The following is a 56820-nucleotide window of genomic DNA, read 5'->3' on the forward strand; positions in this document are numbered from 1 at the left end:
CGCGTCCAGCGCGGGAGCGCATCTCGGTTCGAGTCTGGACAGCGGTATCGGCGCCGGTTCGCACGCGGCTTCCGGTCTCTCCACGGGTCTCGACGCGACGGGCGGCCTCAGCGGTGCGGCGCACTCGACCGTGAGCGGCGCGGCGGACGCGGGCGCCGGACTGGCGGGCTCCGCCGGCGGCGCGGCGCACGGTGCCGTTGACACGGGCGCGGGTCTCGGCGGCAGCGTCGGCTCGACCGCGCACACCTGGTCCTCGCTGGATGTGTCGAGCGCCTTCGGTTCGGGCTTGGACAGCACCGCGGGCGGCCATGCCGACGCAGGCCTGTTCGGCGACACCCATGCGGGCACGGAGTTGAGCGGTTCGGCGGGCGCCGAGCTGGGTGGCGATACATTCCTGCACTGACAGTTGCCCGGTAATACGGAAAGAGGTCCATACCGCGATGGGGACACCCGCGCCGAACGCCACTCCACCGGCGGTACCGCTGCTGTCGGTACTCGGTGAAACCATCGCGGCGGCCCGTGCCGCGGGCCGCAACGATCTGGTCGGCCGCCTCGAAGTGGCGGCCGACCGGGTCCGCGACCCGCGGCGGCGCATCGTCGTCGCCGGGCAGCTGGACCAGGGCAAGAGCCGTTTCGTCAACGCGCTGCTGAACCTGGACATCTGCCCGGTGGGCGACGACGCCACAACCGCGGTGCCGATGCTGCTCGCGCACGGTCCGGAGCCGCGCGCGGAGCTGGTCCTCGCGGCGCACGGCGACTCCAGCGGCGCGGAGACCAGGGTGTCGGTGCCGATCGCCGAGATCGGTGCGATCGATCAGCGCGCCCCGCTCGCGCAGGGACGTCGGATCGTGCGGCTCGAGGTCCAGATCCCCAACGCGTTGTTGGCCGATGGCATCGTGCTGATCGATACTCCCGGCGTCGGCGGGCACGGCAACGCTCACGCGGCGGGCGTGCTCGGACTGGTGCCCGCCGCGGACGCGGTCCTGGTGCTGTCGGACGCGTCGACCGAACTCACCGAGCCCGAGCTGGCGTTCCTGCGGCAGGTGCGGGAACTGTGCCCGACGATGGCGCTGCTGCTCACCAAGACCGACCTGTACCCGCACTGGCGCCAGGTGCACGAGGCCGATCTGGGCCATCTCGCGCGGGCCGGCCTCGACGTGCCGATGATCCCGGTGTCGTCGCTGCTGCGCAGTCACGCGATGCGGTTGCAGGACGCGCAGCTGGGCGTCGAATCCGGCTTCGGCGTGCTGTACACCTTCCTGCGCGACCAGGTGGTTGCGCGCGATCAGCTCGCCACCCGCACCGCCGTGGCCCGCGACATCCGCTCCGCGGCAGAGCATCTCGCGCTGGCTCTGGGCAGTGAGCTGGTCGCGGTCCGCGATCCCGCCCAGGGCGCGGCGGCGGTGCGCGAGCTGCAATCCGCCCGTTCCGCGGCGGAGGAACTGCACCGCAGGACCGCCGCCTGGCAGCAGACGCTCGCCGACGGCATCACCGACCTCGCCGGAGACGTCGACCACGACCTGCGCGACCGTCTGCGCAATCTCGCGCGCAGCACCGAGGAATGGATCGACGAGCACGATCCGGGCAGGCACTGGGACCGTATCGCCGAACACCTCACCGGCACCGTCGATACCGCGCTCGGCGACAATCTGCTGTGGACCCACGCGCGAGCGATTCAACTCGCCGAGCGCGTCGCCGAGCACTTCTCCGAACTCGGCGCCGTCGACCTGCCGGACGTGCGCCCCGGCGCAGGCGCCGACACCGGCCGTGCCATCACCGGCACGCTCGCCGATCTGGAACCCGACATCGGTCTCGGCAGCAAACTGCTCGTCGGCATGCGCGGCTCCTACGGCGGCGTGCTCATGGTCGGGCTGGCCACCACCTTCGCCGGGCTCGCCATGCTCAACCCGATCTCGATCGGCGCCGGTTTGATCGTGGGCGGCAAGGCTTTCCGGGACGACAAGCAGGCCAGGCTGGCCAAGCGGCGCAACGAGGCGAAGGCGGCGGTGCGCCGGTTCGTCGACGATGTGGCGTTCCAGGCGGGCAAGGAGTCGAAGGATCGACTGCACCGGATCCACCGCGCGTTGCGCGACCACTACGCCGGCGTCGCCGAACGCAGCCTGCGCTCGATCGATGAGTCGCTGCGGGCCGCGCAGGAAGCGGCGTCCATGGTCGCCACCCGCCGCGCCGAACGCGGTGCGCAACTGGAACAGCAGCTGCGCGTGGTCGCCGAACTGCGCCGATACGCCGATGCCATGCAGAACGCACTACCGATGGGACCCGCCGGTACGGTAACCCCGTGAGACGTGATGGTGGCCCGGTGCCGGGAATCGTCGCCGAGGCGCATCGGCTGGTCGGGGCGGCGCAAGCGGCGCTCGCGGGCGAGCCGCGGCCTCGTGCCCTGCTGGCCGACTGCGCCCGCCGATTGGATCAGCCGCTGCGGGTGGCGCTCGCCGGTTCGATCAAGGCGGGCAAGTCCACACTGCTGAATTCGCTTGTCGGACAGGACATCGCCCCGACCGACGCGACCGAGTGCACCAGGGTCGTCACCTGGTATCGGTACGGCTCCACACCCAGCGTGACGGCGTACGCCCCCGACGGGGCCCGCGCGCATGTCGTGGTCCGCCGTGGCAGCGGGACGCACGGGCTGACCTTCGACCTGGAGCGGCTCAACTGGAACGCCCCGGCTCCGCGCGAGGTCGATCATCTCGAAGTCGAGTGGCCCGCCGCGACGCTCGCGCACACCACCATCATCGACACCCCCGGCACGTCGTCGCTGTCGCGCGAGGTGTCGCGGCGCACCGCGCGTCTGCTGACGCCCGGCGCGGACGACGAGCGGTCCGAGCAGAGCGTCGCCATCCCGGGCGCCGACGCGGTGGTCTACCTGCTGCGCCGGCTGGACGCGACAGACGTGCAGTTTCTCGAGCGCGTGGGCGCCGGAACCGCCGTGGCCAACGGTGGACCGGGGGCGCCCGGCCCGCTCGGCATCGTCGGCGTGGTCTCGCGGGCCGACGAGATCGGGGCGGGCCGGATCGATGCGCTGCACTCGGCGCGTGACGTCGCCACGCGTTTCGCCGGGGAATTGGAACGGACGGGTCTGTGCCAGGCGGTGATCCCGGTCGCCGGCCTGCTCGCGTTCGCCGCGGCGACGCTGCGTCAGCAGGAGTTCGCGGCTTTCGAGGCGCTGGCGCGGGTCCCGGTCGACGAACTGAGCGCCGCGTTGCTCTCGGCGGACCGTTTCGCGCGCGCCGACGTGCCGCTTCCGGTGCCGCCGGAACTGCGCGCGCAGCTGGCCGAGCGGTTCGGGTTGTTCGGCATCCGGATGGCGGTCACGCTGATCCGGCTCGGCGTGCGCGATTCGGCCACGCTGGCCGCCGAATTGACCAGCCGCAGCGGCGTGGACGAACTGCGCTCGGTGCTCGACGTGCAGTTCGGTCAGCGCGCCGATCAGCTCAAAGCGCATTCCGCGCTGACCGCGCTGGCCCGGGTGCTGACCGCCTATCGAGGCACCCCGGCCGATCGCCTGCTGCCCAGGGTGCGCACCCTGCTCGCGGATGTGCACGGTTTCGCCGAGCTGCGCCTGCTCGGCCGCCTGCGCACCGACGAGCTGGCGCTGCCCGCGGACGATCTCGCCGAACTGCACCGCCTCATCGGCGGCTCCGGGATCGCACCCCATCTGCGCCTCGGCCTCCCGATCGACGCACCGCTCCCCGCGCAGCGGGCCCAAGCGATGGCCGCGGTCCGGAAATGGCGCGCGCGGGCACGTCACCCGCTCGCCGACCAGTTCACCGCCACAGCCTGCCTGACCGCCGCTCGCAGCGCGGAGGGCACCCTGAGCGTGCTGCCGGAATGATCGCCCCGGCGGCGCGGTGACCTGCGGGGACGTCGTATCCACGCCATGTAGGGCGGTGTAGTCGACGTGGGCCCGGGTATGCGCCCTGGTAGCGAGAGGAGGTAACGATGAGCCAAGAGGACGTCGTACACGAATTGCTCGTCCGTGCGGGCACGGGATATGCCGAGGAAGCGGGTATCACGCTCGACGACAAACCGGCCGCACTGTTCCAGCTGCTCATGCTTTCCCAGCTGCTCAGTGCCCGCATCTCCGCCGAGATCGCGATCGGGGCCACCCGGGAGCTGATCGGCAGCGGCTATCGGACGCCGCACCGGGTGGCGGACGCCGACTGGCAGGAGCTGGTCGACGCGCTGGGGCGGGGAAACTATCGCCGCTACGACGAGAGCACCGCGACGAGGCTGGGCCACAACGCCACGCGCGTGCTCGACCGCTACCACGGTGATCTGCGTGAGCTGGCGAAGAAGGCGGACAACGACCCGCGGCGCGCGGCCGAACTGCTCCAGGAGTTCGACGGCATCGGCCCCACCGGCGCGGACATCTTCCTACGCGAGGTCCAGGACACCTGGCCCTGGGTCCAGCCCCATTTCGACGAGCGAGCCCTGCGCGGCGCCAAGCGCGTCCAGTTGCCGGAAGATCCCGACCGGCTGGCCCGCCTTGCGCCGAACCACCACACCGCGGATCTCGCCGCGGCCCTGGTGCGGGTGACACTGGACGAGAAGATCGCCGACGAGGTTCTCGCCGCCGCGCCCTGACCGAGCGCGCTCAGATCAGCGCGGTGCCCGCACCGCGCGGGTCGATCAGGATCTTCGCGTGCCGCTCCGGGTTGCCGAGGGCGGTGAAGGCGTCCGCGACGCCGTCCAGACCGACGGTCCCGGTGATCAAGGGGCTCGGGTCGACCTTTCCCTCGGCGAGCATGTGCAAGGTGTCGCGGAACTCGCCGGGGTCGTAGCCGAGGACGAACCGCAGTTCGATCTCCTTGTTGATCGCCATGGCGGGATGGAAGCGGTCGGTCTCCATACAGACCCCGACCACCACCACACGCGAGAGGGGCGGCGCGGCCGTGAGGATCTGGTCGATGATTCCCGGTACGCCGACACATTCGAAGATGACCGGACCGGCCGGTCCCGCGTTCAACGTGTGAGCCAGCCGGAAGACATACCACCACGGCAGGTTCGGTACCCGCCGCAGGCGATCCATGGCGTCGAATCCGAGTCCGAGGATGTCGGTGACGCCGTTGATCCGCCCCTTCTTCGGGGCGGCCGTCCAGGGCGATTCGGTCGCCGGATCGACCACGACGTCGGCGCCGCACGCCGTCGCCAGTTCTCGTCGGCGCGGCGAGAAGTCGCTGGCCACCACGGTGCGCACGCCCGCGGCTTTCAGCATGCTGATCACCGCGAGCCCGATCGGCCCACAGCCGATGACGAACGCGGTCTGTCCCTTGCCCACCCGGCCCCGGCGCACGGCGTGCCAGGCCACGGCCATGGGCTCGGTCAACGCGGCGTGTTCGGCGGACAAGCCGTTGGGCACCGGCATGGTCATCGATTCCTGGACCACCACCTGTTCGGCGTAGCCGCCGGGCGCCGCCGTCGACAGTCCCACCAAGTGGGGTTGCCTGCCGTGCCGGACGATCGGCAGCGATACCACCGGCGTTCCCGTCTTCCACCTCTTCCGGCAGTCCGGCCCGTAATCGACCACCGTGCCGCTGAATTCGTGGCCGAGCACCACGCTCTGATCCGAACGCATGAAGTGCTCGTAGCCCGTGGCCACGGCCAGGTCGGCCAGTTCGTCGGCGTGGGTGCGGGCATGCAGGTCCGAGCCGCAGATACCGCAGCGTGACACGTCGATCAGCAGTTGACCCGCACCGGGCCGGGGCGTGGGCAGTTCCGTGACCTCGAATTCGGCGGCGGTGACGACGGCGGCCCTCATGACGACTCCTCGGATCGACGGCGCACGGTGGGCGCCTCGGCCGGGGCGCCCCGCCGCCACACTACTGCGGCAGGGCGCCCCCTGTGGCTGCCTCGGCCGTAGACTCAACGGGCCGAGGCGCTTTCGGTTGCGGCTTTCGTCAAGCGCCGCGCAGCCGCGGGTACACCTCCTGCTCGAGGTAGTCGGCGACGTCGCGGCCATGGCGACGAGCTTCGTGCACGGCGACACCGTGCCGTCCGGCAACCTCCTTCAGCGCGGGCCGCGACCTCTTCTCCACCCCGCCGCCGATCAGCAGATGGGCGAACTCTCCGGTGTCGAGTGCCGCGAGCGCCTCGTCGTCGGTGGTGACACCGCGCGCGGAGAACCCGGCGGCCCGAACCCGCTCGACGGCGGCGTCCACGGTGTTCCCGCTGCGGCCGATGATCAGAAGGTCCATCTCGCTCACACCCCTACCGGTTGCGGGTCCGTCGCATCGATATCGATCTCGTGGTGTTCGAGTCTGGCACTGCGCGGCAGCGCGAGGAAGCCCAGGCAGACCAGCGCCAGGACGCCGATGCCGTACCAGAGGGTGCGCTCGAAAGTATTCGCGAAGTTCACCGCGTTCGCCCGCATGCCCGCCGTCGTGAGCACCTGACCGACGCCGCTGGAGCCCCGCTCCGCGCCGGCCCGGCAGCTATCCGGCACCACGGTCGGATCGACCTGCGCGGATCGATCCAGCACGCAGGCGCGGAAGTTCGCGAGGATCTCGTCCCGCGCCTGCTCGGGCACGCCTACCGCGGCGAGTTCGGCGCGAACCTCCGGCGCGACCGTGTCGACCCCGCGTGCCGAATCGTGGTCGAGCTGGGTGAAGAACACCACGCCCACGAGCGCGACGCCCAGAGCCGTGCCGAGTTGCTGCCCGGTATTGAGCAGACCGGACGCCGAGCCCGCTTCCCGCGCGGGCACCTGGCCGAGCAGTAAGTCGATGGTCGGCGCGACCACCATGCCGAATCCGGCACCGGTGACGATCAGCGGGAAGACCATCTGCCACGAGGCGATCTCCGCGCCGTAGTGCGTGGCCAGCCAGCCGTAGAGGCCGAAGCCCGCGGCGTTGACCAGGCCGCCGACGATCAGCACCCGCCTGCCGAACCGCGGCGCGAGCACGCTCACCGAGACTCCGGCGCCGATCCCCGCGCCGACCGCGAAGAACACGGCGGTCAGCCCGGCTCGCATCGGCGTCCAGCCCAGTCCCGCCTGCATGAACAGCGTCCACACCAGGAAGAACCCGCCGAGTCCGATCCAGAAAAGCAGCCAGCTGCCCAGCCCGATCGCGAACGGCCGGGACCGGAACAGCGTCAAGTCGACCAGGGGTGAGCCGACCGTCCGCGCCCGGTACCGCTCATACGCGACGAACACCGCGAAGGTCGCGGCGGAGGCGGCCATCATGACGAATGTCCAAGCGGGCCAGTCGAGTCTGCGCCCCTCGGCCAGCGGGTAGACGAGCAGGAGCACCGCGCCGATGGCCAGGATCATGCCGACCACGTCCAAGCGCGGCGCGGCGGGCGAGCGGGACTCCTTCATCACCGCCGCGGCCGCGCCGAGCGCGAGAATGCCCACCGGGACGTTGACCAGGAAGATCGGCCGCCACACCAGGTCGAACAGGTCCCACTGCACCAGCAGGCCGCCGAGCGAGAGACCGACCGCGGAGGCGGACCCGCCGACGCCGCTGTAGAGCGCGATGGCCCGCCCGCGCTCGTGGTCGGCGAAGGTGACGCGGATGATCGCCAGGATCTGCGGCACCATGAGCCCGGCCATCGCGCCCTGCACGAAGCGTGCGGCGATCAACATGGCCGGATCGGTGCTCAGGCCGCAGGCCGCCGAGGCGAGCGTGAAGCCGGCCATGCCGATCAGGAAGATCCGTTTGCGGCCGAAGATGTCGCCGAGCCTGCCGCCGGTGATCAGCACGGCGGCGAAGGCGAGCACGTAGGCCGCGACGATCCATTCGATCTGCGAGTACGCGGCGTGCAGATCGGCCTGGATGCTCGGCACGGCGACATTGACGATCGTGACGTCGAGCAAGTCCATGAATCCCGCGGCGAGCACGACCGCGAACGCGATCCAGCGGCGGGAATCGGTAGGGGGACGAGTAGTGGGGTCGGGTTCCATGAGGGCCTCTTTCGGATGGGAGGGAAGTACCGACTCCCAAACTATGCACCTCGAGTGATTATCAATCAATATGGCAATCATGAAAGGTGCGTTAATGCTATGATCGGGGCGTGCCCGAAGCCGATCCGACGCCGCTGTCCGACCATGTCGCCTTTCTCCTCGGGCAGCTCGGGTTCCACACCGCGTACCGCTTCAGTGACGGGTTGGCCCCGCTCGGCATCGGTCCCAGGCATTTCGGCACGTTGCGCGTGCTGCGCGAGCACGACGGCCAGTCGCAGCAGCAACTGTGCGAGACGTTGGGCATCCATCGCAACGTGATGGTCGGGTTGGTCGACGAGCTGGAGAAGCGCGGCCTGGTCGAGCGCCGCAAGCATCCGGCCGACCGCCGGGCGCACGCCGTCTACCTGCTGCCCGCCGCGCATGATCTGCTGGCCCGGGCTCAACGTGTCGTCGACGGACTCGAGTCCGACCTGCTGCGCGAATTCGAGGCGGCCGACCGCGCCACCTTGTTGCGGCTGTTGCAGCGGCTCGCGGCGACGAACGGGCTGGAACCGGGCATTCATCCCGGACTCTCCCGCTGATTCCTGCCCTCCATGGCTTCCTCGCCGCGCCGGAAGTGTGTGGCAGGTCACGCATGTGCGTCGCTGTCCGGGAATTAAACGCACGAGTCGCCCGTTGAGCCTGTCGACAAGATTGAGTGTGTACGACTCAAGTTTCGGTTGACTCCGAGACTCCTGCGAGGCAGGATTGAGCCGACCACGCTCAGTGTTGCTGGGGCCGTGCTCCGTGAGGTGCTAGGGGCGAGGTCTCGCGGCGTCCCGCAGCGGACGCCGAGGGCGGTTTCGCCCGGCACCTACACATATCGGTACGTCAATTAGGAGGAACCACTATGGCTCGTGCGGTCGGAATCGACCTCGGGACCACGAACTCGGTCGTCGCCGTTCTCGAAGGCGGTGAACCGGTCGTCGTCGCCAACTCGGAAGGATCGCGCACCACCCCGTCGATCGTCGCGTTCGCGAAGAACGGCGAGGTACTGGTCGGCCAGCCGGCGAAGAACCAGGCCGTCACCAACGTCGACCGCACCATTCGCTCCGTCAAGCGGCACATCGGCACCGACTGGTCGGTGGACATCGACGACAAGAAGTACACGCCGCAGGAGATCAGCGCGCGCGTGCTGATGAAGCTCAAGCGCGACGCGGAGTCCTACCTCGGTGAGGAGATCACCGACGCGGTCATCACCGTGCCCGCCTACTTCGAGGACGCCCAGCGGCAGGCCACGAAGGAAGCAGGCCAGATCGCGGGCCTGAACGTCCTGCGCATCGTCAACGAGCCCACCGCCGCGGCGCTCGCCTACGGCCTGGACAAGGGCGACAAGGAACAGACCATCCTGGTCTTCGACCTCGGTGGCGGCACCTTCGACGTCTCGCTGCTGGAAATCGGCGAGGGCGTCGTCGAGGTCCGCGCCACCTCCGGCGACAACCACCTCGGTGGTGACGACTGGGACGAGCGGGTCGTGCAGTGGCTGGTCGACAAGTTCAAGGCCAGCTCGGGCATCGACCTCACCAAGGACAAGATGGCCATGCAGCGGCTGCGTGAGGCCGCCGAGAAGGCCAAGATCGAGCTGAGCTCCTCGCAGAGCACCTCGATCAACCTGCCCTACATCACCGTCGACGCGGAGAAGAACCCGCTGTTCCTCGACGAGCAGCTGACTCGCGCCGAGTTCCAGAAGATCACCTCGGACCTGCTCGACCGCACCCGCGCGCCGTTCCAGTCCGTGATCAAGGACGCGGGCATCAAGGTGTCCGACATCGACCACGTGGTGCTCGTCGGCGGTTCCACCCGTATGCCGGCCGTCACCGACCTGGTGCGCGAGCTGACCGGTGGCAAGGAGCCCAACAAGGGCGTGAACCCGGACGAGGTCGTCGCCGTCGGCGCCGCCCTGCAGGCCGGTGTGCTCAAGGGTGAGGTCAAGGACGTCCTGCTGCTCGACGTGACCCCGCTGTCGCTGGGCATCGAGACCAAGGGCGGCGTGATGACCAAGCTCATCGAGCGCAACACCACCATCCCGACCAAGCGCTCGGAGACCTTCACCACGGCCGACGACAACCAGCCGTCGGTGCAGATCCAGGTGTTCCAGGGTGAGCGCGAGATCGCCTCGCACAACAAGCTGCTCGGCTCCTTCGAGCTGACCGGCATCCCGCCCGCCCCGCGCGGCGTGCCGCAGATCGAGGTCACCTTCGACATCGACGCCAACGGCATCGTGCACGTCACCGCGAAAGACAAGGGCACCGGCAAGGAGAACACGATCAAGATCCAGGACGGCTCCGGCTTGTCCAAGGAGGAGATCGATCGGATGGTCAAGGACGCCGAGGCCCACGCGGCCGAGGACAAGGCGCGTCGCGAGGAGGCGGAGACCCGCAACCAGGCCGAGTCGCTGGTCCACCAGACCGAGAAGTTCATCAAGGAGAACGAGGACAAGGTCCCCGCGGACGTCAAGACCAAGGTCGAGGCGGCCATCGCCGAGGCGAACGAGGCTCTGAAGGGCACCGACATCGCCGCGGTCAAGGCGGCCGTCGAGAAGCTGGCCACCGAGTCGCAGGCGCTCGGCCAGGCCATCTACGAGGCCTCCGCCGCGGACGCCGCCGCACAGGGCGACGGCGCGACCAGCGCCGCGTCGGATGACCAGGTCGTGGACGCCGAGGTCGTGGACGAGCCGGTCGACACGGAGAAGAAGTGACCGAGGACAACTTCGAGAAGGAGCCGATCACCTTCGTCGACAACCGGAAGATCGATCCGGAGACCGGTGACGTCAGGCAGCAGGCCGCGGACAACGGCGCCGCGGCCGCGCAGGCCCCGCAGGTGGACGAGAGCGTGGACATCGACAACGACGACGCCCTCGCCGACACCATCAGCGGCGAGCTCGCCGAGCGCACCGCCGACCTGCAGCGGCTGACCGCCGAGTACGCCAACTACCGGCGCCGGGTCGAGCGCGACCGCAAGGCCGTCATCGACAACGCCAAGGCGTCGGTGGTCACCGAGTTGCTCGGTGTGCTCGACGATCTCGACCGCGCGCGGGCGCACGGCGACCTGGAATCGGGTCCGCTGCGGTCGGTGGCCGACAAGTTGTCGGCCGCGCTGCTCAAGCAGGGTCTAGAGGAGTTCGGTTCGGAGGGTGAGCCTTTCGACCCGACCCTGCACGAGGCCGTACAGCACGAGGGCTCCGGCCACGACCCGGTGATCGGCATTGTGATGCGCAAAGGCTATCGCTTCGGCGATAGGGTGCTTCGGCACGCGCTCGTCGGGGTAACCGACGGCGTAGCCGATCTGACGGAAAACGCTGTTCAACCTACTGAAGAGGCATCGGATGTTGATGCCGGCGCGAACGATCAATAAGGACGCGAGAGGAGGAGATGCTCGGTGAGCCAACGGGAGTGGATCGAAAAGGACTTCTACAAGGAGCTGGGTATTTCCTCCGGCGCCTCGCAGGACGAGATCAAGAAGGCCTATCGCAAGCTCGCCAGGGACTTGCATCCGGACGCCAACCCCGGTGACACCAAAGCCGAGGAGCGGTTCAAGGCCGTCAGCGAGGCGCACGCCGTGCTGTCGGATCCGGCCAAGCGCAAGGAGTACGACGACACCCGCAAGCTCTTCGCGGGTGGCGGCTACGGTCGCGGTGGCTTCGGCGGCGGTACCGGTGGCGGCTTCTCGCAGGAGTTCAACCTCGGGGACATCTTCGGCGGCGCCGCCGGTGCCGCCGACGGTGGCCTCGGCGACCTGCTCGGCGGTCTGTTCAACCGGGGCGGCACGCGGTCGTCGAGCCGCCCCAGGCGCGGGGCCGACGTGGAGACCGAGACGACGCTCGGTTTCCGGGAAGCGGCCCAGGGCGTCACGGTCCCGCTGCGGATGACCAGCCCCTCGCCGTGCACGACGTGTCACGGCAGCGGCGCCAAACCGGGCACGAGTCCGCGAGTCTGCCCGATCTGCAACGGGACCGGCATCGTCAGCCGCAACCAGGGCGCGTTCGGCTTCAGCGAGCCGTGCGACGAGTGCCGGGGCAGCGGGTCGATCATCGACGACCCGTGCCTCGACTGCCAGGGCAGCGGCATCCAGAACCGCACGCGCACCATCACGGTGCGGATTCCTCCCGGAGTCGGTGACGGTCAACGGATCCGGCTGGCCGGTCAGGGCGAGGCGGGGCTGCGCGGGGCGCCCTCGGGCGACCTGTATGTCACCGTCCACGTCAGCCAGGACAAGGTCTTCGGCCGCAACGGCGACGACCTGACCCTGGTTCTGCCGGTCAGTTACAGTGAATTGGTCCTCGGTACAACGGTTTCGGTGCCCACTCTGGACGGCCGGGTCGGCGTCAAGGTGCCTCCGGGTACCGCCGACGGCCGCACCTTGCGGGTGCGCGGCCGTGGCGTGCCCAAGCGCGGCGGCGGCGCGGGCGACCTACTGGTGACGGTGAAGGTCGCGATTCCGCAGAAGCTGGACAACGACGCCGTCGAGGCGCTGAAGCGCTACCAGGAGGCGGAACGGGCCGGCGGCTTCGACCCACGTGCGGGATGGGCAGGTGCGTGATGTCCTCCGAACCGAAGAACGCGTCCGGCGGGTCGCGGGCCGAGTTCTTCATGATCTCGGTCGCGGCCCAGCTGGCCGGCATGCACGCGCAGACGCTGCGCACGTATGACCGTCTGGGACTGGTCACGCCGCAACGTACTTCGGGCGGTGGTCGGCGCTACTCGGCCCGGGACGTGGAGCTGCTGCGCGAGGTGCAGCGGCTGTCCCAGGACGAGGGCGTCAACCTGGCGGGCATCAAGCGCATCATCGAACTGACCAATCAGGTGGAGGAACTGCGCCAGCAGGTCGCGGAACTGTCGGCCGAGCTGGAGCGGACGCGGGCGGCGTACCGTCCGGATCTCGCTCCGCAGCAGCGCAGTACCGCGCTGGTCGTCTGGCAGCCGCGGCATCGTCGTGAGGACGGTCAGCGCAGACGATAACCGGCACGACGACGGCCCCGGCCTCGGTCGCACATCGCGATCCGGCGCCGGGGCCGTCGTCGTGCGCGGGCATTGTCACAAAGATTTGCTGAAGATAAACCAGAACATGTTCGGCGGAAGTGGTGCGGCACCGTCTATTTCGTTGTCGAATCAACTGGACATTTTCACCATAGATCAGTTTACGTAACCGGTTCGGCCTACCCAATTCGATCCACCTCGGATGGACGCCATGTTGCCCTGAAGTCGCTAGAACAGACCAATCGGGACGTAATTCCACAAGAGGGCCTTACCAATTCGGTATGCACACGACTGATTTTGTGCCGAATCCCCGGTCTTGCAGTCGGTTTCTCTGGCGTGTCGCCCTGGGCATCCTCGTTTCGACGAAATTGAGCGCGGTATGTTCCTTCGAAAGATTCCGTTGCTGGCAAACCTCGCCTACACTCCTTGCCATCGGCTGCTGTCGAGTGGCCCCGCAGCACCTCACTCGCCGGCATGGTTCGTGAACGAGTGCGAAATGGGGTTGTGAGACCAATGGATTCACGCACTGTCGCTTTGATCAGAACTACGTTCAAGGCGGTTGCTGCGGAGGATGGGGGGCCGGAGAAACTGGCGAGATCGTTCTACGCGATCTTGTTCACCGACTACCCGCACGTCCGCGATTTCTTTCCCGCCGCGATGGACTCCCAGCGCGACCGGCTGGTCAAGGCGATCTCCTATGCACTGGACCGGTTGGAGGAGCCCGACAAGCTGCTGCCCTTCCTGGCCCAGCTCGGCAGGGACCACCGCAAGTACGGCGTGCAGCCCGCGCACTACGCCGCCGTCGCTACCGCGCTGAAGAACGCCGTGAAAGTGTTCGCGGGCACCGAGATGTGGACCGACGAGGTGGACCGCGCCTGGGACGAGGGCCTGCAGATCATCTCCGACACCATGATCGGCGCGGCGGAGAAGGAGACCACGCCGTCGGTGTGGACCGGCACGGTGATCGAGCGCCGCGAGGTGCTGCGCAACCTGGTCGTCGTCCGGCTGCAACTGGATCAGCCGATGCGCTATGCCGCGGGCCAGTACTTGAGCGTGCAGGTTCCGTCGCGGCCGCGCATGTGGCGCTATCTCTCGCCCGCCGTGCCGGCGAATGCCAACGGTGAGATCGAGTTCCACGTCCGCAGCGTGCTCGGCGGCTGGGTCAGCTCGGCCATCGTCGGCCAGACTGTCGTCGGCGACCAATGGCTGCTCGGCTCGCCACTCGGCGGCCTCGGCGTTCCGCGCAACGCCAAACGCAAGATGCTGATGGTCGGCTGCGGCACCGGAATCGCGCCGCTGCGCGCGCAGCTGATGTCGATGGCGATGCGGCGGACCAATCCGAAGGTGCATCTGTTCGTCGGCGGCCACCACCCCTGCGACCTCTACGACCTGGAGACCCTGAGCAAGCTGGCGATGGCCAACCGCTGGCTCACGGTCACGCCGGTGAGCGAGCACGACGAAAACCCCTGGTGGTACCCGGAACCGGAGGAGCCGCGCACCACCTGGCCGGGCCTGGAACCCCGCGTCACCGGCCAGATCGGCAAGGTCGTCGCCAGTTTCGGCGCATGGTCCGACCGCGACGTGCAGATCGTCGGCTCACCCTCGATGGTGCAGACCACCAAGTTCCGACTCATGGCAGCCGGAACCCTGGCGAAGAACATCCGCCACGACCCGTTGTATTAGTCCGGCGCCTGCGGCGCCGGGTGTTCGCGGGCTGTGTTGTTCGGCCGCGCCTTCGGCGCGAACGGCGGATGCTCGGTCTCGCTTCGCTCGAAAGACGTGGTTGCGGTGCGCCGGGCGTCAGGTGATGACCGCGCTCCCAGGGGCTCGCCGTTGTTGCAGCCTCGGGATATCCGATGGTGGCAATACTACGGCTGCTGATCGATCTGCTGATCGGTCAGAGCCCCTCGAACTGGATTCGCTCCGGCGGAGTTCCGGTTTCTAGGAGGCGGTCGACCGTGGTTTGGACCATGGCCGGGGAGCCGCAGACGAGTACTTGGTGTTCGAGGAAAGCGCCGTGGGAGCCGAGGACTTCGGCGAGGGTGCCGTAGAGCAGGTCGTCGGGTGCGAAGCCGATGTCGACGCGGGACTGCTCGTACCAGTCGTCGACCCAGCTCGGATCCTCCGGGTTCTCCACCACCGGAATCACCGTGAGCCAAGGCAATTCGGCGGCCAGCAGGTAGAGCATGTCCGAGGCGTACAGGTCGCGGGGGGAACGCCCCCCGACGAAGAGGTAGGTGGGCGGCGGCGACGGCTTGCGCGCCAGCTCGAGGATCTGAGCGCGCATGGGCGCCAATCCCGTACCGCCCGCGATCATCACCACCTCGTCGCCGTCGGGGTCGACCCAGAACCCGCCTGCCGGAGCGCCGATCCGCCACTCGTCGCCCGGCTGGGTGTCGGCGACGATCGCGGCGCTGCACCAGCCGCCGGGCACCGTGCGCACGTGGAACTCCAGTTTGCCGTCCAGGGACGGCGGCAGCGCGGGCGACAGCCTGCGGCGCACGCCGGGATGCTGCGGCACCCGGACTTCGACCGACTGTCCGGCGGCGAACGGCACGAACTCTCCGATCAGGCGGATCACCGCGAGATCGTGTCGCAGGCGATGATGGCCGACCACGGTCGAAGTCCACTCCGGCGCCTGATGACCATTGCCGAGCATGCTCGGATCCCCCAACGGGGCCTCCTTCTTACACAGGGTCGCAGCTGATGTTCTGCTCCGGCGTGCCGACCGCGATGAGCGCGCGCCGGGTGTCCGCGATCATCCGGGCCGAGCCGGCGATCTGGATCTGCCGGTCTTCCCACGCGCCGAAGCTCGCGACCACGGCGCCAAGGTTACCGATCAGGCGCCGGTGCATGCCGTACGGTGCGTCCTGCGGCGGATGCGGGTACCACCACGGGTTGGTCTTCTGCTCGCACACCGGAACGATGGTCAGCCACGGGTTGCTCTGCGAGAGCTGCCACATGTTCTCCACGTCGTACAGGTCGCAGGGATAGCGGCCGCCGATGAAGAAGTGCACTCGCGGGTTGATGCCGCGCTGGCCCATTTCGATCAGCTGGGCGCGCAGCGGGGCGATGCCGGTGCCCGCGCCGATCATGAGCACGTCGCGGCCGCTGTCCCGGTCGACGTGCAGTCCGCCGAGCGGGCCCGCGATCCGCCATCGGTCGCCGACCCTGGTCTCGTTGACGATCGCGGGGCTCACCCAGCCGCCGCGGATCTTGCGCACGTGGAACTCGATCTCGCCGTACGGGTTGGACGGGATGGCGGGAGAGAAATAGCGCCACATCTTGGGCCGCTGCGGAATGGTGACCGGCACGTACTGCCCGGCCTGGTAGGGCACCGGCCCATCGGACTGCAGGCGCACGATGGCCAGGTCCTCCAGCACGCGGCGATGGCCGACCACGGTGGCCTCCCACACCGGCTGCGACTTGTCGGAGTTGGCGCCGATGGCCATGGACGCGGAGATCAGGATGGTGATGTCGCGCCAGCCCTCCTCCAGGCTCCGATTCCACGCCGCGCCGTTGTAGACGCGGAACGCCGCCAGCAGCGCACGGCCCGCTATGTCGTAGTGCGCGGCCTCCACGCCGTACTTGCGATGGTCGCGAGCGAGTTGCTCCAGGAACTTCTGCGCGCGGTCCCAGTCCTCCAGGTGATCGAGGACGTACTGGATGGCCGTGGCGATCCGTTTGGCCTGCATCTCCATGGCGGGTGGGAACAATTCGCGCAACCGTGGGTTCTCGGCGAACAAATGTCCGTAGAACGCACTGACCAACCGCTCGGGTCCATTCGGCGACTCGATCACCGAACGAAAATTGGCGCGGACCAGCGCAGCCGAACGCGCATCCACGACGTGGAGCTTCCTTTCCCTCAGTTCTGCCCGGGGACATACCCGTTACCGGCGGTCTCCCGCCGACAAGTATCCCCGAAAATGCCGTGGTCGTGTGGGTATAAAGCGAACCTTCGCCTTCGCTGCGGCCACGCCCGTGCTGGAGACGGACTACGTCCGGCTGCGCCCGTTGGTGCCGTGCGACCCGGGCAAACGGTAATCGGTGGGCAAACGGCGGATGCCGCTGACCCGTCGGGTACCGCCGTCGTGGGCGGGCCGGGCCGGATTTCCGCGTCGATGCGGGACCGGAGGATGCCGTTTCCGGCCGGTCAGGTTCCGGCGCCGGTACGCACCGCAGGCACGACCTGCTCGGTATAACGACGGATCTGCTCGACCGGTTCCCCCTCGGTCGGCCAGAAGACGAAACCGTCGATCCGCTGGTCACGGTGCAGGGCGAGCAGGTCGTCGACCCAGCGCTGGGGCGGGCCCTCCAGGAAGCCGCGATCTGCCCCGTCCGCGGTGATGGTGCCCGATACGTTCAGCACCCGCCGCACCGTCAGCGGATCCCGGCCCGCCGCCGCGGCGGCGGCATCGATCCGCTCGCCCGCTTCGGCGAGGAACTCCGGCGGCGCCCACGCGGCGGACGGCACCCAGCCGTCGGCGGCGCGTCCGGTGAGCTCGAGCATGCGCGGCCCGCGCGCACCGAGCCAGATGCCGGGCTCGTGCCGCGGCCGGGGGCCTGGATGCGCGCCCGCCAGGGAGTAGAAGGCGCCGGGCACCCGGACCGAACGCTCGTCGCTCCACAAGGCGCGGATCACCGCGATCGCCTCGGCCAGGGCGCGTACCGCCTCGCCGCCGGTTCGGCGCGGTCCGCCCATCCCGGCGACGGCGTCCCAGAACGCGCCGGCGCCGAGACCGAGCTGGATCCGGCCGTCGCTGATGATGTCGAGCGAGGCCACCGCCTTCGCGAGCAACGCGGGGTTGCGCAGCGGCAGGTTCGCCACGTCGGGGAAGAAGGTGATCCGCTCGGTGCGCGCGACGAGAGCGGTGATCAGCGTCCAGGTGTCCAGGAAACGGCGCTGGTAGGGATGGTCCTGGATCCCGATCAGGTCGAGCCCGGACACGTCGGCGTACACGCTCAGCTCGGCGAGCCTGCGGAAGTCGTCGGCCTCCGGGATCAGGAACAGACCGAATTGGGGCGGTCGAGTGCTCGTCACACACCTCCTGGTGGTCTCGCGGGACGCCCGACCCCGGCGTGGCGGGCCGGTGTCGCTCAGATGGCGAGCACGGTCTTGCCGCGTGCGCCGGGCGCTCCGATGACCGCCGGTCCCTCCGCGAGCGGGACGGTCGCGTCGATCGGCACGACCACGTCACCGGCGGCGACGCGCTGGATCAGCCGGGCCAGCTCCGGCGCTTTCCCCTTGGATTCGATGTTGCCCCCTTTCAGCGACCGTGCGCGCAGCGCGTCCTCGTCGGCCGCGAAGGTGGTGGAGTAGACGGTGCCGCCGTCGCGGACCAGCGTGGTCAGCTCCGCCAGCGCCTCGGGCGGGCTCACCAGATCGAACAGCACGTCGATGCCGTCCGGATGCGCGGCGGCGACCTGGTCGCGCACCGGTCCCGCGGTGTAGTCCACCGTCTCGGCCGCGCCCAAGCGGGTCATCTGATCGGCGGAGTCGCCGCGTGCCGTGGCGATGACGTGCGCGCCGGCGATATTGGCCAGCTGCACCAAGAAGGAGCCGACGCCGCCGGTCGCGCCCACGATCAGCACGGTCTGGCCCGGGTGGATGTGGGTGGCGTCCACGAGGTCCTGCGCGGTCACCCCGGACGTCGGCAGCGCGGCGGCGGCGACGGTGGTCACGCCCGGCGGGATCGGCACCAGCGTGCCGCCCTCAGGGAGCACCGCGTACTCGGCGAAACTGCCGTGGCCCACCGGCGGTGTGAGGAACTTGCCGACCACCCGGTCGCCGATGGCGAACCGGCTGACGCCCGCGCCGATCGTGGCGACCGTGCCCGCCCCGTCGACTCCGAGGATCAGCGGAAAGTCGTGCGGCAGTTTGCCTTCCAGGAGGCCGGAGGCCACCTTTCGGTCGAAGGGATTCACCCCGGCCGCCTGGAGTTGGACCCGTACGGATCCGGGGCCCGGCTCGGGCATCGGCATCTCGGCCAGTTCCGGCGTCGCTCCGAACTTCCGTACCACGATCGCGCGCATCCATTCGCTCCTCGAGTCGGGGTGAAGAGTGCTGCAACAACTGACGGCCGAGGTCATCGTAGGCATCCGAAGGTCGCCGACGTGCGGAATCATCGCATCGGCGGTGTCGCGGGGCGTCGCTTTCGCCGATGCCGGGGCGTAGCGTTCGACACGATCCGGCGGCATCGGAGCGGCGTGGCGAAGAATTCGAAACTTGAGCGGAACAGACTCAACCTTTCGGACGTTGGACGGGTAGGAACGGCGCCGAGCCGAAGGCGGAGCGGGACGAAGCGACGGCTTCGGCCGGGCGAACACGCTCGGCGCCGTACGAATCGACTCGACTAGTAGGAAGGTGACTCGTGGACTCGTTCAATCCCACCACCAAGACCCAGGCCGCACTGACCGCCGCCCTGCAGGCGGCCTCCGCCGCGGGCAACCCGGAGATTCGTCCGGCGCACTTGCTGGTGGCGTTGCTGGACCAGACCGACGGCATCGCCGCGCCCTTGCTGAAGGCCGTCGGAACGGATCCGGCGGTCGTGCGCAACGAGGCACAGGCCATCGTGGACCGGCTGCCGCAGGCGACCGGCGCCACCACCACACCGCAGCTGGGCCGCGAGGCGCTCGCCGCGATCACCGCGGCGCAGCGCCTGGCCACCGAACTCGGTGACGAATACGTCTCCACCGAGCACGTGATGGTCGGTCTCGCCCAAGGCGACTCCGACGTGACGATGCTGCTCACCAAGTACGGCGCCACCGCCGACGCGCTGCGTGCGGCGTTCACCGCGGTGCGTGGCAGCGCCCGGGTGACCAGCCCCGATCCGGAGGGCAGCTACCAGGCGCTGGAGAAGTACTCCACCGACCTCACCGACGCCGCCCGCAACGGCAAACTCGACCCGGTCATCGGCCGGGACACCGAGATCCGCCGGGTGGTGCAGGTTTTGAGCCGTCGCACCAAGAACAACCCGGTGCTGATCGGCGAGCCGGGTGTCGGCAAGACGGCCATCGTCGAGGGGCTCGCCCAGCGCATCGTGGCGGGCGACGTCCCGGAGTCGCTGCGCGGCAAGTCCGTCGTGGCGCTCGACCTCGGCGCGATGGTCGCGGGCGCGAAGTACCGCGGCGAGTTCGAGGAGCGGCTCAAGGCCGTGCTCGAGGACATCAAGAACAGCGCGGGCCAGATCATCACGTTCATCGACGAGCTGCACACGATCGTCGGCGCGGGCGCCACCGGTGAATCGGCGATGGACGCGGGCAACATGATCAAGCCGATGCTGGCCCGCGGCGAGCTGCGCCTGGTCGGCGCGACCACGCTGGAGGAATACCGCCAGCACATCGAGAAGGACGCCGCCCTGGAGCGGCGCTTCCAGCAGGTGCTGGTCGGCGAGCCGTCGGTGGAGGACACCATCGGCATCCTGCGCGGCATCAAGGATCGCTACGAGGTGCACCACGGTGTGCGCATCACCGACTCCGCGCTGGTCGCCGCGGCTACGCTGTCGGACCGCTACATCACCTCCCGGTTCCTGCCGGACAAGGCGATCGACCTGGTAGACGAGTCGGCCTCGCGGTTGCGCATGGAGATCGACTCCCGCCCGGTGGAGATCGACGAGGTGGAGCGCGCGGTGCGCCGCCTGGAGATCGAGGAGGTCGCCCTCGCCAAGGAGACCGACGAGGCCTCCAAGCAGCGGCTGGAGAAGCTGCGCGCCGAACTCGCCGACGACCGGGAGAAGCTCAATCAGCTGACCACCCGTTGGCAGAACGAGAAGAGCGCGATCGACCAGGTGCGCACGCTCAAGGAGCAACTGGAAGCGCTGCGCGGCGAATCCGAACGCGCCGAGCGCGACGGTGATCTGGGCAAGGCGGCCGAACTGCGCTACGGCCGGATCCCCGCGCTGGAGAAGCAGCTCGCTCAGGCCGAGCAGTCCTCGGCCACCGCGGGCGACGGCGAGGTGATGCTCAAGGAAGAAGTCGGCCCGGACGACATCGCCGAGGTGGTGTCCTCGTGGACCGGCATTCCGGTGGGCCGGATGCTGGAAGGCGAGACCCAGAAGCTGCTGCGCATGGAGGAGGAGTTGGGTCGCCGCGTGGTCGGTCAGACCGAGGCGGTGCAGGCGGTGTCCGACGCGGTGCGCCGGGCGCGCGCGGGTGTCGCCGATCCGAATCGCCCCACCGGCTCGTTCATGTTCGTCGGCCCGACCGGCGTCGGCAAGACGGAGCTGGCGAAAGCGTTGGCGGACTTCCTGTTCGACGACGAGCGCGCCATGGTCCGCATCGACATGAGCGAGTACAGCGAGAAGCACTCGGTGGCCCGGCTGGTCGGCGCCCCGCCCGGCTACGTCGGTTACGACCAGGGCGGTCAGCTCACCGAGGCGGTGCGGCGCAGGCCCTACACGGTGGTGCTGTTCGACGAGATCGAGAAGGCACACCCGGACGTGTTCGACATCCTGCTCCAGGTACTCGACGAGGGCAGGCTCACCGACGGCCAAGGCCGCACGGTGGACTTCCGCAACACCATCCTCATCCTCACCTCGAACCTGGGTGCGGGTGGTGACCAGGAGTTCGTCATGAACGCGGTGCGTTCGGCCTTCAAGCCGGAGTTCCTCAACCGCCTCGACGACGTGGTCATGTTCCACGCGCTCGACGAGGAGCAGTTGGAGCAGATCGTCGACATACAGCTCGATCAGCTGCAGAAGCGCCTGGCGCAACGCAGGCTGAAGCTGGAGGTCAGCGATTCGGCTCGGTTCTGGCTCGCCGTGCGCGGTTACGACCCCTCCTATGGCGCTCGTCCGTTGCGCAGGCTGATCCAGCAGGCCATCGGCGACTCCCTCGCCAAGGAGTTGCTGGCGGGCGAGGTCACCGACGGCGACAGCGTCAAGGTGGCCGTCAGCCCCGACGGGGACGGTCTGATCGTCGGAAGGTGATGAGTGAGCAAGCGGCCCCGCGCGTGCGGGGCCGCTTACCCTGGAAGCCATGACCAACCCGAACGATCCCTGGGGACAGCGGCCGGAGGATGCACCGACCGAGCACCTGGGTCCGCCGGGCAAGTCCGGCTACGGGGGCCCGGCGCACACCACGGCGTATCCCGACGCGTACGGCGCCGGCGCTCCGTCGGAATATCCCCCGACGGAGCAGTACGGATCCTGGGGCCCACCCCCGACGAACGCGACGCGCGCGTTCCCGTCCTACGACTCCCAGTGGGCCGCCTATCCGGACACCGCTCCGGGTGCGGCGGGGCCGCCCGGCGGCGCGATGCCGCCTGCCGGGGGAGTGCCGCAGGGACCACCACCGCAGCCGCCGCGCCGCAACACCGGTCTGTGGATCGCCCTCGGCATCGGCGTCGTGTTGCTCATCGGTGCGATCGGGGTGGTCTCGGGCGTGCTGCTGGGCGCAAGCGATTCCGGCTCGGCCGACACCGCGGCGGCACCGACGACGCGCGTCACCACGAGACCGGCGCCGGGAACCAGGAACGCCCAGCCGACCCCACCGAGCGGGTTGCCCAGCGTGCCCGGCCTCGGCGATGCCGACGGGCTCGGCGCGACCATGGGCACCATCACCGCGAACGACGGGGGCACCCTGACGGTGAGTTCGGTGATGGGCAACACCATCACGGTGCGCACGGACGCCAAGACGCAGGTGATCGCCTTGTCGGGCACGAAAGTATCCGATCTCGCCACCGGTGAGCTGGTGCTGATCCAGGGCGACAAGGCCGCGGACGGATCGATCCAGGCGAAGGTCATCATCGGTACCTCGCTGCCCGGCGGCGGACGATGAGCCGCGCCGGGCGCGGCCCGCGCGAAGCGCCGGGGGTAATGACGGACCATGTCCGGCCGGGACCATTAGGCTAGGCGTCGATGACGGCAATGTGGTTCGGGTTGGCGGCGATCGCGCTCGTGGGTGCGATCGTGCTGCTGTATTTCGATCGGCTCCAGCGTCAGCGGACCGGTCACGCGCGACAGGTGTGGGCGAAGTCGCAGGGCTATACCTATGTGTCCGTGGAACCCGCGCTGCCGTCCACGTGGCGGCGGGGCGCGCTGACCAAACTGGGCTATCTCTCCGCGGTCGACGTGGTCTCCGGCATCCGCAAGGGCGAGAAGTTCGTGCTGTTCGACTTGGAGGACTCCGCGACGCTGGTCGCGGTCCGCCGCCAGATCGGTTCGGACATCGACGTGGACATGCGGCTGAAGACGGCCGCGCCGCCCAAGGACCACGATCTGGAACTGCTCGGCGCCATCGGTGATCGCGTGGTGTTCGCGACCAATCCCGAAATCGCCAGGCACGCGGTCGATCAGCGCATGGTCGCGTTCATCGAGAATCTTCCGGACTCCGTACAGATGCTCTGGAGCGAGGGCAACTGGACGCTGGGCATGCTGCTGGTCGGCACCACCCCGAAGGACTGGGAAGGCGCGATCGACGCGGTGCTGCGCCTGTCCGGCCTGCTGCACGTGCTGCCACCGGTCAGCGAGCCGCACTTCGACGACGGCGGACCCGAGCCGGGCCGCTCCCGGCCTCGCGAGCGTCAGCGGGGCGAGAACGTCCGGGGCCCCGAGGACGACGCGGGCGACCGTGCGCGCCCGGAGGCCGAAGGCGACGAGCGGTCCGATGACGACTCCCACGCCGGCGAGCGAGCCGAGGAGCGGGGATCGGAACCGGCGCGCCGCCCGTCGCTGGCCGTCGTGCCGAACACCCGCGCCCGCGTGCGCGAGGACGACGGGCCTCGGTCACATGAGGAACGCGACGAGCGCGCCGAGGGCCGGGCCGACTCCGAGTCGCGGCAGCGGCCCGCCGACCCGCCCGGTGGACCGTTCCATCCCGGCTTCCGCCCCTACCAGGGACCCGTGCCGAAGTGACCGGCCGCGCGCCCATCGCGGTCGGACCCGAGCGACTGCCATCGATCGCGCCGTCATGACCGAGCATCCCCGGCTGCCCGGCGCCACCCGCCCGGTGGCTTTGATCACCGGACCGACCTCGGGTATCGGCCGCGGTTACGCGACCCGGCTGGCCTCCCTCGGCTACGACTTGGTGCTGGCCGCCAGGGACGAGCAGCGCCTCACCGCCCTCGCGACCGAGATGGAACACCGCTTCGGTACCCGCTCGGAGCTGCTCGTCGCCGACCTGGCCGGGGCCGAGGATCGCGAGCGGGTCGCGGCGCGGCTGGCCGACGGCGTCGAATTCCTGGTGAACAACGCCGGTTTCGCGCGGTCAGGGGAGTTCTGGACATTGCCGCCCGAGCAGTTGCAGGCGCAACTGGACGTCAACGTCACCTCCGTGGTGCGGCTCACCAGGGCCGCGCTGCCGCCGATGATCGCGGCGGCCAACGGCTGCGTCGTCAACGTGGCCAGCGTGGCAGGCCTGATTCCCGGACGAGGGTCGACGTACTCGGCGTCCAAGGCATACGTCGTATCCTTCACGGAAGGGTTGGCAGGCGGATTGGCCGGGACCGGAGTCCGGGTCCAAGCCCTGTGCCCGGGATTCGTCCGCACGGAATTCCACCAGCGAGCAGGCATCGAGATGTCCTCGCTGCCGAAAGCGTTGTGGCTGAGCGTCGACCAGGTAGTCGCCGGCTCACTGCGTGATCTGGAGAAGGGCCGGGTGCTCAGCGTGCCCGGTGTGCAGTACAAAGCGCTCACCACCGTCGCCGGAATGATCCCGCGAACCCTGGGGGCCCGGCTCAATCGCGGGCTGTTCAACGCACGCGGAAGGACTTGACATGATCGACGTGATTACCAACGACAGGGACCGGCTGGCCGCGCTGGTACGCGAGCTCGCCGTCGTGCACGGCCGGGTGACCCTGTCCTCGGGCAAAGAGGCCGACTACTACGTCGACCTGCGCCGCGCGACGCTGCACCACGGCGCGGGCCCGCTGATCGGCAAGCTGCTGCGCGAACTCGTCGCGGACTGGGACTTCGACGCCGTCGGCGGCCTGACCATGGGCGCGGACCCGGTGGCGCTGGCCGTGCTGCACGCGCCCGGCCGCCCGATCGACGCCTTCGTGGTGCGCAAGGCCGCGAAGTCGCACGGCATGCAGCGCCAGATCGAAGGCCCCGATGTCGTGGGCAAGCGGGTGCTGGTCGTGGAGGACACCACGACGACCGGCAATTCGCCCCTGACCGCGGTGCGCGCGTTGCGCGCTGCGGGCGCTACCGTGGTCGGCGTCGCCACCGTCGTCGACCGGGAAACCGGCGCCGACCAGGTGATTGCCGCGGAAGGTCTGGAGTACCGGTCGATCCTCGGCTTGAAGGATCTCGCCCTGGGATAGCCTGGACGAGGTGTAAGTCTTCGAAGGTGAAGGGTCGTGTGAGTCTCCAGTGGTGAGCATTGCAGTCAACAGGAGCCGCGAGAACGTCGCGATGCTCGGAATCGGCGCTTACCGACCCGAACGCCTGGTCAGCAACGCGGAGGTCTGCGAGGTCCTGGATTCCACCGACGAGTGGATCTTCGAGCGCACCGGCGTCCGCAACCGGCGCTGGATCAGCGGTGACGAGACGCTCCGGTCGATCGCGGCGGCGGCGGGCGAGCGCGCGATCGTCAACAGCGGCGTCGACCGGTCGAAGATCGGCGCCGTGATCCTGGCCACCTCCAGCTGGCTGACCCTCACCCCGCACGGCGCGCCGCAGGTGGCCTATGACATCGGCATGAACGGCGTCCCCGCTTTCGACCTGACCTCCGGCTGCGGCGGCTTCGGATACGGCCTCGGCGTGGCCGCCGACATGATCCGATCCGGTTCCGCCGAGTACGTCCTGCTCATCGGCGCCGAGACGATGACCGTCGGACTCGACCCCACCGACCGCGGCACCGCGATGATCTTCGGTGACGGCGCGGGCGCGGTCGTGGTCGGCCCGAGCGACGAGAACGGCATCTCGCCGACCGTGTGGGGCAGCGACGGCGAGAACGCCGCAGCGATCATGCAGGACATCGATTTCCTCGAGTACATGCAGCGCGCTCAGGCCATGCAGGGGCTCGACCCGGCGGTGGATCCGGTCGGCCGGATGTCGCTGCGGATGGAGGGCCCCCGCGTCTTCCGCTGGGCCGCGGTCACCCTGCCGCGCGCGCTGTCCACCGCGCTCGAGGTCTCCGGCGTGGCCAAGGAGGACATCGAGGTCTTCGTCCCGCATCAGGCCAATGCCCGGATCAACGAGCTGATGAAGAAGAATCTCGGGCTGGCCGACGAGATCCCGATGGCCAACGACATCGAGAACACCGGAAACACCTCCGCCGCGTCCATTCCGCTCGCGATCGAGGAAATGCTGGTCACCGGCAAGGCCAAGGGCGGGCAGACGGCGTTGCTGCTCGGCTTCGGCGCGGGGCTGAGTTACGCGGGACAAGTCGTCACGCTGCCGCCCGCGCCCACCGAGCCGAGCTTCTGACCATGCGGCCGTTCCGAGCCGGATATCTCGCGGCGGCGGCGCTCACCGTCTTCGGCGCCGTCACCGGGCGGGAGAAGGCGCAGTGGATCGCGAAGCCGCTGCTGATGCCGCTGCTCGCGGCGGACGTGGCCACCGAAGGCCGAGAGCTGCCGTCCACCGAGCGCACGGTGCTGATCGGGTCGCTGGGCGCGGCCACGGTCGGCGACATCCTGCTCATCGATCCGGACGACGATCGCAGGCTGATCGCGGGCGCCTCGTCGTTCGCGGTGATGCAGGCCGGATACTCCACGCTGTGGTGGCGGATGGGTGGCAGGCCCGCCGTCGGGGTGGCCGTACCCCGGGTGGCCGCCTGGCTGGGTGCGGCCGGGTTGCTGCGGAAGAAGGCCCCTTCGGTGGCCGCGCCGCTGACCGCGTACGGCGTCACCTTGGGTACCGCGGCCGTGCTCGCGTCGGACCCTGCGCTGGCGCCCGCCACGAAAAACGTTGCGGGAGTGAACATTCCCGGTACCGATCCGCGCAGCCGCCTCGGCGTCGGAGCGCTGCTGTTCACCGTCTCGGACGGGCTGATCGTGCTGCGGCGGTTGTTCGCGCGCGGCGAGCGGACCCGGCGGGTGGCCGAAGGCGTGATCCTGGCGACCTATGCGGCCGCGCAGTACCTGCTCGCCGATCCGAAAGCGCACGTGAAGCCGGTGCTCACAGCACCAGAATGATGCGATCCCGGTTCGCCGGGTCGACGCGGATGGAGAGGATCTCGCCGACCGCGAGCCGGGGTTTGTCGGCCGGGGTGGCGTCGAAAACCACAGTGCCGCGGTAACTCTCGGAGCCCGGTACGGTCAGTTCCAGATCCAGCTCGGTGAGCTCCGTGTAATGGTCGGTGCGCTCGAGTGGGTGCACGCCCTCGACGGTCGCCCAGCCTTCCAGCCCGTGCCGCCACAAGCGGCGATCCGCCTTGGACGGCCGTCCGGCGAGCATCATCCCGATGCCGACGCACGAACCGAACAACCCGACCAACGCCACGATCTGATACGGCACCGTCCCCGGCGGCGTCCGATGCACCACCCACCCCAACCACAGCGCCAGCAGGATCAGATACCCGGCGGTCACCCCGAGCACCGTGCGCAGTATCCGCTCGTGATCCATACCAGCCTCCACCCCGAGTGCCAGACCTCCAGGATAGGCCCGGCGCCTTCGGCGGTGCGGCGCTATTCGCCCGGATAATCGCTGGACAGGGCGATAAGGTCGATCGTGACCGGAGTTCCGGCCAGCTCGACTGTTACCGAGCCCGATCGCTCGGCGACGAGTTCGTAGTCGCTGTCGATCAGTCGGTAGGCGCTGAGGCTGGCCGGCTCGTCGAGGTCGATGAGCCAATAGTGCTCGATGCCGACGTCGGCGTACTCGAAGAACTTGGTGACACGATCGGTTCGCCGGGAACCGGCCGACAGTATTTCGACGGCGAGTTTCACATCCTCGGGATGAACGCGTGCGAGATCGTCCGTGAGCGCTTTGCGGCGGATGACCAAGACGTCCGGCACGCGCACCGTAGGGGGTTGCACCGGATCGACTACCAACTCCGCCTCGCCTACCGCAGCAAGCTCTTTCGGTAGTTGAGGGTGGATTTGCGCCGCGAGTTGCCAGACCGCGAATTGATGGCGCAAGACCGGCCTCGGTGACACGACCAGAACCCCCTCGACAAGCTCGTAATTTCGGCTGCTGTCCTCCGGCAGCGCAATCCAGTCCTCCAGGGTCAGCAGATGATCAGGCCAGTTCACGTCGACGGTCATCGCTTCCTCCCCTCCCCGCACGGATACCGCGTTGGGGCCAGTCTGGCATAACGTGCCGACAAACCACAGCGTCGTCAGCCCTTGAGTCGCAATACCGCCAGGACGCGGCGGTGGTGAGTGTCGGAGGGCGGTAGGTCGAGCTTGAGGAAGATATTGCCGATGTGCTTTTCCACCGCCCGCTCGGTGACGGTCAGGGCGGCGGCGATGGCGCTGTTGGACAGGCCTTGGGCCATCAGCTCGAGCACCTCGCGTTCCCGCGGGGTGAGGCGGGCCAGCACATCCTGCTGACGTGAGGCGCCCATCAATTGACTCACCACCTCCGGGTCGAGCGCGGTCCCTCCGGTGGCCACGCGGTGCAGCGCGTCCACGAAGTCACGGACGTCGGCGACCCGGTCCTTGAGCAGGTAGCCCACGCCGCTCGCGCCACCGGCCAGCAATTCCGTGGCATAGCGGGTCTCGACCCACTGGGAGAACACCAGTACGCCGGTCATCGGGTATTTGCGGCGCAATTCGATGGCGGCCAGAAGCCCCTCGTCGGTGTAGCTGGGCGGCATCCGCACGTCCACCACGACGACATCGGGGTTATGTGTGCCGACCACGTCGGCGAGAGCGGTCGCGTCGCCGACCATGGCGACCACCTCGTGGCCGCGTTCGGTCAGCAGCCCGGCGAGCCCGTCGCGCAGGATGGCGCTGTCCTCGGCGATCACGAGGCGTAGTCCGTCACTCATCGTGACCCCGCCAGCGGCAGCAGAATCGTCACCACCGTCGGCCCACCGGCCGGGCTGTGCACGGTCAGCGTCCCGTCCACGGTGCGGGCCCGCGCCGCGAGGCCGGACAACCCGCTGCCCGCGCCGAGCGCGCCGTCGACGGGCGTCATCACGCCGCCGATACCGTTGTCCCGCACTGTTACCGCGATCGTCCGCCCGTCACCCGGCAGCGCCGAGACCCACGCGCTGGTGGCCCGCGCGTGCCGCACCACGTTCGTCAGCAATTCGGCCACCGAGAAATACGCGATCGCTTCGATGGCCGGAGTGGGCCGTTCGGGCAGATGCACCCGCAGCTGCACCGGCACCGAGCAGCGCGCCGCCAGCGTCTCCAGCGCCGGTCCGAGCCCCAATTCCAATGCGGGCGGGTGGATTCCGCGCACCAGTTCGCGCAGTTCGGTCAGCGCCTCCTTGGAACCCGCGCGCGCCTCGGCGATGAGGTCGCTGGGATCGCCGCCCGCGGCCAGCCGATCCTCCGCACGGCCCAGCGCCATCGCGATGGTGACCAGTCTGGCCTGAGTACCGTCGTGCAGGTCGCGTTCCAGTCTGCGCAGCGTGGCCGCGGAGTCCTCGACGGCGGTGCGCCTGCTCTCCTGCAACTCGGTCACTCGGCGATCGCGGGTCGTCGCGCCGAGCAGCGCGATCGTCAACAGCCCGTGCAACCAGCAGACGCCGCGCAGCAGCCAGGGCAGCGCCAGGCAGCCGAGCGCTCCCACCAGTGCGAACGCCAGCACTTTCGGCCAGCTGTCGAGGTAGAGACCGCCGAACTGGACCATCGACTGGTGCTCGACACCGTTCTCGTCGACATTCGTCGGGCGGATCAGTGCCCATGGGATCGGGGAGAGCGCGGTGAACATGGTCATCGCCACCGCGACGAGCACCAGGTAACCCACCGCGACGCCGAGCACCGCCTGCGCGAGCAGGAACAATGCCGCTCGCCATGCCGCCCGATCGGTGAAGGCGCTGCGGAAGAATCCGATCAGGCCGGACGCGGGTGCGAACGGCGGGGGCGGCGCGACGACGATGCCGAGCAGATCTTTGGCCAGGGCGCGGTAGATCCGGCCCCACAGCCGTCCGCCGAGCAGCACGCCTGCCAGCACCGGCAGGCCGATGACGGTGATCGCGAGATACAGCCCGCCGCCGAAGCCGAGGAACAGGTAGGCGACGGCCAGGCAGCCAAGCACGAAAACGGTGAGAACGTAGACGAGTTCCTTCCAGAACCGGGCGCGCACGGGTGCGAGCAGGACCGATCGAAGGACATGCTCTTCCGGTTCCGGCGCACTGGCCGGCGCGTCGAGCACGAGGGTCGGTTCGGTGTGTGTCTCGGTCATGGAATCCATGGTGGTCGCGGCGATTCCGGGGGTCGATGGAGCCGACCGCCGAAAAAGTGGTGTAGGCAGCCACACCTACTACGATCCTGCTGATGAGCTACCCGCCGCAGCCGCCGCCGTACGGCTATCCAGCCTATGGGGCCTACGGAGCACCGGACCACCCGCAATCCACCACGATCTTGATCCTGGGCATCCTGAGTCTCGTGCTGTGTCAGTTCATCGGACCTTTCGCGTGGGTGATGGGCAAGCGGGCGCTCAACGAGATCGACGCGTCCGGTGGAACCATCGGTGGCCGGGGGAATGTCAACGCGGGATACATCTGCGGCATCATCGCGACCGGGCTGCTGTGCGTGAGCCTGCTGTTCCTGCTGTTGATGTTGGTGCTCGCCCTGGTCGGCGTGTTCGCGGGAAGCTCGTCCGGCTACTGAGCCACGCGTCGCGGGCGCGGTGCCCGGAATTAGCATCATGAAGGTGAGTCACCCAGCGCCGGACGCGGCGGAGCAGGATCTACCCGGCCCGACGGAGTGGGGCGAGCACCCCAACGGCGTCGGTCCGTGGGCGAGCGAGCACGCCGAGCCGCCGCCGGATGATCCGCGCCTCGATCCCGAACTGCTGGCCGGTGGCGACCGCCGCAACGTGGTCGACGCCTACCGCTACTGGAGCCGCGAGGCCATCGTGGCCGATATCGACCGGCGTAGGCACCCGTTCCACGTCGCGATCGAGAATTTCGGGCACGACGCGAACATCGGCACGGTGGTCCGCACGGCGAACGCCTTCGCCGCCGCGGCCGTGCACATCGTCGGGCGTCGGCGCTGGAATCGCCGGGGCGCCATGGTGACCGATCGCTACCAGCACATCCGCCACCACGCCGACATCGGCGAACTGCTGGCGTTCAGCGAGCGCGCGGGCCTGACCGTGGTCGCCGTCGACAACGTGCCGGGTTCGGTGCCGCTGGAGACGGTCACGCTGCCGCGCGCGTGCCTACTGCTGTTCGGCCAGGAAGGCCCCGGTGTCACCGACCATGCCAAGCAGGCCGCCGTGATGACGGTGTCGATCGCGCAGTTCGGCTCGACCCGCAGCATCAACGCGGGCGTGGCCGCCGGGATCGCCATGCACGCCTGGATCCGGCAACACGCCGATCCGGCGACCGCATGGTGAGCGCCGGACCCGCGCACGATCGTCTGAGCTGGCGATCTTCGCCCCCGGAAGCCCACCGGCACGATTCCACATCGCTTTCGTAACAAATCGGGCGCATAAATGCGTTCTGGCCTGGCACCATTGACCCATGACCTCGCGGAGCGACGATATCGAGGTGCCGAGCGTGGAGCACGCCGAGACGGGCTCCGCGGCACCGCGTCCGCCGACCGGCCGGGCACCGGCGGGCCGGGAGGCCGTCGCGCCGGCGACGCTGTGGTCCGAACGGGCCGATATGGCCGAATCGTCGATCATCTCCCGGCATCTGCGCGCGCTGTGGGCGCTCCCTGGCACCGAACTCGGTGTGGTCGGCTGGCCGGCGACCAAGCGGGAGCGAATCTTCGGCGCGTGGCACTACTGGTGGCAGGCGCATCTGATCGAGTGCGCGACCGACGCCGCGAATCGGGCGCCGACTCCGCTGCGCCGCAGGCGAATCGCCGCGCTGGCGCGCTCACACCGCATCCGCAACATCACCGGCTGGACCAACCGTTACTACGACGACATGGCCTGGCTCGCCATCGCGCTGGAACGCGCCGAGCGCACCCAGGGCACCGACGTGCGCAGTGCGCTGGTCGCGCTGGAGAAGCAGCTGCACGACGGCTGGCAGCCGCAGGTCGGCGGCGGCCTGCCCTGGCGCATCGGCTCGGACTACTTCAACGCGCCCGCGAACGGTCCTGCCGCGATCGCGCTGTTGCGCCTCGGGCGCGTCCAACGCGCTCAGGAGATGTCCGACTGGCTGGACGCGACCCTGCGCGATCCGGAGACCGGGTTGATCCTGGATGGCATTCACCTACCCTCCGGCGAGATCGAGCGTCCCGTGTTCAGCTACTGCCAGGGTGTGGCGCTCGGCCTGGAGACCGAGCTCGCCGTGCAGACCGGCGAACCCAGGCATACCGAACGCGTGCACCGGCTGCTCGCGGCCGTCGAGGAACACATGACCACCGACGGTGTGGTCGACGGTGGTGGCGGCGGCGACGGCGGCCTGTTCAACGGCATCCTGGCCCGATACCTGGCGCTGGTCGCGGTGATGCTGCCGGGCGAGGACGCCCAGCAAATCGCCGACCGCCGCGCGGCCGCCGCTATCGTCACCGCGTCCGCCGAGGCGGCGTGGGCGAACCGGCTGCAAGTCGAGGGCGAGCCACTGTTCGGGCACGACTGGAGCAAGCCCGCGCGACTGCCCGGCGGCAGCGCGGGAGCTGGTTACCTCACCTCCGGCGGCTCGGTCACCTCGTCGAAAGTGCCGGGACGCGACATGTCGGTGCAGTTGTCCGGCTGGCTGCTCATGGAGGCGGCCTACCAGGTCAGCGCCGCTGGGCTGTGACCGAGTATCAGCCCTCGGGCTCCAGCACGGCGCTCGGAGCCGTTTCCAGCGCGAAGTCCTCGGCGGGTTGCGACATCTCCTGCCGGTAGTGCCGCACGCCGAGCGCCGTCCCGATGATCAGGCCCACCACCAGCGTGCCGATCACGATCGGCATCAGCCATTGCACGCGCTGCAGGAAGCTGCCCGCGTAGTACCCGATGAGCAACAGCACCGGCGCCCAGACGATCGCACCGATCGTGCTGGCGACTGTGAACTTGCGGTGGTCCATCCGCGCGGCGCCTGCTACCGAGGGGCACAGGGTGCGCACCCACGGGATCCACCGGGCGATCAGCACCGCGACGAAGCCGTGCCGATGCAGCAGCTCCGCGACGCGTTGCAGGTTGCGGACGTTGATGTATCTGCCGTTCTTCCTGGCCACCAGGTGTCGTCCGGTGCGGTGCCCGATGACGTAGCCGACCTGATTGCCCGCGATGGCCGCGACCATCGCGCCCACCGACAGCGCCCAGACGTGCGTTTCACCCGAGGCGTGCGACGCCATCACGATGCCCGCGGTGATCAGCATCGAGTCACCGGGCAAGAACAGCCCGAGAATCACCGCGCACTCGAGGAAAACGAAGGTCAGCACCACCGTCCAGACGAGCGCGGGGCCCGCCGACAGTAGCGGATCGAAACTGCCCACGGCTAGGGGCGACGATTCCGTCGTCACCGGCTTCAGCGGGTGGACTCGCTGGTCGAGGCGGGCAGCTTCGCCTCGGCCTGCTCTTGCGCCTGCGCATTGCGGCCGAGCAGCTTCTTCGCCACCGCGCTGATGCCGGGCAGGATCGACACGAAGACGATGAGCAAGAAGATCGCCTCGACGTGGTCCCGGATGAACGCGACGTTGCCCAGGAAGTAGCCGAGCACCGTGACACCGCCGCCCCACAGCAGCGCGCCGACGATGTCGAACGCGACGAACTTGCGGTAGTCCATCTTGGAGACACCGGCCAGCACCGGCATGAAGGTGCGCACGATCGGCACGAAGCGGGCCAGGATGATCGTCTTCGGCCCGTGCTTTTCGAAGAACTCGTGCGTTTGCGTCACGTAGTGCTTCTTGAAGAAACGGGTGTCCTCTTTGTGGAACAGCGCGGGCCCGATCGCCCGGCCGATCCAATACGCGCACTGGTCTCCCGCGAACGCGACCAGGACGACGGCGGGCACCAGCACCCAGATCGACACCGGCGGATTCGGCTGCGCGGCGAGCAGGCCGCCGGTGAACAGCAGCGAGTCGCCGGGCAGGATCGGGAACAGCAAGCCGGTCTCGATGAAGACGATGACCAGGATGGCCGGCAGCACCGCGTCCTTCAGCCACGTCTCCGTGAGCAGGTGCATCGGATCGAGCAACTCGGTCAACGCGAGGTTACTCGTCACCGATTCTGTCGCTGCCTGCAGAATCACGTGGCCTCCTGTCCCGATACGGCTGGCCTGCATCGCTTGCCACCGCGTCGGAAGCTGCCAGCGCAAATTACCGGCCCCACAGTACCGGCTCCACCTGAAAAAGCTCGTGCTGTGCGCAAAATTACCGGCGGGTCAACTGCGCACTCCCTCCCTGCATACCAGGCGAAACACCGCTGCCTTAGGGTGAAGGCTGACAAAATAGGTCTTTGCCGCACAACACGGAGGTCTTACAGTGCCCATCGCGACTCCGGAGGTCTACGCCGAGATGCTCGGTCGGGCCAAAGCCAATTCCTTCGCATTCCCGGCCATCAACTGCACGTCGTCGGAGACGATCAACGCGGCCATCAAGGGTTTCGCGGACGCGGGCAGCGACGGCATCATCCAGTTCTCCACCGGCGGCGCGGAATTCGGCTCCGGCCAGGGTGTGAAGGACATGGTCACGGGCGCGGTGGCGCTGGCCGAGTTCGCGCACGTGGTCGCGGCCAGGTACGACGTGACCATCGCGCTGCACACCGACCACTGCCCGAAGGACAAACTGGACACTTTCGTCCGTCCACTGCTGGCGATCTCCCAGGAGCGGGTCAACGCCGGCCAGAACCCGCTGTTCCAGTCGCACATGTGGGACGGTTCCGCGATTCCGATCGACGAGAACCTCGAGATCGCCAAGGAGCTGTTGAAGGCCACCCACGCCGCGAACATCATTCTCGAGGTCGAGATCGGTGTCGTCGGCGGTGAGGAGGACGGCGTCGAGGCCGAGATCAACGAGAAGCTCTACACCTCGCCGGAGGACTTCCAGAAGACGATCGACGCCCTCGGCGCGGGCGAGAACGGCAAGTACCTGCTCGCGGCCACCTTCGGCAACGTGCACGGCGTGTACAAGCCGGGCAACGTGGTGCTCAAGCCCGAGGTGCTCGCCGAGGGCCAGCGCGTCGCGGCGGCCAAGCTCGGCCTCGGCGCCGACGCGCAGCCGTTCGACTTCGTCTTCCACGGCGGTTCGGGCTCGCTGAAGTCCGAGATCGAGGACTCGCTGCGCTTCGGCGTGGTGAAGATGAACGTCGACACCGACACCCAGTACGCGTTCACCCGGCCGGTCGCCGGGCACATGTTCGCCAACTACGACGGCGTGCTGAAGATCGACGGCGAAGTGGGCAACAAGAAGGCCTACGACCCGCGCAGCTACCTGAAGAAGGCCGAGGCGTCGATGTCGGCGCGTGTGGTGGAGGCGTGCAACGACCTGCACTCGGCCGGACGCTCGATCAGCGCCTGACCCTGATACACCCGTCAGGGGCTTGGTGCACATGAGTTTGGATGTGCGCGTGCTCGGGCCCGTGCGGCTGCTCGTCGGTGGTGAACCGGTGGCCGTCGGCGGGCCCAAACCGCGAGCTCTGCTCGCCGCGCTCACGGTGAATCGGCGGCGCGCGGTGTCGTCGGCCGCGCTCGCCGATCTGGTGTGGAACGAGGAACCGCCCGACGCCTATGCCGCCAGCCTGCAGGTCTTCGTCTCCAACATCCGCAAGGCGCTGCGTAACTCCGGGGTGGACCCGGCGACGGTGCTGCGCACCGAGTCGTCGGGCTATCGGTTGGAGATCGACGAGACCGCATGCGATCTGGGACGTTTCGAAGCGGCGCGGGAGGCGGGCGCCCGTGCCGCCGAGGCGGGTGATCACGCCGGGGCGGCGCAGCTGTTCGGCTCCGCGCTGCGCGAGTGGAGCGGCCGGGCGCTGGCCGATCTGGCCGGATTGCAGTTCGCCGACGGGTTCGCCACCGCCATGGACGAGGAGCGGTTACTGGCCGCGGCGGCCCGGATCGACGCCGAGATCGCTTGCGGGCGAGCGTCCTCGGTGATCGGCGAGCTGGTGGCGATGACCAACGAGCACCCGTTGCGTGAACCGCTGTGGGGCCAGTTGATCACCGCGCTGTATCTGTCCGGACGGCAGGCGGACGCGCTGGAGGCGTGCCGGAAGGTGCGCGGCGTGCTCGCCGACGAGCTCGGCATCGACCCGGGGCCGGCGCTGATCGACCTGGAGCAGCGCGTGCTGCGGCAGGAGCCGCTGAGCACGGTCGAACTCCGGCAGGTCGAGCGCCTGGCCGCGGCGATGACCGAGACGGTCACCGAGGTGCCGCGTGCGGTGCGCAGCGGTCAGCTGCGGATGCCGGACGGTCGCGTGGTGGCGATCGCGCAGGGCGGCCTGCGTATCGGGCGGATGACCGACAACGACTTGGTGCTGGAGGACCCGCGGGCCAGCCGCTATCACGCGCACATCATGCCGAGTCGCTCCGGTCTGCTCATCAAGGATCTGCATTCGGCCAACGGCGTCTACGTCAACGACGACGCGATCGACAGCGGCGTGCTGCTCGCCGACGGCGACCTGATCCGGATCGGCGCGACGATCCTGACCTTCCAGGCGCTGCACTAGTCGCAGGCGATCCCGTCGCCGTCCCGGTCCAGCTGGGCGTTGAAGCCGGGCTGCCCACGGTACAGCGGCCCGGCGCCCTCGGCGCGCACCTGGTCGCAGTCGGTGTAGATCTTCGGCGACCGCTCGGCGGGTTCTTCGGGTCGCTCGCTGTCCCCCTTCGGCCCGGATCGGTTGTGCGGGATCGGATGGTCGTCGTGCGGTCCGGCGATCGCGACGGCCGGGGGCGGGACGGCGGACGCCGCCGACGGCACGAGCGCGCACGCTCCGGCCGCCAGCAGCGCCGCCCCGATCACGGGTGCGACGCGGAGAACTGACTTGGTCACGTCTCCATCCTGCTCCCGGATCGTCCGGCGCGCCTCACTCGCAAGCGATTCCGTCGTTGTCCCGGTCCAGGTGGGGGGCGTAACCCGGCTGTCCACGCCGCAGCGGGGCCTTACCGGCGTTGCGGACCTCCGTGCAGTTCTTGTAGTAGGGACCCGGGGGCGCTTGCGGTGGCAGGTTGTTCGGCGGCGGATTGTTCGGGGCCGGTGGATTGTTCGGGGCCAGCGGATTGCTCGGGGCCGGCGGATTGCTCGGCTGCGGCGGAGTTTGCGGCGGTGCCGCCTGCGGTGGGCAGAACTGTGCGGATCCGGAACCGCAGAGCAGGTCGGTGAGTGGATCTGCCGCCGCGACGGGCGAGCCGAGGGTGACAACGGCGGTGGCGAGCACACCGGCGGAGCCGATGCCGAGCACGGCGCGCAGGAGTGGGTTCTTCATGTGATCCGTTCTTGGTCAAGGCCGGGCATGATGGAACATGCACGGCGGCAAAGGTTTCGAACTATGGCGCGGAGTCTGCTCCGTGCGGCCACTCTCCCCGACTGGAGTCGTCGCGAAATGGACGCTAGCAAATCCGGGGCGTTTCACCTTGCAAATGAAGCAATTTCGTCCTATTTATTGGGCGTGTCGTTCTGACAGCCTTCGAAAGGCGAACGGGGTAGGGTCGTTCCGCTGGTTCGTCTTCGCAAGATTCGTGTCCGCAATGGATTTCGAGGGGTTTGCTATGGCGATGCGAATGCTCGCCGCGGTCGGTGCGATCGTGGTCGGCGCGGGAATGCTCGTCTACGCCGACGGGCCTGCCGCCGCCGCGCCCGAAGCGGCGAGCCCTCTCGCGGGAGTGGGTCCGTGCGCGACCGACCCGGTGGCGACCCACGAGCCTTTGGTGCCGAAAACGCTGGAGGTGCCGATTCCCTATCCGGTGATCACCGTGCTCCCGCCACAGCTGCCGGAATCCGCGCCGAAGCGAACGCGGATGGAGCTCCCGCCGGATCCCTGCGCGAATCCGTGCCCGGATCTCACCGATCTGCCCGGCGCGCCACCGAGTCTCGCCGGACAGCTCGGGATCCCCGAAATCCTGCTCAATCCCAAACCATTCCACTTCGCGATCCCCGGCCCCGGCCCGGAACCCGGTCAGGTGCCCCCACCACCCGCGCCGGTGCGGCCGCCGATCGAGCCCGCGGCGCAGTCAGCGGCTCGCCCCGCGCCGCGGCTCGGCCCAGCTCGCGAGGTGGCGAAGCTGACCGGCGCGAACTCGGTGAACCGCACCGACAAACGCTGGCAGGTGGACGGCACCGACCTCGGCATCATGTGGGAGAGCGCACCGGGCGAGATCGCGACCGCGTTCGGCGACACCGTCGGGCGCGGCTTCCATCCGCCGGGTGGCATGGGGCTGGATTGGCGCAGCAACGTCCTCGCCTTCAGCACCGACCGGGATCTCGCCGACGGGGTGACGTTCGACCGCATGGTGACCGACGACCGCTGCCACGCGGCCGAGGTGCTCTCCAGCCGCAAACTCGACAATGTCGAGGTCACCACCATTCCCACCTCGGGTTTCGCGCTGGGCGAGCGACAGTATCTGAGCTACATGTCCATTCGGACCTGGAACAGCCTGCCCGGCACCTTCTTCACCAACTACGGCGGCATCGCCTACTCCGACGATCACGGCCAGACCTGGACGAAGGACCCGCACGCGCGCTGGGACAACATCTTCGGGCTGGCGAATTTCCAGGTGAGCGCGATGGTGCCGCACGGGGGTTATGTCTACATGTTCGGCACGCCCAACACCCGCCTGGGCGCGGTGGGCCTGGCTCGAGTGCCCGAGGACCAGCTGCTCAACACCACCGCCTACCAGTATTGGCGGGATGGCGCCTGGACCCCCGTCGGTGGCTTCGGCTCGGCCACGCCGATCGTGGACGGTCCTGTCGGTGAACTGTCGGTCCGCTACGACGCCGCCCGCGAGGTCTGGCAGATGAGCTATCTGGACACGACGAAGGCGGCGCTGGTCGTACGCGAGGCGGACACTCCGCAGGGCGTGTGGTCGGAGAGCACGCCGACGGTGTCGGCGCTGAGCTATCCGGAGCTGTACGGAGGCTTCATCCACCCGTGGTCTTCGGGTAGGGATCTCTACTTCACCATGTCGACCTGGAGTGACTACAACGTGTACCTGATGCACTCGGTCGTCGGCGAGTGAGCCGCTCGGGTCAGCGGAGCCGGACCTCGGCCAGCGCGCGACCGAACAGCTTGCGACCCTCGGACGAGCCGCCGAGCAGGATGGTCGCGGTGCGCGCGGCAGCGTCCAGCGACTTGATCCGGCCGGTGAACTCCACCGTGCCCGCCGCGTCGGCGGCGACCGGAACGAAGCCGGAGAAGCGCACGCTGAACTTCTGGATCGCGGTGGGATCGCCCAGCCACGAGGTGAGATAGTCACCCGCCAAGCCCATGGTCAGCATGCCGTGCGCGACCACCGTCGGCAGCCCGGCCAGCTGTGCGGCGTGGTCGCTGAAGTGGATCGGATTGGCGTCGCCGGACACGCCCGCGTAGTTCGCCAGGTCGCCGCGGGTCAGCTGGAACGCACGGTCGGGTAGCTGATCGCCAGGAGCGAGCTCGTCGAAGGCGGGCAGCGTGTGCACGGGCGTGGACTCGTGCTCGACCGGCTCCACCAACGGGCTGACGCCGAGCGACACCAGCACATCGTTGTGCGCGGGGTCGGTACTCCGGGATTCGACCGGGCGCCCGTGCATCATGACGTTCTCGACGATGTCGTCGAGCGTGTCGTCGACCTCGGCTCCGCGGCGCGCGACGATCGTGGTCGACCCGACGATGGCGACCTCGCCGTGCTGGTTGCTCAGCGTGAAGCGCACCAAGATGAAGTCGTTGTCGCCGAACTGGCGGATCGATTCGATGACGATCTCGCTGCGCATCCGGTCGCCGGCCAGGATCGGCCGGTAGATCTCGAAGACCTGATCGGTCTGCAGGAACTGGGAGAGGTCGTACTCGGTGAGCACCGTGTCGAGCAGCGCCCTGGTCCCGGTCATCCCGATCACCGAGGCGAAGGTCGGCGGCGCGATGAGCCCGGGATACCCGAGCGCGCGTGCGTCGGCTTCGTGCTGGTGCGCCGCGTGGTGGTTCTGTACCGCGCGGGCGAATTCCCGGACCTTCTCCCGGCCGACCTCGTAGTGGTCACGCACCCGGAATCGCTGTCCGATCGGCGTCACCGGGACGACATCGATATCCGGCCGCGCCATCGTCTGCTCCCTGCTCATGATCCCGGCCATGCTACTGCCGGACCGGACCATTGACCAGGTGAGTGTGACGTGTGTGACCGGCATCGATGCGTGGCGGCTATCACGCCGCCAGGTGGTTACTGGCTGCTGGAGGGCGGATCGCAGACCTTCCATCCGTCGTCCGTGCGCTGCAGGTCGAAGGTGCGTGCGGACCGCTTCGCCGGGTCGGCCTCGGTGTACACCGTGGCCTGGGCGATGGCGGTGGCGTCGGTGATGCGGATGGCGTCGATGCTGTCCACCACCGGGATGTTCTTGCGTTCCATCGACAACTTGTGCACGCCGGCGAACTGGTCGCTCGGAATGCCCTGATAGAAGTCGTGCAGCGGACCGCAGGTGGTGGAGCGGAGCGCGTCCAGATCGCCGCTCTTCAGCGCGTCGGTGTAGCTGGTGATGGCGCTGCGCACCTGAGCCTCGGGGGAGTCGTCGCCGGACATCGTGACCAGCGACACGATCACCGCGATGAGCGCGATCACCGCCACGGCCGCCGCTCCGAGCACGATCAGCCGTCGATCGGGCCGAGTGGGACCGGTGGCGGTCGCACCGGCGGCCTGCGAAGCAGGGGGGATCCGTTGCGGCGGCGCGACGGGCCGGGTCTGCGGCGCACGCGGACCCCCCATCGACTGCGCGGGCACGGTCTGCTGGACGTCCGCGGGGGACGGCGCGGTCGCCACCTGTCGCGGTCTGCCGCCGGGACGCTGCGGCGACGGGCGGGTGTCCTCGACGCCGGGTCCGTGCTGCGGCGGCGCGGCAGGGCCGTGCGGGCCGGGCTGTTTGGGACCGGGAGCCGGACGCGGCGTGCTCGGCGGCTTGGTGACCGGTACCGGACCCGCCGGTGGAGTGAGCACGCGATCGGTGCCCGGCCTGCCGCCGTCGCCGGGGCGCTGGATGGGCAACGCGACGGTCTTCGCGTCGTCCAGGCCGACCACCGGCATCGCCATCGTCACGTCATCCGAACCGGGCGGGTTCTGCGCCTCGGCCGGGGTGGATTCGCCGGTCCGCTCCGGCGCGGGAGCCGGTCCGGCCGACGGCTTGCGTATCACGACGGTCGCGGATTCGCCGCCCCCCGGGATCGCGGCGGTCTCGGCCTCAGGCTTGCCACCGGGCGGAGTAGAGGCACCGGCGGTCTCGGGCGGCGTACCCGGGGTCGTCTCGGCCGTCGCCGCGTTCTTCGAGGCGGCCGCCGGTCCTGCCTTCGCGCCGGAGTCGGGTGCCTTGTCCGTCGCTGGTCGATCCGGCTGCGCCGGTGCGTCTTTCGAAGCGGACCCACTCGCGGGGGCCGCACCGGACGGAAGCTGATCCCGTTTGATCACCACGGTGCGCGACTGGTCCGGAGCGGAACCAGGCTTCGAGGCGCTACCGCCGGTCTCCGGCGCGGACTCGCGCTCGGGCGCGGCCGTTTCCGCATCGGTGCCCGATGCTGGGCGTGAGCTGGATGTGCCTGGCCCGGAGGGTGCCAGTGCGCCGCCCACCTTCCCTGCCGGGCTGTTCGCCGGTCCGGGACGAGCTGTGTCTCTGGTGCTGGGCGTGTTCGATGCGGCCGGGGCGGAGGGCGTTGGTGTGCTGCCGAGTTTCCCTGGGGTGTTCGCTGGTCCAGATGGAGCTGTGTCTCTGGTGCTGGGCGTGTTCGATGCGGCCGGGGCGGAGGGCGTTGGTGTGCTGCCGAGTTTCCCTGGGGTGTTCGCCGGTCCAGATGGAGCTGTGCCTTTGGTGCTGGGCGTGTTCGATGCGGCCGGGGCGGAGGGCGTTGGTGTGCTGCCGAGTTTCCCTGGGGTGTTCGCCGGTCCAGAAGGCGCTGTGCCTTTGGTGCCGGGCGGGTTCGATGCGGCCGGGCCATTGGGTGCTGCTGCGCCGCCGAGTTTCCCTGCCGGGGTGTTCGCTGGACCGGAAGGGGCTGTGCCTTTGGCGCCGGGTGCGTTCGATGCGGCCGGGCCGGAGGGCGGCGGTGTGTTACGGCTGGCTGCGACTTGCCCCGCAGGTGGTTTCGCGGCTGGTTGCCCCGCCGGGGACGGCGCGGCAGAAGCAGGGGGGTTCGGCTTACCGGTACCGCCTGCTGACGCCGCCCCAGCGGCCTTCGCCGCGCTCGAGGGACCGGCGGCAGGTGTGCTTTCGGCGCTGGTCCCACTGGTCGCGTTGGACCCAGCCGGGGTCCCGGCCGCTCGGGGGCTCGCGGCTGCGGGCCGGTTGGTGGCATTCGCCTGGTTGCCGGGGGTCTTCGGACCGCCGGACGCTCCGGACTGCGTCGAAACCTGTGGCGCGGGACCCGCGGGTGCGGAGCCGCTCGCATTGGAAGCCGATGGATTCGTAGCCGGTGAGTTCGTACCGCTCGCTGGACCGTTGGCCGGTTTCGTGCCCGCCTTGGCCGTGTTCGCGTCCTTCCCGGGGACCGGACCGCCACCGGGAGCCTGTTTCGGTTGGCCGCCAGGGGCTGGACTACTGGCGCCCGCGCCGGCCTTCGATCTCGCCGCGGCAGCATCCGAGGCGGCTGCTGCGGCGCCGCCGGACGGCGTCGCACCCGGTCGCTGCGCCTTGGCGATGCGCTCGGTGGGGGCAGCCGACGAAGCGGAACCGCTTTTGCCCGAGGCGGGGATACGTTCGGTGGCGGCCTCGGGGCGTGCGTCGGCCCCGGCGGCGTCGGCCGGTCCGGCGCTGTCTCGCGCCGTGCTCTTCTCGTCGTTCGGGTCGGACACGCACACCCCTCGCTAAGCGGAACTGTTTGAACTCGACGGCCAGCCTAATGGGCGCGGCCCGGCGAGGTCCGGCATCAGCCCACGTCGAGCCGAACGAATGCCGGCCCGTCACCTGACCTCCGTGTTCGGCCTACGCCGTGACGAGGAGGCGAGGCGGTCGCCTGTCGAGCAAACCGTCGTGCGGTGCACAATGAACCGCATGACCTCGTTCGGTGACCTGCTCGGACCGCAACCGGTATTGCTACCAGAACTCTCCGACGCCGAGGACGCGCTCCTCGACGGCGCCGATCCGGTGCGGGTGGCGGCCGAGCACCCGGCCGCCTCGATCGCCTGGGCGTACCTCGCCGAGGCGGCGCTGTCTCGTGGCGAAGCCCAGGACGAGGCGGTCAACCACGACATCGTGGCCGCGTACGCGTTCGCCCGCACCGGCTACCACCGCGGCCTCGATCTACTGCGCCGCAACGGCTGGAAGGGCTTCGGTCCCGTGCCGTGGAGCCACGAACCCAATCGCGGCTTCCTGCGCAGCGTCGGCGCGCTGGCCCGCGCCGCCAAGGTGATCGGCGAGACCGACGAGTACGCTCGCTGCCTCGACTTGCTGGAAGACTGCGACCCTCAGGCGGCCGCGGAGCTGGGCCTCGACTGAGTCGTAGTGATCGGAGCACCGCGTAGCGATTCGATGGTAGGTAGCGGCCGGGTGACGGGTGCGTTCGACCCGATGTCCCGGTTCGGCGTGGCCCGCGCGAGCGGCATGGCGAGGCTACGCACCTCGTGGGCGCGGCTGCGCCGGTCGGCGCTGCCGATCATCCAGTGTTCGGTCGGCGCCGCGCTGGCCTGGTTCCTCGCGCATCACGTCATCGGCCACGCGCTGCCGTTCTTCGCGCCGACGGCCGCCGTGGTGTCGATGGGCATCTCCTTCGGCGCGCGGCTGCGTCGCTCGGTGGAACTGGTGGTCGGGGTCGCGGTCGGCATCGGCATCGGCGATCTGTTCATCTCCCACGCGGGCACCGGCATATGGCAGATCGCGCTGGTGGTCGCGGTTGCCATGGCCGCGGCGGTGTTCCTGGACGGCGGTCCGGTCATCACCGTGCAGGCGGCGGGCTCCGCCGTGCTGGTCGCCACGTTGCTGCCGCCCTCGGCGGGCGGCGGTCTCTCCCGCATGATCGACGCCTTGGTCGGCGGACTGGTCGGCGTGGTGGTGGTCGCCGCGATCCCCCTGCATCCAGTGCGCAGGGCGCGGACGCTCGCCGGGGACATCCTCGCCGTGATGGGCAGATCGATCACCGAATGCGCCGACGGACTGCTCGAACAGGATCCGGAGAAGGTGCACCGCGCGCTCACCGCGATGCGCGCCACTCAGCCGCAGATCGACTCCTTGCGCGCCACCCTGGAAGGCGGCCGCGAGATCAGCCGGATCTCGCCGTTGTACTGGAACTCCCGTCCCCGGCTCGAACGCATCAGAGCCACGGCGGATCCGCTGGACAACGCCATCCGCAACACCCGAGTCCTGTTGCGGCGCTCGCTGACTCTGGTGCGCGACGACGAAATCCTCCACCCCGGTTTGATCGACGAGGTGGAGCGCCTGGGCCAGGCCGTCGACGTGGTGCGCCGGATGATGCTGGCCGACCCCGGCGACCAACCCGACCGCGCCGAGGCGGCCCGCGTACTGCGCTCGGTCGCGAAGGGCGCGCGCCCGGAACTGGTAACCGGCGCGGGCCTTTCGGCGCACGTCGTCTTCGCGCAGGTGCGTTCGACGCTGGTAGACCTGATGCAGGTGTGCGGCGTGCAACGTATCTCGGCGATTGCCCTGCTGCCGCCGACGGTCAAGAACCCCTACGTGCGGCCCGAGGTCTGAAGCCCTACTACTCAGCGGTATTCGGACATTCTTGCCTGCCACCGTGGTCCGATTCCGGTGCGGCGCGCCCGAAGTTCGATCTTCGGGTAGTCCGCTACTCGGGTTCCGCGCGTCATCCCGCCGTATTTTTGCGATGTGACCGCGAGTCGCGGGGTATCGCGGTCGACCACTTCGCACGTGGACGAAAGGACCTTCCGGCCAAGGGGTGTGGCAGCCGGAAGGGGGGCGGATCGGAAGCGGCGAAGAAGCGGGACCGCCCGGCAACCCGACCGGGCGGTCCCGCGCCCACGTGTACGGCGAGTCGCCGGAGATCAGGTCCAGAACCGAGTCAGGTAGCCGCCGTAGCGCGACCAATTCGACGGAACACCGGACAGTTCGAACAGCGCGTACACCGCGTCGAAGAACACCTGATTGATCGCGGGCGTGAACAGCAGCGCGAACAGGATCAACATGCCGAACGGCTTGAACTGGTCGAGCGAGCGCCGGGTCTGGTAGCTCAGTGACGGCTCGACGACGCCGTAGCCGTCCAGTCCCGGCAGCGGGATCAGATTCAGCAGAGTCGCCGTGATCTGCAGGAAGGCAAGGAAACTGACGCCGAACCAGAACGCGGGATGAGTGGCCGAGCTGCCCCAGATCCGGACGGTCGCCAGCAGCAACACCGCGCACAACGCGTTCACGGCGGGCCCCGCGCCGCTGATGATCCGCTGCGTGCGCGGCGCGACATTGTGCGTGTGCACGTAGACCGCGCCGCCGGGCAAGCCGATCCCGCCGAGCGCGATGAACACCATCGGCAACACGATCGACAGCAGCGGATGGCTGTACTTCAGTGGGTTGAGCGTCAGATAGCCGCGCAACTCCACTTCGCGATCACCCGCGCGCCACGCCGAGTACGCGTGCGCGAACTCGTGCAGGCACAGCGAGACCACCCAACCGAAGACCACGAGGACGAACACACCGGCCTTGGCTCTGGTGGAGTCCAGCGGGGCGTCCCAGGCCAGCGCGCCGCCGACCGCGGTCACGACCGCCACGAGCAGGAACACCGGGCTCGGCCGGACCGCACGCGCTCTGCGGTTGGTCGGGAAACTCATCGCACCAGCAGCCAGGGTTCGTGATGGCGGTAGAAACTCGAGCGCGGCACCGGGCGATCGGTGCGGACGCCGTCCCTGGTCACGATGGCGCCTGGCGTGCCGAGCTGCGCCGCTCGCCCCTCGACCCAGCGCCGTTTGCGGAACCTTCGCCGCACGGCCGCCCGCACCCCGGGCGGTTCGAGGCACGGCGAGACGAGCATGGCCGTCACGTCACCGGAGAACAGCAGGGTGTCGTCGACATAAGCCTCACCCTCGAGCCGCTCGCCGCCGATGCCGGTGATCACCGCCCGGCCCGCGAGCACCTTGCCGGTGTCGTCGCGCACCAGTGGCGTCTCGACGGCGCTGCCTCCGATGGCGCGCTTGGCGGCGGCGTTGCCGGTGCCGGTCTGGTAGGCGCGTGCGGCGTAGGTCTTCTCGACCGGCACGTACCCGATCTCCACGTGCAGGCGCTCGGTGCGCATCAGATGGGTGAGCACCGCGGCCAGCGCGGCGTCCTCACCCAGCACGATCAGGCGCGGCAGGCTGTCGGCGGCCAGCACGGGAAGCAACTCGTCGATCACGGCGGGATCGGGGATGGCGGCCGTCTGGGTGGTCGGCAGCGCCGCGAGCGCGATGGGTACGGGGGCGCCGTCGCAGCGGAGAACATGGGTACTCAAGCTGCCGTACACCCTCCTCGGTTCGAGCCGACACCGTCGGGCCCCTCGCCATTGGCGGGCGAACCCGAGCCGCGGCTCGCCCGTGCCCGCCGCGCTGCCGCTCGGCGTGCCGTGCAACCTTAGCCCTGCCCGGCCGCGACCACACGGTTGTCGAGCCTACGACGAGATGCGCTGCGATGCCGCCGGGGACGGGTCGGCTAGACTGTGCTTCCGGCCACCGCCTCAGTACGGCAGGTAGCTGCAACACACCAGTGTTGCCTGTCGAACCGTAGGAGACACGACCATGCCGGCAATCGTCCTGATCGGCGCCCAGTGGGGCGACGAGGGGAAGGGCAAAGCAACCGATCTGCTCGGTGGTCGGGTGAACTGGGTGGTCCGGTACCAGGGCGGCAACAACGCGGGTCACACCGTGGTGCTGCCCAACGGCGACAACTTCGCCCTGCACCTGATCCCCTCCGGCATCCTGACCCCGGGCGTGACGAATGTCATCGGCAACGGTGTCGTCGTGGATCCCGGCGTGCTGCTGGACGAGCTGGCGGGGCTGGAGCAGCGGGGCGTCGACACCTCCGGGCTGCTGCTCTCGGCCGACGCGCACTTGATCATGCCGTACCACGTGGCCATCGATAAGGTCACCGAACGTTTCCTCGGCAACAAGAAGATCGGCACCACCGGCCGCGGGATCGGGCCGTGCTACCAGGACAAGGTGGCGCGCGTCGGCGTGCGCGTCGCGGACGTGCTGGACGAGAAGATCCTCACCCAGAAGGTCGAGGCGGCGCTCGAGTTCAAGAACCAGGTGCTTGTCAAGATCTACAACCGCCGCGCGCTGGATCCGCAGCAGGTGGTGGACGAGGTGCTGACCCAGGCGGACAGTTTCAAGCACCGGATCGCCGACACCAGGCTGAAGCTGAACCTCGCGCTCGAGCGTGGTGAGACGGTGCTGCTGGAGGGTTCGCAGGGCACCCTGCTCGACGTCGACCACGGCACCTACCCGTACGTCACGTCGTCGAACCCGACCTCGGGCGGCGCGGCGGTCGGCGCGGGCATCGGACCGAACAAGATCAACACGGTGCTCGGCATCCTGAAGTCCTACACCACCCGGGTCGGTTCCGGACCGTTCCCGACCGAGCTGTTCGACGAGTTCGGCGCCTACCTGGCCAAGACCGGCGGCGAGGTCGGTGTCACCACCGGGCGCGCCCGCCGCTGCGGCTGGTTCGACGCGGTGATCGCGCGCTACGCCACCCGGGTCAACGGCATCACCGACTACTTCCTCACCAAACTGGACGTTCTATCCAGTCTCGAGACGGTGCCGATCTGCGTCGCCTATGAGATCGACGGCGAGCGAGTCGAGCAGATGCCGACCACGCAGACCGAATTCCATCACGCGAAGCCGATTTTCGAGCAAATGCCCGGTTGGTGGGAGGATATTTCCGGCGCGCGCACCTTCGAGGAGCTGCCCGCCAACGCCCAGGCGTACGTGTTGCGTTTGGAGGAGCTGTCCGGCGCCAGGATTTCTTGCATCGGCGTGGGTCCCGGCCGGGATCAGACCATCGTCCGGCACGACGTACTCGACTAGAACCTGTTCGAATTCCGCGTGGGCCAGCGGAAATTCGGCAAGATCACCAGAAATTCGCCACATCTATCGTGCTCGCTCGGCTTCGATCATGATCGGTGAAGAACTACAGTTAGAGCATGGCTCGGAACTGGCCGATGATCGAGCGCGAGAGCGAATTCGAGGCGATCCGTGCGGCGCTGACCGGTCCGGGGCACGTCGGCGTGGTACTGACCGGTGACGCGGGGGTGGGCAAGACCACCCTGGCCCGGCATGCCACCTCCGCGATCGGCGGCAATGTCCGCTGGGTGGCGGGCACCGAGTCGGCGCGCAGCATTCCGCTGGGGGTGTTCGCACATATGGTCGGCGTCTATACGGCGCACGATCCGGTCACGTTCATGTCGGCGGCGCGCGAGGCGTTGCTCGCCGACGGGGACACGGTGATCGGGGTCGACGACGCGCATCTGCTGGATCAGCTCTCCGCCACGCTGTTGCTGCAACTGGCCATCGACAAAGCCGCGCACATCGTCGTCACCGTGCGCAGCGGAGTCCCGGTGCCGGACGCGGTCACCTCGTTGTGGAAAGACGGCCATCTGACGCGCATCGACCTGCGCCCGTTCACCCAGCGCCAGAGCGTCGAACTGGTGGAATCGATGCTCGGTGGGCAACTCGAGGGGTTCACCGCCAATCTGATGTGGGAGTCCTCCGCCGGAAACGCGTTGTTCCTGCGGCATTTGGTGGAGGGTGCGCTGGAGGCGGGCACGCTGCGTCAGGTCAACGGCGTGTGGCAACTGCGTGGGCGCGCGGCGGTGACCTCGGAGCTGGCCGCGCTGCTGGAGGACCGCGTCGAGCAGTTGCCCGAGCCGGTGCTGCGGGTGCTGGAACTGCTGACTTTCTGCGAACCGATCGATCTCGACGTCCTCGCCGAATTGGCGGGCGAGGACGCGGTGGAAGCCGCCGAAACGCGCGGGGTGATCCGGGTGGTGGAGAATTCCCAAGATCTGATCGTGCGCTACAACCACCCGCTGTTCGGTGAGGTGATCCGCCGCAGGCTCGGCATCGCCTCGGCGCGGCGTTTGCGCGGCAGGTTGTATTCGTCGCTGAAGGACCGCCGGATAAACTCCGCCGCCGACCGCATCCGCCTGGCCGAATTGGCGCTGGACAGTGATAAATCCGCGGATCTGGAATTGTTCGAGGCGGCGGCGGCCGACGCGATCGGATTGGCGAATCTGCCGCTGGGCGAGCGCTTCGCCCGCGCAGCGGTGGAGCGGCGCGGCGGCGTGGAGGCCGCCGACCTGCTGGCGCGCGCCCTGCTGTGGCAGGGGCACCGGATCGAGGCCGAGCGCACCCTCGCCAGCTTCGACCCCGACCAACTCGACGAGGTGCAGCTGGCGCGCTGGGGCAGCACCAGGGTGGCGAACCTGTTGTGGGCCATGGGCGATGCCGATCGCGCCGACGAGGTGCTGAAGCTGGTGCGCGCGAAGGTGCGGCATCCGAAGATCGCGGCCATCTTCACCGGCCTGGCGTCGGCGAGTCTGGTCAACGAGAACCGGGTCGACGACGCGATCGCCGAGGCGGAGACGGTGATGTCCGCCGACGGCGCACCGCCGTGGGCGGTGTGGTGGGCGTCGTTCGGCGGCGGCCTGGCGTCGGCGTTGATGGGCAAGGGGGAAGCGGCCAGGCAGTACGCGGCCCGTGGGCACGAGGTGGAAGCGCACATCGACGGGCTCAACCGCTTCATGTCCACGCACGCCGAGGTGCTCGCCCTGACCTTCGCCGGCGATCTGGAGGCCGCGCGGCGCTGCGCCGGGGCATTCGTCGGCTACTCCTCGCCGGGCCAGTATCTGGCCTGGGGCATGTCGAAGATCCTGCAAGGGACCGTCGATGTGGCGCAGGGCCGGTTCCTGGACGGCATCGAGAATCTGGAACAGGCGCTGGCCGCATTGGCCGCGGAGGGCGCGGCCGCGTGGATGTTCCCCGCGCGAATCCGTCTGGCGGAGGCGTATTCGGCGCTCGGGCGGGCCGGCGACGCCTCCGAGTCGATCGCGCACGCCACCGCACGGGGCGGCAGGCACAGTGCCGTGTACGAACCGCAGCTGGAAGTGGCGCGCGCTTGGCTGGCCGCCGCCGAAGGAACCGTCACGCCTGCCATCCGCATCGCGGTGGGCGCCGCCGACGCGGCCGCACGCTCGCATCAGCACGCCATCGAGGCCATGGCGCTGCACACCGCGGCCCGCTTCGGCGACCATTCCGTCTCCGGACGACTGGCGGAACTGGCCGAGCGAGTGGAAGGACGGCTGGTACAGGCGCAGGCTCGGCACGCGGTGGCGCTCGCCGACCACGACGGACCCGGGCTGGACTCGGTCGCCGCCGAATTCGAGCGCATCGGCGCGCTGTTGTCGGCCGCCGACGCCGCGGCGCAGGCCGCCTCGGCCCACGAGCGAGCCGGGGATCGGCGCAAGTTGCTGGAGTCCGCCGCCACCGCCAACCGGCTCGCCGCCGCCTGCGGCGGAGCGAGCACCCCCGCGCTGCGGCAGGCCGCACAACCCTTGCCCTTGACCGCGCGGGAACGGGAGATCGCCAACCTCGTCGCCGCGGGCCTGTCCAACCGGCAGATCGCCGACCGGCTCACCGTCTCGGTGCGCACCGTCGAAGGCCATCTCTACCGGGCCTGCATCAAGATGGACGTCACCGATCGCGAGTCCCTGGGCGCGCTGATGCGCGGAGAGTCCGGGAGCGGAAAATGACGCTGCGAGCGGCCGCGGTGATCGCTGCCACGGCGGCGGGTCTGGTCTTGGCCGCCGGGTGCTCGGACGGACAGCCGCAACCGGTCACCAGTTCCGCGCGTCCCTCGGCGACAGTGGCGACGAAGACCGAGACGACGCAGGAGCGCAACGCCCGGATCAGGCAGAAATTGATCGAACTCGGCTGCTCGACGAACGCCTGCATCCAGACGTACTTCGGCTGCGAGGACGGCTACATCACCGGGGACGCGTGCGAATTCTTCCGCGCGCATCCCTTGCGCTGAGCCGCGCGTAGTAGCCGGCGGGCTGATCGGCGCCGGTGCGGAACGAACCGGCGACGGGGCGAGCAACCCAATGTTCGGATTATGGCTGAGCCGGAGAATCTCCCGGAAAACGGCGTCGGGAAGTATCGCGGCGATGGCGCGGGCTCCCTTCCGGCGCAGTGCGTCGGATTTGCCGCCTGCGGTCACCAGAGTGGGAACGCCGGACCAGTCCTCGGGCCGCAGCGTCTCGCCGCGCATGAAATCGCGCATCACAGCCCAGTCGTGTGCGGTGGAGGGGGTGGTGGCGCTTTCGCTCTGGATCGGCGGGTGCTGCCGATGTCTCGCTCAGAGGGATGAAGCGAAGTACACGAATTCATCGGACGTGCCGTATCCATGACTCCGAGAACAGGACGCACTGGTCGGTGATGGTCGTTCAGAACAAGGTGGGCTCGCCGAATCCAGGTGTGCGCTCGATGGTCAGCAGGCGCTGCTTGGTGTCGATGCCGCCGGGGGCGGAGAAGCCGTGCAAAGCATGGTCGGCGGCCAGTACGCGGTGGCAAGGGATGATCAAGGGAATCGGGTTGCGGCCCAATGCCTGTCCGACCGCCTGGGCGGCGCCGGGCGCGCCTACGCGGTCGGCGACCTGGCCGTAGCTGAGGGTGTGGCCCGGGTCGATGGCGCGCGTGACGGCGTAGACGGCGCGGTGGAACTCCGGAATTCCGCTGGTATCCACGGCGATCCAGCGCAGGTCGTCCAGTTCGCCCGCGAGGTGGGCGCGGATGCCCGCGATGGCCTCGGCCACGACCTCGGTGGGCGCCTGTTCGTGGATCTGCTCGCCCGGGTGCCCCGCGCGACCGCGCGTGATGCGCGCGCGGGTGGCCGCCGGGCTCGCCTCGGGGAGTTGGAATCGGATCACGCCGCGCTCGCTCCAGGCGATCGCGCAGCAGCCGATCGCGGTGTCGAACAGCGTCGCCACGATCGGGTGGTCCGGTGCGGGAGGGCCGGAGGCCACGGGCTCGGCGGCCTCGGTCGCCGGACGATCGGTGGCGAGGCGAGTGGCGTCACTCATGAGCCAAGTCTGCACCGCGGGACCGACAAGTTCGCAATGAGAAGGCCAGTTTTCCGGAACTGGCCTTCGATGAGCCGTGACCTCGACCCGCTCCCGGCTGGTTCGCGCCACTGGGCAGGTCCGGGTCCGGCACGTCGCCACGGCCGTAGATCGCCGCGAGATCGGAGTATCGGCGCTGGTGGTCGTAGTACGAGAGGGGCTGGTCCGACATCGGTGTCGCGGGGTGGAAGCGTTCGAGGCGAAAGGTGCGCGTGTCGCGTTCCGGCGCGAATCGGTAGATCAGGCAGCCGAGCAAGGCGGTCAGGAGCAGGGTGGCGAGCATCATGTCCGTCAGGGTGCGCGCCACTGGCCTTGCCAATAAATATCCAATCGGCCGATACTGGACCGTATGGCGACAAGAGTGATCGGCGCGGGCAGCCTGGCTCGCGATCTGGGCCATTGGCGGCACGCGCACGACGGCGATCCGGATTCGGCCGGGCGGCGCTCCACCCGCCCGGCCTACTTGGCGCTCGCCGAAGGAATCCGGCTGCTGATCCACGACGGGCGCGCGCCGCTGGGTGTCGCCTTGCCCAGCGAACGGGATCTCGCCGGCACCCTCGGGGTCAGTCGCACCACCATCACCTCCACCTACGCGCTGTTGCGCGAGCACGGCTACCTGATCAGCCGCCAGGGCTCGCGCAGCACGGTGGCCCTGCCCCGCGACGTGCAGCACGACGGCGTCAAGCCGGCGCGGAGCATCCTGGCCATGATGGGCTCGCCCGAACTGCCCACCGTCGACATGACCTATGCCGCCATGGCCGCCCCGCTGGAGATGCAGGACGCGTATTCGGCTGCCCTGGAGGGCATTCCCGCCTACCTCGGCACGCACGGCATGGACCCGGTCGGTGTGCTGGCACTCCGTGAGGCGATCGCCCGCCGCTACACCGCGCGCGGGCTGCCGACCGAGCCCGATCAGATCCTGGTCACCCTCGGCGCTCAGCACGGCCTGCGCCTGCTGCTGAACGTGCTCACCGCGCCCGCGGCCCGCGTGCTCATCGACCACCCGACCTACCCGAACGCCATCGAGGCGATCCGCGACGTCGGCGCCAGGCCGGTGCCGGTGCCGCTGCGCCCGGAGGACCCGGCGGGCGGCTGGGATCTCGACGGCGTCCGCAGTGCCGCGCGGCAGACCGCGGCCAGCCTGGCCTATCTGGTGCCGGACTACAACAACCCGACCGGCCTGCTGCTCGACGCCGACGGCCGCGCCGAACTGACCGCCATCGCCAGGGACACCAGGATGACCATCGTGATCGACGAGTCCATGGCGGATCTCGGGCTCGGTGCGGACAACCCGCCGCCGCCGGTCGCCGCTTTCGCCAGAGGATCCGAGATCGTGACCATCGGGTCGGCCTCGAAATCGTTCTGGGGCGGTCTGCGCGTCGGCTGGATCCGGACCAACCAGGCGCTGATCACCAAGCTGCTCGGCATCCGCTCCACGGTCGACCTCGGCACCCCCGTCATGGACCAGTTGGCCACCGTGCACCTGCTCGAGCACGCGGAGGTGATCCTCGACCGTCGCCGGGACCAGTTGCGTTCGCAGCGTGCCGCGCTGCTCGACGCGCTCGCCGAGGAACTGCCGGACTGGCGCGTCACCGTCGGCGCGGGCGGCATGTCGGTGTGGGCACAGCTGCCGACCTCGGTTTCCACGGCGCTGGCGGCCACGGCTCCCAACCATGGCGTATTACTCGCCGCCGGGCCACGATTCGGCGTGCAAGGCGCGTTCGAACGGTTCCTGCGGCTGCCGTTCACCCACCAGGAACCCGAATTGCGTTTGGCGGTCAAGGCCATCGCGTCCGCCTATATGGCGCTCACGCCACGCGCCGCCGACCCGTTGACGCCGTTGACCTGCTACTGAGGCGATTTCGTCGCTGGGGAGAGCCTCCGCAGGCGGTATGTCCCCTCCGAGCACCGCCGAGCACGATCGGCCGGCCACCCCTCGGGGCTGGCCCTCGTCGTGCTCGGGCGGTGTGCAGAAGCTCGCACGGCGCGGAGGCCTCCAGCTCGAGCAGCGGTCAAGGAGCGGACCGGACGAGGTTCGCGATTCTCGAAAGCCACCTGCTCGCGGACAGTATGGCAGGCCCGGTGCCAAACTGTCGAACCGGTTGGTATGTTAAAAGTTTCAATTATCAGCCGCGAAGCGGAGTGGCGCCATGCCACCCCGCTCGACGCTCAGTCGGCCCAGACCGTCTCGATCGGGGTGGCGGTGGTGGGCGGCGGGGTCGGAATCCCGTTCGGAGTGCGGGAGAATCGCGGCGCGGGGGCGTGCTGGGTGATGTCGTCGAGCTCCAGCAGCGAGCCGCGGGCCGCGATGTGCTCGTTTCGCGTCGCCTCGTCGAATGTCAGCACGGGAGAGACGCACGCGTCGGTGCCGACGAAGATCTCGGCCCATTCGTCCCGGGTCTTGGTCCGGAAACGCTCGGCGAAAAGCTTTTTCAGCGTTTCCTGACCGGCGGGGTCGAGCTGGAAGGGCAGGCCGTCCGCCTCGATCTCCAGTCCGGCGAGCAACTGGGCGTAGAACTGCGGTTCGATCGCACCGACCGCCATGTACTTGCCGTCGGAGGTTTCGTAGGTGTCGTAGAACGACATTCCGGTGTCGAGCAGGTTCACGCCACGCTCATCGGACCAGGCGCCCGCGCCGCGCATGCCCCAGATCATGTGCGAAAGGGCAAGGGCGCCATCGACCATGGCCGCGTCGATCACCTGGCCCTTGCCGGACTGCTGCCGCTCGACCAGCGCGGCGAGGATGCCGAACACCAGGAACATCGAGCCGCCGCCGAAATCGCCAACCATGTTCAGCGGCGGGACCGGGCGTTCGCCCTTGCGGCCGATGGCGTGCAGGACGCCGGTGATGGAGATGTAGTTGATGTCGTGTCCGGCGCGATCGGCCAGCGGGCCTTCCTGACCCCAGCCGGTCATCCGTCCGTAGACCAGGCGCGGGTTGCGGGCGAGCGCGTCGTCCGGGCCGATGCCGAGCCGCTCGGTGACGCCGGGGCGGAAGCCTTCGATCAGCACGTCCGCCTTCTCGACGAGGCCGAGAACCTTCTCGATGTCGGCGGGGTCCTTGAGGTTGGCCTCGACGATCGTCCGGCCGCGCAGCTGCGGACGGTCGAACCCGCCCGGCAGCTGGCCCGCACGCTGCACCCGCACCACGTCGGCGCCCAGATCGGCGAGCAGCAGCGCGGCGTGCGGACCGGGACCGATCCCGGCCAGCTCGATGACCTTGATGCCCGCGAGCGGGCCCTGCTTGGCGGTGGATGGAGTGCTCACGCCCTACCTCGGTTCGTCGTTGATCCAGCGCACCGGCGGTCCGGCGCGTCCTCCCGAACACGGCCGGGAGGGTTGTATTGACAGTATGACAATAACGCCGGGGCCGGAGCCGGGGGCATACCCGGACGACAGATGGACGACGGGTTCGACGACGAGTCGCCCGTTCGGTCGCCCGGTCCTAGGCTGCACGTGTGCAAGCGCTGTCTGATCAGGGGTGGTACAACCTTCTCGCCGGTCTCGCGATTCTGGTCGGTCTGGTCGGCATCGTCGTGCCGATCCTGCCGGGCGTCATCTTGATCTTCGCGGCCATCGCCGTCTGGGCCTTTCTCACCGGGGGCGCCACGGCCTGGACGGTTTTCGCGATCAGCACGGTGCTGCTGGTGCTCTCCGGCGTCGTCAAATACACCTGGCCGGGGCGCAGGATGAAGGACGCGGGAGTGTCCAACCGCGCGGTCCTGCTCGGCGCGATACTCGGCGTCATCGGCTTCTTCGTGATTCCGGTGATCGGCCTGTTCGTGGGCTTCGTTCTCGGCGTTTATCTTTGGGAACTCCAGCGGCTGCGCGTCAACCGACAGGCGTGGCAGGCGACCGTGCACGCGTTGAAGGGCGTCGGACTGTCCATCCTGATCGAACTCTTCGGCGCGTTGCTTGCCACCGGTGTGTGGCTCGCCGGTGTGTTCGCCGTCTGAGCGCTACCTATCGATGGCGGGGAACGGGATCGTGTCGCCCGCGCGGCTTCCCGGGAGTTCGTCGCGGCGCAGCCGGAGGGTCGGCGGTTCGGGCCGGTACAGCGGCAGCGTGGGGGCCGGCTCCTCGCGGACGACGCGCTCGCGGGCCGGGAGCCGATAGAACGCGCGCGCGTTGTCCTCCAGCACCGCGTACATGTCGGTGCCCACCACGTCGCAGAGCAGATCCACGTCCGAGTCCCGGAACGGACGTCCGGCTCGGGTACCGGGCAGATCGGTGCCGAACATCAGGGCTTCCGGATTCACCGCGTGCACGCGGCGCAGCGTGTCGGCGACGTTCATCGCGACCCGGCCGAAACCGGTCGCCTTGACCTTGGCTCCGCGGTCGACCAGGTCCAGCAGGAAGGGCAGCCCTTCGGCGGACATGCCCAGATGGTCGACCGACAGCGCGGGCAGCTTGGAGATGACCGGTTGCAACGAGGCCAGCATCGTGCCGTCGATGTAGACCTCGACGTGCCAGCCGGCCAGCTCGTACGCGCGCAGCGCCTGCAACGTCATTCCGGCGATGTCGGTGGCCGCGCGCTTGAGGTTGAAACGCAGTGCGCGCACACCGATCCGGTCCAGTTCGAGGATCTCCTCGTCGGAGGCGTCGAGATCGAGCCGGGTGACGCCGACCCAGCCCTCGCCGAGTTCGGCGAGGGCGGCCTTCAGGTAGGTCTGGTCCGTGCCCTGGAACGACCCGCTGACCACGGCGCCGCCGGTGACGTCGT

The 56820-nt window shown here is 69.1% G+C and carries 52 protein-coding genes and 1 pseudogene (1 of these 53 only partly in view); 30 read left to right on the top strand and 23 right to left on the bottom strand.

Translation table 11 applies throughout. The features are described 5' to 3' along the window. The 4 genes and pseudogenes from ACIHAX_RS07355 to ACIHAX_RS07370 form a co-directional block, all read left to right on the top strand. Window positions 1–403, top strand: a pseudogene (locus ACIHAX_RS07355) (hypothetical protein); the annotation flags it as partial. 37 nt (window positions 404–440) lie between these two features. Continuing rightward, window positions 441–2303 carry a dynamin family protein gene (locus tag ACIHAX_RS07360; RefSeq protein WP_397276301.1) on the top strand — a complete coding sequence of 621 codons (1863 nt, stop codon included), beginning with the start codon at window positions 441–443 and terminating at the stop codon, window positions 2301–2303. Continuing rightward, window positions 2300–3853, top strand: a complete 1554-nt coding sequence (locus ACIHAX_RS07365) for a dynamin family protein (protein ID WP_355071482.1) — start codon at window positions 2300–2302, stop codon at window positions 3851–3853. Before ACIHAX_RS07360 ends, ACIHAX_RS07365 begins: the two co-directional genes overlap by 4 nt. 107 nt (window positions 3854–3960) lie before the next feature. Beyond that, a complete protein-coding gene (locus ACIHAX_RS07370) occupies window positions 3961–4605 on the top strand; it encodes an endonuclease (protein ID WP_355071483.1) in 645 nt (214 codons plus the stop codon). Between the two features lie 10 nt (window positions 4606–4615). Here ACIHAX_RS07370 and ACIHAX_RS07375 read toward each other — a convergent pair whose 3' ends face one another. The 3 genes from ACIHAX_RS07375 to ACIHAX_RS07385 form a co-directional block, all read right to left on the bottom strand. Then, on the bottom strand, window positions 4616–5779 hold the full coding sequence (locus ACIHAX_RS07375) for a zinc-binding dehydrogenase (protein ID WP_364424692.1): 1164 nt from the start codon (window positions 5777–5779) through the stop codon (window positions 4616–4618). Window positions 5780–5918: 139 nt separating this feature from the next. Next, entirely contained in the window at window positions 5919–6215 is a 297-nt protein-coding gene (locus ACIHAX_RS07380; protein WP_397276304.1) for a hypothetical protein, read from the bottom strand. Window positions 6216–6220: 5 nt separating this feature from the next. Next, entirely contained in the window at window positions 6221–7924 is a 1704-nt protein-coding gene (locus ACIHAX_RS07385) for an MFS transporter (RefSeq protein WP_397276306.1), read from the bottom strand. 110 nt (window positions 7925–8034) lie between these two features. Between ACIHAX_RS07385 and ACIHAX_RS07390 the strand changes: the two genes are divergently transcribed. From ACIHAX_RS07390 to ACIHAX_RS07415, 6 genes are all read left to right on the top strand, one after another. Further along, window positions 8035–8505, top strand: a complete 471-nt coding sequence (locus ACIHAX_RS07390; RefSeq protein WP_355071491.1) for a MarR family transcriptional regulator — start codon at window positions 8035–8037, stop codon at window positions 8503–8505. 308 nt (window positions 8506–8813) lie between these two features. Continuing rightward, complete coding sequence (dnaK, locus tag ACIHAX_RS07395) at window positions 8814–10661, top strand: molecular chaperone DnaK (protein WP_355071493.1); 1848 nt, start codon at window positions 8814–8816, stop codon at window positions 10659–10661. Continuing rightward, window positions 10658–11317, top strand: coding sequence for a nucleotide exchange factor GrpE (grpE, locus tag ACIHAX_RS07400; RefSeq protein ID WP_397276308.1), 660 nt, complete (start codon window positions 10658–10660; stop codon window positions 11315–11317). Before dnaK ends, grpE begins: the two co-directional genes overlap by 4 nt. A gap of 24 nt (window positions 11318–11341) precedes the next feature. Then, window positions 11342–12502, top strand: a complete 1161-nt coding sequence (gene dnaJ, locus ACIHAX_RS07405) for a molecular chaperone DnaJ (protein ID WP_355071496.1) — start codon at window positions 11342–11344, stop codon at window positions 12500–12502. After that, the gene (locus ACIHAX_RS07410) at window positions 12502–12921 is read left to right on the top strand and encodes a heat shock protein transcriptional repressor HspR (RefSeq protein WP_355071498.1); all 420 of its coding nucleotides are present in this window, start codon (window positions 12502–12504) and stop codon (window positions 12919–12921) included. Before dnaJ ends, ACIHAX_RS07410 begins: the two co-directional genes overlap by 1 nt. A 531-nt stretch (window positions 12922–13452) precedes the next feature. Beyond that, on the top strand, window positions 13453–14622 hold the full coding sequence (locus ACIHAX_RS07415; RefSeq protein WP_355071500.1) for an FAD-binding oxidoreductase: 1170 nt from the start codon (window positions 13453–13455) through the stop codon (window positions 14620–14622). A gap of 214 nt (window positions 14623–14836) precedes the next feature. On the opposite strand, the gene ACIHAX_RS07420 is transcribed toward ACIHAX_RS07415, so the two are convergent. The 4 genes from ACIHAX_RS07420 to ACIHAX_RS07435 form a co-directional block, all read right to left on the bottom strand. Next, on the bottom strand, window positions 14837–15598 hold the full coding sequence (locus ACIHAX_RS07420; RefSeq protein WP_355072103.1) for an FAD-binding oxidoreductase: 762 nt from the start codon (window positions 15596–15598) through the stop codon (window positions 14837–14839). A 28-nt stretch (window positions 15599–15626) separates the two neighbouring features. Beyond that, window positions 15627–16784 carry an FAD-binding oxidoreductase gene (locus tag ACIHAX_RS07425; RefSeq protein ID WP_039802769.1) on the bottom strand — a complete coding sequence of 386 codons (1158 nt, stop codon included), beginning with the start codon at window positions 16782–16784 and terminating at the stop codon, window positions 15627–15629. 308 nt (window positions 16785–17092) lie between these two features. Next, on the bottom strand, window positions 17093–17980 hold the full coding sequence (locus ACIHAX_RS07430; RefSeq protein ID WP_364424684.1) for an LLM class flavin-dependent oxidoreductase: 888 nt from the start codon (window positions 17978–17980) through the stop codon (window positions 17093–17095). Between the two features lie 56 nt (window positions 17981–18036). Further along, entirely contained in the window at window positions 18037–18972 is a 936-nt protein-coding gene (locus ACIHAX_RS07435) for an NADP-dependent oxidoreductase (protein WP_397276311.1), read from the bottom strand. Between the two features lie 338 nt (window positions 18973–19310). On the opposite strand from ACIHAX_RS07435, the gene clpB reads away from it, so the two are divergent. From clpB to ACIHAX_RS07470, 7 genes are all read left to right on the top strand, one after another. Next, window positions 19311–21866 carry an ATP-dependent chaperone ClpB gene (gene clpB, locus ACIHAX_RS07440; protein ID WP_356962850.1) on the top strand — a complete coding sequence of 852 codons (2556 nt, stop codon included), beginning with the start codon at window positions 19311–19313 and terminating at the stop codon, window positions 21864–21866. Window positions 21867–21915: 49 nt separating this feature from the next. Further along, on the top strand, window positions 21916–22716 hold the full coding sequence (locus ACIHAX_RS07445; protein ID WP_355071506.1) for a DUF5666 domain-containing protein: 801 nt from the start codon (window positions 21916–21918) through the stop codon (window positions 22714–22716). A gap of 80 nt (window positions 22717–22796) precedes the next feature. Beyond that, window positions 22797–23792 carry a hypothetical protein gene (locus ACIHAX_RS07450; protein ID WP_397276314.1) on the top strand — a complete coding sequence of 332 codons (996 nt, stop codon included), beginning with the start codon at window positions 22797–22799 and terminating at the stop codon, window positions 23790–23792. Window positions 23793–23847: 55 nt separating this feature from the next. Next, window positions 23848–24651, top strand: coding sequence for an SDR family NAD(P)-dependent oxidoreductase (locus ACIHAX_RS07455; RefSeq protein WP_356962847.1), 804 nt, complete (start codon window positions 23848–23850; stop codon window positions 24649–24651). Window position 24652: 1 nt separating this feature from the next. After that, window positions 24653–25201 carry an orotate phosphoribosyltransferase gene (gene pyrE, locus ACIHAX_RS07460; protein ID WP_355071509.1) on the top strand — a complete coding sequence of 183 codons (549 nt, stop codon included), beginning with the start codon at window positions 24653–24655 and terminating at the stop codon, window positions 25199–25201. Between the two features lie 49 nt (window positions 25202–25250). Continuing rightward, window positions 25251–26309: a beta-ketoacyl-ACP synthase 3 gene (locus ACIHAX_RS07465; RefSeq protein WP_364424680.1), complete on the top strand. Its 1059-nt coding sequence runs from the start codon at window positions 25251–25253 to the stop codon at window positions 26307–26309. 2 nt (window positions 26310–26311) lie between these two features. Then, window positions 26312–27019 (top strand): lysoplasmalogenase, encoded by a 708-nt coding sequence (locus tag ACIHAX_RS07470; protein ID WP_364424677.1) that lies wholly within the window; start codon window positions 26312–26314, stop codon window positions 27017–27019. Here ACIHAX_RS07470 and ACIHAX_RS07475 read toward each other — a convergent pair. The 4 genes from ACIHAX_RS07475 to ACIHAX_RS07490 all read right to left on the bottom strand — a co-directional run bounded on the left by ACIHAX_RS07475 (window position 27003) and on the right by ACIHAX_RS07490 (window position 30185). Next, a complete protein-coding gene (locus tag ACIHAX_RS07475) occupies window positions 27003–27449 on the bottom strand; it encodes a hypothetical protein (RefSeq protein WP_355071515.1) in 447 nt (148 codons plus the stop codon). The two genes, ACIHAX_RS07470 and ACIHAX_RS07475, sit on opposite strands and share 17 nt — an antisense overlap. A 62-nt stretch (window positions 27450–27511) precedes the next feature. After that, window positions 27512–28090: a Uma2 family endonuclease gene (locus tag ACIHAX_RS07480; protein ID WP_364424675.1), complete on the bottom strand. Its 579-nt coding sequence runs from the start codon at window positions 28088–28090 to the stop codon at window positions 27512–27514. A gap of 74 nt (window positions 28091–28164) precedes the next feature. Then, window positions 28165–28818 (bottom strand): LuxR C-terminal-related transcriptional regulator, encoded by a 654-nt coding sequence (locus ACIHAX_RS07485; RefSeq protein ID WP_397276317.1) that lies wholly within the window; start codon window positions 28816–28818, stop codon window positions 28165–28167. Next, window positions 28815–30185 carry a sensor histidine kinase gene (locus ACIHAX_RS07490; protein WP_397276319.1) on the bottom strand — a complete coding sequence of 457 codons (1371 nt, stop codon included), beginning with the start codon at window positions 30183–30185 and terminating at the stop codon, window positions 28815–28817. Before ACIHAX_RS07490 ends, ACIHAX_RS07485 begins: the two co-directional genes overlap by 4 nt. Window positions 30186–30277: 92 nt before the next feature. On the opposite strand from ACIHAX_RS07490, the gene ACIHAX_RS07495 reads away from it, so the two are divergent. The 3 genes from ACIHAX_RS07495 to ACIHAX_RS07505 all read left to right on the top strand — a co-directional run bounded on the left by ACIHAX_RS07495 (window position 30278) and on the right by ACIHAX_RS07505 (window position 32700). Then, window positions 30278–30613, top strand: coding sequence for a DUF4190 domain-containing protein (locus tag ACIHAX_RS07495; protein ID WP_356962841.1), 336 nt, complete (start codon window positions 30278–30280; stop codon window positions 30611–30613). Window positions 30614–30650: 37 nt separating this feature from the next. Then, window positions 30651–31343 carry a TrmH family RNA methyltransferase gene (locus ACIHAX_RS07500; protein WP_355071522.1) on the top strand — a complete coding sequence of 231 codons (693 nt, stop codon included), beginning with the start codon at window positions 30651–30653 and terminating at the stop codon, window positions 31341–31343. A 271-nt stretch (window positions 31344–31614) separates the two neighbouring features. Next, window positions 31615–32700 (top strand): glycoside hydrolase family 76 protein, encoded by a 1086-nt coding sequence (locus ACIHAX_RS07505; RefSeq protein WP_355072107.1) that lies wholly within the window; start codon window positions 31615–31617, stop codon window positions 32698–32700. A gap of 7 nt (window positions 32701–32707) precedes the next feature. Here ACIHAX_RS07505 and ACIHAX_RS07510 read toward each other — a convergent pair whose 3' ends face one another. Further along, window positions 32708–33406: a DedA family protein gene (locus ACIHAX_RS07510; RefSeq protein ID WP_355071523.1), complete on the bottom strand. Its 699-nt coding sequence runs from the start codon at window positions 33404–33406 to the stop codon at window positions 32708–32710. A gap of 5 nt (window positions 33407–33411) precedes the next feature. Beyond that, window positions 33412–34068 (bottom strand): VTT domain-containing protein, encoded by a 657-nt coding sequence (locus ACIHAX_RS07515; protein ID WP_355072109.1) that lies wholly within the window; start codon window positions 34066–34068, stop codon window positions 33412–33414. Window positions 34069–34366: 298 nt separating this feature from the next. Here ACIHAX_RS07515 and fbaA point away from each other — a divergent pair, with 298 nt between their 5' ends. Both fbaA and ACIHAX_RS07525 read left to right on the top strand, forming a co-directional pair. Further along, complete coding sequence (gene fbaA / locus ACIHAX_RS07520) at window positions 34367–35401, top strand: class II fructose-bisphosphate aldolase (RefSeq protein WP_364424668.1); 1035 nt, start codon at window positions 34367–34369, stop codon at window positions 35399–35401. A gap of 31 nt (window positions 35402–35432) precedes the next feature. After that, window positions 35433–36551: a BTAD domain-containing putative transcriptional regulator gene (locus ACIHAX_RS07525; RefSeq protein ID WP_355071526.1), complete on the top strand. Its 1119-nt coding sequence runs from the start codon at window positions 35433–35435 to the stop codon at window positions 36549–36551. Here the strand turns inward: ACIHAX_RS07525 and ACIHAX_RS07530 are convergent. After that, on the bottom strand, window positions 36548–36874 hold the full coding sequence (locus tag ACIHAX_RS07530) for an excalibur calcium-binding domain-containing protein (protein WP_364424665.1): 327 nt from the start codon (window positions 36872–36874) through the stop codon (window positions 36548–36550). The genes ACIHAX_RS07525 and ACIHAX_RS07530 overlap by 4 nt on opposite strands. Before the next feature lie 34 nt (window positions 36875–36908). Continuing rightward, on the bottom strand, window positions 36909–37307 hold the full coding sequence (locus ACIHAX_RS07535; protein WP_397276322.1) for an excalibur calcium-binding domain-containing protein: 399 nt from the start codon (window positions 37305–37307) through the stop codon (window positions 36909–36911). Between the two features lie 283 nt (window positions 37308–37590). Between ACIHAX_RS07535 and ACIHAX_RS07540 the strand changes: the two genes are divergently transcribed. Next, window positions 37591–39057 (top strand): DUF4185 domain-containing protein, encoded by a 1467-nt coding sequence (locus ACIHAX_RS07540; protein WP_397276324.1) that lies wholly within the window; start codon window positions 37591–37593, stop codon window positions 39055–39057. Window positions 39058–39067: 10 nt separating this feature from the next. Here ACIHAX_RS07540 and ACIHAX_RS07545 read toward each other — a convergent pair whose 3' ends face one another. Both ACIHAX_RS07545 and ACIHAX_RS07550 read right to left on the bottom strand, forming a co-directional pair. Beyond that, window positions 39068–40129: a fused (3R)-hydroxyacyl-ACP dehydratase subunits HadA/HadB gene (locus ACIHAX_RS07545; RefSeq protein WP_356962832.1), complete on the bottom strand. Its 1062-nt coding sequence runs from the start codon at window positions 40127–40129 to the stop codon at window positions 39068–39070. Between the two features lie 98 nt (window positions 40130–40227). Continuing rightward, entirely contained in the window at window positions 40228–41463 is a 1236-nt protein-coding gene (locus ACIHAX_RS07550; RefSeq protein WP_397276327.1) for a hypothetical protein, read from the bottom strand. A 1573-nt stretch (window positions 41464–43036) separates the two neighbouring features. Here ACIHAX_RS07550 and ACIHAX_RS07555 point away from each other — a divergent pair. Together ACIHAX_RS07555 and ACIHAX_RS07560 are read left to right on the top strand one after the other, a co-directional pair. Further along, on the top strand, window positions 43037–43480 hold the full coding sequence (locus ACIHAX_RS07555; protein WP_397276329.1) for a DUF3151 domain-containing protein: 444 nt from the start codon (window positions 43037–43039) through the stop codon (window positions 43478–43480). 72 nt (window positions 43481–43552) lie between these two features. Continuing rightward, window positions 43553–44689: an FUSC family protein gene (locus ACIHAX_RS07560; RefSeq protein ID WP_355072111.1), complete on the top strand. Its 1137-nt coding sequence runs from the start codon at window positions 43553–43555 to the stop codon at window positions 44687–44689. Between the two features lie 311 nt (window positions 44690–45000). On the opposite strand, the gene ACIHAX_RS07565 is transcribed toward ACIHAX_RS07560, so the two are convergent. Beyond that, window positions 45001–45777, bottom strand: coding sequence for a site-2 protease family protein (locus tag ACIHAX_RS07565; RefSeq protein WP_397276331.1), 777 nt, complete (start codon window positions 45775–45777; stop codon window positions 45001–45003). Beyond that, window positions 45774–46433: a hypothetical protein gene (locus tag ACIHAX_RS07570; protein ID WP_355071541.1), complete on the bottom strand. Its 660-nt coding sequence runs from the start codon at window positions 46431–46433 to the stop codon at window positions 45774–45776. The genes ACIHAX_RS07565 and ACIHAX_RS07570 overlap by 4 nt, the downstream gene beginning before the upstream one ends. A 283-nt stretch (window positions 46434–46716) precedes the next feature. On the opposite strand from ACIHAX_RS07570, the gene ACIHAX_RS07575 reads away from it, so the two are divergent. The 3 genes from ACIHAX_RS07575 to ACIHAX_RS07585 all read left to right on the top strand — a co-directional run bounded on the left by ACIHAX_RS07575 (window position 46717) and on the right by ACIHAX_RS07585 (window position 51010). After that, a complete protein-coding gene (locus tag ACIHAX_RS07575; RefSeq protein ID WP_355071542.1) occupies window positions 46717–48006 on the top strand; it encodes an adenylosuccinate synthase in 1290 nt (429 codons plus the stop codon). A 116-nt stretch (window positions 48007–48122) separates the two neighbouring features. Then, window positions 48123–50729, top strand: coding sequence for a LuxR C-terminal-related transcriptional regulator (locus ACIHAX_RS07580; RefSeq protein ID WP_355071544.1), 2607 nt, complete (start codon window positions 48123–48125; stop codon window positions 50727–50729). Further along, on the top strand, window positions 50726–51010 hold the full coding sequence (locus ACIHAX_RS07585; protein ID WP_355071546.1) for a hypothetical protein: 285 nt from the start codon (window positions 50726–50728) through the stop codon (window positions 51008–51010). The genes ACIHAX_RS07580 and ACIHAX_RS07585 overlap by 4 nt, the downstream gene beginning before the upstream one ends. Window positions 51011–51422: 412 nt before the next feature. Here ACIHAX_RS07585 and ACIHAX_RS07590 read toward each other — a convergent pair whose 3' ends face one another. Further along, window positions 51423–52058 (bottom strand): methylated-DNA--[protein]-cysteine S-methyltransferase, encoded by a 636-nt coding sequence (locus ACIHAX_RS07590; protein ID WP_397276334.1) that lies wholly within the window; start codon window positions 52056–52058, stop codon window positions 51423–51425. Continuing rightward, a complete protein-coding gene (locus ACIHAX_RS07595; protein ID WP_397276336.1) occupies window positions 52051–52383 on the bottom strand; it encodes a hypothetical protein in 333 nt (110 codons plus the stop codon). Before ACIHAX_RS07595 ends, ACIHAX_RS07590 begins: the two co-directional genes overlap by 8 nt. A 63-nt stretch (window positions 52384–52446) precedes the next feature. Here ACIHAX_RS07595 and ACIHAX_RS07600 point away from each other — a divergent pair, with 63 nt between their 5' ends. Next, entirely contained in the window at window positions 52447–53952 is a 1506-nt protein-coding gene (locus ACIHAX_RS07600) for a PLP-dependent aminotransferase family protein (protein WP_355071551.1), read from the top strand. 314 nt (window positions 53953–54266) lie between these two features. Here the strand turns inward: ACIHAX_RS07600 and ACIHAX_RS07605 are convergent, their stop codons facing one another. Beyond that, the gene (locus tag ACIHAX_RS07605) at window positions 54267–55364 is read right to left on the bottom strand and encodes a CaiB/BaiF CoA-transferase family protein (protein WP_355071553.1); all 1098 of its coding nucleotides are present in this window, start codon (window positions 55362–55364) and stop codon (window positions 54267–54269) included. A gap of 191 nt (window positions 55365–55555) precedes the next feature. Between ACIHAX_RS07605 and ACIHAX_RS07610 the strand changes: the two genes are divergently transcribed. Beyond that, entirely contained in the window at window positions 55556–56053 is a 498-nt protein-coding gene (locus tag ACIHAX_RS07610; protein ID WP_355071554.1) for a DUF456 domain-containing protein, read from the top strand. 3 nt (window positions 56054–56056) lie between these two features. On the opposite strand, the gene ACIHAX_RS07615 is transcribed toward ACIHAX_RS07610, so the two are convergent. Next, window positions 56057–56820, bottom strand: the 3' portion of a protein-coding gene (locus tag ACIHAX_RS07615; protein WP_364424647.1) for an amidohydrolase family protein. The gene runs 112 nt beyond the window's last position; the window shows 764 of its 876 coding nt (coding positions 113–876); its start codon lies off the right edge, out of view; its stop codon occupies window positions 56057–56059.

This window comes from Nocardia sp. NPDC051929 (assembly GCF_044548645.1).
GTDB lineage: Bacteria > Actinomycetota > Actinomycetes > Mycobacteriales > Mycobacteriaceae > Nocardia > Nocardia sichangensis.

Bases quoted from the DNA above. Each gene is read 5' to 3' on its own strand.
- ACIHAX_RS07445 (WP_355071506.1), top strand. From the start codon at position 21,916: ATGACCAACCCGAACGATCCCTGGGGACAGCGGCCGGAGGATGCACCG.
- ACIHAX_RS07470 (WP_364424677.1), top strand. From the start codon at position 26,312: ATGCGGCCGTTCCGAGCCGGATATCTCGCGGCGGCGGCGCTCACCGTC.
- ACIHAX_RS07410 (WP_355071498.1), top strand. From the start codon at position 12,502: ATGTCCTCCGAACCGAAGAACGCGTCCGGCGGGTCGCGGGCCGAGTTC.
- ACIHAX_RS07575 (WP_355071542.1), top strand. From the start codon at position 46,717: ATGCCGGCAATCGTCCTGATCGGCGCCCAGTGGGGCGACGAGGGGAAG.
- ACIHAX_RS07595 (WP_397276336.1), bottom strand. From the start codon at position 52,383: ATGATGCTCGCCACCCTGCTCCTGACCGCCTTGCTCGGCTGCCTGATC.
- ACIHAX_RS07380 (WP_397276304.1), bottom strand. From the start codon at position 6,215: ATGGACCTTCTGATCATCGGCCGCAGCGGGAACACCGTGGACGCCGCC.
- ACIHAX_RS07375 (WP_364424692.1), bottom strand. From the start codon at position 5,779: ATGAGGGCCGCCGTCGTCACCGCCGCCGAATTCGAGGTCACGGAACTG.
- ACIHAX_RS07480 (WP_364424675.1), bottom strand. From the start codon at position 28,090: ATGACCGTCGACGTGAACTGGCCTGATCATCTGCTGACCCTGGAGGAC.
- ACIHAX_RS07590 (WP_397276334.1), bottom strand. From the start codon at position 52,058: ATGAGTGACGCCACTCGCCTCGCCACCGATCGTCCGGCGACCGAGGCC.
- ACIHAX_RS07490 (WP_397276319.1), bottom strand. From the start codon at position 30,185: ATGACCGAGACACACACCGAACCGACCCTCGTGCTCGACGCGCCGGCC.
- ACIHAX_RS07540 (WP_397276324.1), top strand. From the start codon at position 37,591: ATGGCGATGCGAATGCTCGCCGCGGTCGGTGCGATCGTGGTCGGCGCG.
- ACIHAX_RS07385 (WP_397276306.1), bottom strand. From the start codon at position 7,924: ATGGAACCCGACCCCACTACTCGTCCCCCTACCGATTCCCGCCGCTGG.
- ACIHAX_RS07450 (WP_397276314.1), top strand. From the start codon at position 22,797: ATGACGGCAATGTGGTTCGGGTTGGCGGCGATCGCGCTCGTGGGTGCG.
- ACIHAX_RS07495 (WP_356962841.1), top strand. From the start codon at position 30,278: ATGAGCTACCCGCCGCAGCCGCCGCCGTACGGCTATCCAGCCTATGGG.
- ACIHAX_RS07525 (WP_355071526.1), top strand. From the start codon at position 35,433: ATGAGTTTGGATGTGCGCGTGCTCGGGCCCGTGCGGCTGCTCGTCGGT.
- ACIHAX_RS07500 (WP_355071522.1), top strand. From the start codon at position 30,651: ATGAAGGTGAGTCACCCAGCGCCGGACGCGGCGGAGCAGGATCTACCC.
- ACIHAX_RS07360 (WP_397276301.1), top strand. From the start codon at position 441: ATGGGGACACCCGCGCCGAACGCCACTCCACCGGCGGTACCGCTGCTG.
- ACIHAX_RS07535 (WP_397276322.1), bottom strand. From the start codon at position 37,307: ATGAAGAACCCACTCCTGCGCGCCGTGCTCGGCATCGGCTCCGCCGGT.
- ACIHAX_RS07515 (WP_355072109.1), bottom strand. From the start codon at position 34,068: ATGCACCTGCTCACGGAGACGTGGCTGAAGGACGCGGTGCTGCCGGCC.
- pyrE (WP_355071509.1), top strand. From the start codon at position 24,653: ATGATCGACGTGATTACCAACGACAGGGACCGGCTGGCCGCGCTGGTA.
- ACIHAX_RS07505 (WP_355072107.1), top strand. From the start codon at position 31,615: ATGGCCGAATCGTCGATCATCTCCCGGCATCTGCGCGCGCTGTGGGCG.
- ACIHAX_RS07485 (WP_397276317.1), bottom strand. From the start codon at position 28,818: ATGAGTGACGGACTACGCCTCGTGATCGCCGAGGACAGCGCCATCCTG.
- ACIHAX_RS07585 (WP_355071546.1), top strand. From the start codon at position 50,726: ATGACGCTGCGAGCGGCCGCGGTGATCGCTGCCACGGCGGCGGGTCTG.
- ACIHAX_RS07555 (WP_397276329.1), top strand. From the start codon at position 43,037: ATGACCTCGTTCGGTGACCTGCTCGGACCGCAACCGGTATTGCTACCA.
- ACIHAX_RS07600 (WP_355071551.1), top strand. From the start codon at position 52,447: ATGGCGACAAGAGTGATCGGCGCGGGCAGCCTGGCTCGCGATCTGGGC.
- ACIHAX_RS07435 (WP_397276311.1), bottom strand. From the start codon at position 18,972: ATGCGCGCGATCGTGGTACGGAAGTTCGGAGCGACGCCGGAACTGGCC.
- ACIHAX_RS07565 (WP_397276331.1), bottom strand. From the start codon at position 45,777: ATGAGTTTCCCGACCAACCGCAGAGCGCGTGCGGTCCGGCCGAGCCCG.
- dnaK (WP_355071493.1), top strand. From the start codon at position 8,814: ATGGCTCGTGCGGTCGGAATCGACCTCGGGACCACGAACTCGGTCGTC.
- ACIHAX_RS07580 (WP_355071544.1), top strand. From the start codon at position 48,123: ATGGCTCGGAACTGGCCGATGATCGAGCGCGAGAGCGAATTCGAGGCG.
- ACIHAX_RS07415 (WP_355071500.1), top strand. From the start codon at position 13,453: ATGGATTCACGCACTGTCGCTTTGATCAGAACTACGTTCAAGGCGGTT.
- ACIHAX_RS07560 (WP_355072111.1), top strand. From the start codon at position 43,553: ATGTCCCGGTTCGGCGTGGCCCGCGCGAGCGGCATGGCGAGGCTACGC.
- ACIHAX_RS07475 (WP_355071515.1), bottom strand. From the start codon at position 27,449: ATGGATCACGAGCGGATACTGCGCACGGTGCTCGGGGTGACCGCCGGG.
- ACIHAX_RS07455 (WP_356962847.1), top strand. From the start codon at position 23,848: ATGACCGAGCATCCCCGGCTGCCCGGCGCCACCCGCCCGGTGGCTTTG.
- ACIHAX_RS07545 (WP_356962832.1), bottom strand. From the start codon at position 40,129: ATGAGCAGGGAGCAGACGATGGCGCGGCCGGATATCGATGTCGTCCCG.
- ACIHAX_RS07420 (WP_355072103.1), bottom strand. From the start codon at position 15,598: ATGCTCGGCAATGGTCATCAGGCGCCGGAGTGGACTTCGACCGTGGTC.
- ACIHAX_RS07370 (WP_355071483.1), top strand. From the start codon at position 3,961: ATGAGCCAAGAGGACGTCGTACACGAATTGCTCGTCCGTGCGGGCACG.